The following is a 57,671-nucleotide window of genomic DNA, read 5'->3' on the forward strand; positions in this document are numbered from 1 at the left end:
GCTGCTTTGACTCGGTTAATGACAACAAACACAGGTCGTCGATAATACGGTTAACGTTGTGAAGGTCTTGGCTGATCACCGCTAACTGAGCCTTATCCATCGGGACTATACCGTCTTCCATCGCCTCCAAGCGCGAACGAATGCCGTTAAGTGGTGTTCTAAGTTCGTGAGATAAGTCGGAGTTCATTTGTTTATATTGCTGATGCAAACCTTGTAGCCAAGCCGCAAGATTATTGAAACTACTGATGATTTCACCCACTTCATCATGGCGTTTTAGCGCTAAGCGGGTGTCTAACTCGCCCGACTCTATCGCCTTAAAGCTACGTTTGAGCTGTTTAAGTGGCGACAAAAAGTACCACGACCCCAACCAAGCAAGTAATGCAGCAATAATCGATAAGATGACCAAAGTAAGCATAAAATCATCCAGCATAGCTTGCTGCAGCGCTTCCTTTTCAAACGACCTATCTAGCAACACCTTAGGCAACCAAAACAACTCACCCTGTGGTGATAACACATATTGCGCCTCATTAAATTGCACCACAAACGCCGCAACACCGGGGTGATGGATAGAAAATTGATGACCGGATTTGACCTGCTCATAGTCTATGGTGAGATCGGAGTTGAGGATCTTTACATTCGCTGTTGAGTTAGCATCTCGCCAAATAAATAGCTGCTCAGGAAAGGTTGATGCTAAAAACGTTAACGTCGCTTCTGGGCTCGCGAAGGTGTTGTCAGCCAATGCTTCTTCCACTAAGTCATCATCAAGCAATGAATGACCAAACGTTACCGCACTTTGCTTATTAAATGCTAAAAAAGTGCGCTCGGCTGAGTTTTTAGATAGTTGATAAAAGCTCCCGAGTAGCGCAAAGGTACAAAGCGCCACAAGTAAGGTAAACTTGGTTTTTAGCTTCATGAAGACACCTTACGCGCGATAAATTGATAGCCTTGCCCGTAACGAGTGGCGATAAACTTGGGCTCAGCCTTACTGTCACCTAGTTTTTTACGCAAGTTAGCCAAATGAGTATCGACTGCCCGATCCGTAATAGGCGCATCACTTCCCCATACTTGTTCAATTAATTGCGCCCGGCTAAATACTTGTTGCGGCTGCTTGGCCATGGTCAGTAATAACTCGAACTCCACCGCCGTTAACGCTGGTGTTTGCCGTGTTACCGTCACCGATTTGCTCTCAAGGTTGATACTTAAGCCATCAAACAACAAAGCGGCACTCTGCTGACCACGATAGCTACGTTTACATAGTGCCTTTGCTCGAGAGATCACTTCTCGTGGGCTATAAGGCTTACATACATAATCGTCCGCACCAAGCTCAAACCCCTCAAGACGATCAGTTTCAGACACTTTGGCGGTCACCATAATGGTAGGAATGTTGCGCGCAACGGCTTCTTTTAGTAGCTCACGGCCATCACCGCCGGGTAGCATGACATCTAAAATAGCAAGTTGAAATGTTAGGTTTTGCAGTGCCCTATGGGCATCTGGGGCGTTATCGAAATGGACAACCTGCATATCCGCTTGTGCCAGATATAAACGTAAGATCTCAGCACTGCTTGGGTCATCTTCTACATATAAAACAGTATATTGGTCAGACATAGGGAGGCGCTTTTTGTCCTGATTGTAATTATTAGATGGACAATTGTGAAGCACAAAAGTCGCGATGGCTGGAACCTATCGCGACCAAAAGACAATGAGAACAACAATGAAATCTAACTAATTTGCGCGCTGATCAAAGCTCTGATCTCACCCAAGGTGGTTTCTTTTAGTAACTCTCCATCTTCAAAAACCACTTCCAACAAGCCTTGCTTTTCTTCTTCCTCGGTCACATTGTCCTCGCAGATCAACTCACCGTTTACGCGTTCTACTTTCAGCAGTCCCTTTGCTGAGCGCTTTTTGCTGTCGGTTTTTGGCTCTTTAAAAATTGCCACACGCTGGTTGTTTTTAACCACACTAGTTGCTTTTACCGCAGAGCCATGGGTATCGCGAGTGACATATTGGTAGCTGTATGAGCCAATGCCAAGCACCACTTTGGACGCAAATCCTTTGTCCATCAGTCGCTGTAGAATTTGACGCTGACGCTCAAGGGTAATTGCATCGCCATATATTGCGCCAATATGCTCATCTAGCAATTTAAAGCCTTTATCAGTCACAGTGCCACCAAAGGTATCCCAGAGACATTCAATCAGTCCTTTTACTTCACACTCCTGCAGCTGCGTTGGGTGTGGTTCAACTGAATAGTAATTTCCCTGCCAACGATACGCTTCAAAGCCATCTGTCATTGCCATTTCTTGCGCTTGCTGCTGAGAGTCAACCAACTCGCTATATTCTGATACTGGTGAGACACAATACCCAGTCAGGATTTTCACCGGATCTCCGGAGTCTGGACGGATCACCACAGTGCCATCACGCGCCATGATCTCTGCTTTTAATTCTGGTAAATACTCGGTGACTAGCTTCCAAAAATCCCAAGTATCAGAGACCACACTGAGGATCCCAGTCGGTGACTGCTCACGCATCAAATATTGGAAAAACTCGATTTCACCTTCTTGGATCCAAGAACAGGTTACAGAGTGCTCGGTTGCATCTACTGAGCAGCCAACCAGCTCTTTGTCGACATCTGCACCATAGTACTTTTCAGCAAATAGTACCGCAGGGATAGTATCCGTCCCTACAAGGCCGGATGCGAGGTGACCAAAACCACTCATAGCCGCAGCGTGCTTACCAAACATGCCGCGAAAACTAAAATCATGACCCTGAAACGGCACGATCTCCTGAGGTAAACCGGTTTTTTGAGCAAACTCTCGGAACACTTTTAAATATGCAACTGAGGTGGTAGTGCTCGTTTGGATTGGCCAGTTTTCGCAGCTTAATACCGTCTCAATCATATTGGTTAGCCACTCAAATCCAGGCTTGGTATTGACCACAGTGATGGGCGGCACCTGATACGGCACTAAAGTCCCTTCTGGCAGCGCTTTAATCCTCAGCGGTAAATAGCCTAAGTCGTGTAGCGCCTCGAGATAACCCACATCCACCGGATAGCCCAACATTGCTGTCATGATCCGTCTATGATTTGCCACGGCGGTATGCTTGTCTGCTGCGAAAAAGTCTTGCCACTCTTCTTGTAAGTAACTTTTGATAAAATACTGCAGCCCCACAAAAGCCACTTTATCGTTATTTGCAACATTGCTTAGTTTGCCGCTGCGCGAGGTAAAGTTTGCATAAACCTCTGTCACTTCAGGGTGATAAGCGCGGCTGTGAAATTCTTTATACACGTCTTTTTGCATACTTGCTGCGGTAATTGTCATGGCTATATTCCTTATAATTCAATCATGTTGAGTTGCACATCGTGGTGTTCGAACAAGTCGCCTTTATCACGGCACGAATTAGTCGTGTAAATGGTATCGATCAGCCCACTAAAAACGTCTAATCCTTGAGAGAAAATACCGTGTGTTACGTAAAGCGCAATTGAGTTAGCGCCTTGTGCTTTTAGTACCTTAGCAAGTTCGGTGAAAGTTCTGCCACCATCGCAAATATCATCAACGATCAATAAATCTTTACCTTTTACCTCACCAAGTACTTGCGTTTGTACAATTTCACCCGTTTTAAGATTTCGTACTTTTTGTGCTTGGATAACCTCAACCTCACCACCAAAATGCTGCGCAATTTTCAGTGTTTTTTTACTCGCTCCAGCGTCTGGTGAAACTAAACTGAGTGCACCGCACTGCAACTGTCGCTGTAAAGCCGGGCACTGAGATATCAATGTCGTTTGCTCAACATTCTCCACTCGCTCAAGGAGTGCCGGTACAACGTCGCTATGTGCATCCCACACGGTGACTTTGTCTAGCGCCAGTTGATTGATAAGTGACGCCATCACTTTTGCACCTAGCGCCTCACCCGTTACGCATACTCTGTCTTGGCGCGCGTAGGGGAAATAGGGTAACACTAATTCTATTGGCGTCCGCGCCAAACAAAGTCGCTTCAATGCATCCACCGCCATCAGTAAACTCATGATATGAGAAGAATTGGTCACTCTGGCTGTGATTTGAACTTTTTCGCAATCACGGAAATCAAATGCTTTGAAACGAATATGCTCTTCCCCACCAGAGAAGGTAAATGCTTCATATTGAACATCTTTTTTGTTTCCAGAGAATTCATAACTCGTGACTTTCATAACCTTTCCTTAATAATGTCCCTAAGACACAAATAAGGTATCAAACATTTTTTGATCAATCAACAACTTTATGTCTAAAAGACATTTAATGTTTATTTTTAACATAAGGATGTTCAGTATATTTGCCATACTGACTACAATTGTTTATTGTGTCTAAAAGACACAAACTAAAAATATCATGAGCCCTGATTACGATTTAACCCAATACCAAAACCCACTGTTCACGGTAGACAGCGTGTTATTTACAATTTTGCAGGACAGCTTAAAAGTGCTGCTGGTGAAACGCGCTAACGCTCCCTTTAAAGGCCGCTGGGGATTACCAGGAGGGTTTGTTGATGTTGAGCTGGATGACAACACGGATATGAGCGCACTGCGTAAGATCAAAGAGAAAACCAGTGTTGCCCCACAATATCTAGAGCAACTTCAGGCCTTTTCTGGGATCAACCGTGATCCGCGAGGCTTTAGTGTCACCTTGGTTTATTACGCCTTGATTTCACCTCAGCAAGTGGCAACGCAAATAGACTCGGTAGATGATGTGAGATGGGTGGATCTTAGCGAGATCCCAGATCTTGCTGTGGCTTTTGACCATAAGCATATTATTGAAAAGGCCAAGGCAAGGCTGCAGCAAAAGGCGTTATATTCCATGATCCCGGTTTATTGTTTGCCTGATCAATTTACCATTGGGCAACTCAAAACCGCCATCGAAGCCATTATCGCCAAACCCATTCAGCGCAAGAGCTTGGTAAGACGCATCGAAGCCTCAAACATGTTTGAAGCACTGGATGAAAAGGTCAAGTCAGGCGGACGTTTAGCACAGCTCTATAAGCTAAAGCCTGATGTCGATATCGTGCATTTTGAGCGCAATCTGAGCTTAGGATAAATGCGGTTGTGCGGTGTTCTTTACAGAGCTATCACTGCCCCTTGCAGATAATCAAGCTCCTGACACCGCATTTGCAGTAACTCAATAAAATCTCTGGTGTAAGTCGGTGGAGTTCGTTGATTTGGCCAAAGCGCGTAGATGCTGCGTATAAATTGGCAGTCACCGATATAGCTAAATGCGGTTTGAGGTTGCGCTGCCAACGCTGCAATTTCTGTCATCGGCAATACGCCAGCACCGTTAGCCGAGCCTACCAATTTACGCACTAAGGTAATATCACCCACATAAGAGACGTGACTAAACTGTGCCAGCAGTGCTCGCCACGCATCAGTTGCAGGCAGTTGCGATGCTTTAAAGGGCAAAAACAGGGTTTGTGTAGTCGCAATTTCCTTGGCGACCACCGCTCTTACCGCAATTTGCCCCAGCCGCTTTTGATAGACGCTTGAATCATCCAGCTCCCCAACTCGGACGGTTAAATCAAACCGCTTTTGGCTGAGTAAGGCCACACTATTGGCAGGCTCCACATGCAATTGGATCTCAGGATGCTGGGCCTGAAACGATTGCAGCGCATTATACAAAGGACCAATCATTAAGTTTTGCGGACATAACAGATGGAAAGTGGACGCTTCTAGTGTTGATAGCGCCTCACTTTGCGCTTGCAAGGCGAGCAAAGACTCCGCCATTTTATCCACCACCGCCTGACCATGATTCGTTAATGTAAGTCCTCTGGCGCTACGCAGTAAGAGCGGATAACCGAGTTTCTCCTCCAGCGCTAACATCCGCTTAGATAAGGTCGGCGCGCCTATGCCAAGGTCTTCTGCCGCCTTGGCAAAACTTCCTCGGCGGCTTACCTCAACAAAGAGTCGTAAGTCATCTAGCATGGTTATCTCCGCAATCTTAGCTTTCCATTTTTGCCATTCTGATCGGCTGGCAATTCCCTACAATCATACCAACAGCCAGAGGAGGAAACATGCAAAAACTCATTTTTACATTACTGCTGTCATTGTGCCTGTCGTTTATGGTGTCTGGATGGGTTACGTACATCAATTTGGGATTAGTGGCGGACTTTACTACGCGATGGGCGCATGCCTTTGCCAACGCTTGGCCGGCCTCGTTCATCGCCGCCTATGTTTTATCAGCCCCAGTTACCGCCGTTACTAAACGCATTATGGAGAAATACCATGGCCAACAGCCACAATAACGTCAACTTTATCGCCCATATCACACCTAAAACCGAGCACTATCAAGATTGTATTTCCGCAATCCAAGAGATCTTGCCAGCCACTCGAGCAGAAGTCGGATGTTTACGCTTTGAACTTTATGAAAGTGAAAACCGCACCCAGCTTACCTTAGTTGAGCGCTTCATCGATCAAGCCGCGTTCGATTTTCATCACCAGCAAGCTTACACCAAACGGGTATTTACACTGTATCAAGGATGGTTGGCAAAAGCGGTGGATATTATTGCCATCAAACCGCTTTAATTTGCACTTTTAACAAGTTAAGCGCTTCTTCACAAGCAATGATAGAAGCGCTCAGCGTTAACTATGTATTTGACGCCAACTTAAACCAAATTTAGCGAGATATTTTTGCAGTCTTGTGGAGTCATTCACCTGTGACTTTTTGGTGCGGCTCACATTAAACAACTCTCTGCCTGCAGCCGCCATACTGGAGTGGCGAGCACAGATAGTAAGCACATAATTTAACTGGTTTATATCAAACGTATCCAAATCGGCAAGTTGTGTTTTGGATAAATACCTATCTAGGATTTTATCTCCCGAAACTTGCTCTCCTGCATACCAATTTTGCTCAAGTCGTTGAATTTCTTCCTGTACGTCGCTAACCGCTATCCGAGAGGAATCCGCCAAAGTGCATAAACGCGTGATAGCCGAACTTAAATCACGAAAGTTGCCTGACCACAAGGCTCGCTCCGACAAGGCAAAACGTTCAAATAACGTTTTTGCTTCTTTATTAAAGCGCACCCTTTCACCCATTTTTTGCGCGTACAGATCTATCTCGTAATCTATATTAGCCGGAATATCTTCCTTGCGGTCTCTTAACGCTGGTAATCGATACGTCCATAGGTTGATCCGTGCGAGCAAGTCTTCTCGAAATCGACCTTTGCAGACCTCTTTAAACAAGTCGCGATTGGTTCCTGCGATTAACTGAAAGTCACTGGTTACGGGTTGATCGCTACCGACTGGGTGAAACGACTTATTTTCTATTGCATGCAATAGCATGGCCTGCTCTTCAAGACCTAACTCACCGATTTCATCTAAAAACAACACGCCTTGGTTAGCAGTGCGTAAATACCCGTCTCGCGCTTGTTGTGCCCCTGTGAACGCACCTTTGGTATGACCAAACAATGCTGCCATGGCATTTTCGCCCTTGAGCGTAGCGCAATTTACCGAAACAAGTCCTCCGGCCAGCATCGCCCGCTTTTTCTTTAATTGAAAAATACGTGTTGCCAACTGGCTTTTCCCTGCACCAGTAGGTCCTGTTAGCAACATGGGATCTTTAGCGCGTATCGCCACCTTTTCAACTTGGGTGATCAGCTGGTTAAATGCCTCATTTTTAGTTTGGATCCCACCTTTTAAAAATGCTTTACCCTCTAGGTGCTCACTGTCGAATCGAGTAGCTAGCTGGTCGTATTTGGATAGGTCTAAATCGATTATTTGAACTTGCCCAACGGATTTGTTTTTATTGCTGTTGTCGGGAGAGGTTTGCACCAAGCGGCCAGGAAAATGACGGCTCTCAGTCAATAAAAAGCTGCAGATCTGTACCACATGAGTACCTGTGGTGATATGAAACAGGTACTCACAGTTGTCGGTATCGAATGCTTGAGCTTGGCACCAATCAAAAAGTTTGGCATACACCTCCTCAAAGTCCCACGGGTTACTGAAGTTGAGGTTGTGCAATGTGACTGTCGACTCTGGCGACACACTTTCAATATCAACGGCCACATTGTTGGCCAGCCGTGTACTGTGATTGTCGTGTAATAAATGCAATTCATCAATGACCAGATCAGGTTGGCTACATAGGCTTACATTGGGCCGCCAACGCGCCCACCTATCCACTCGCTTACCAACAAAATCGAGCTGAGTACCAATCAAACTTACTGCTACTGTCTTTTTCAAAATCATATCCATATAGATATATTATATATCCTAATGATTATATTTAGATACTTTTCAAATCTCCACCATTTTCATAAACCATCACCAAAAATAGAAAATAAACCAATAAATTCAAAATGTTATTAGTTTATTTTTAATTAATCCTCGTTATTGGCACATAGCTTGATATCTATAGGCTGTCTGGTTATGTGGAAGTGATTCAATCCTCACTCCGGTGCGCTGAACACTGTGACTGCGTATGCCTAACCACACAATAATTTAAGTAGCTCAGTCTGGTAGAGCAACGAAACACGATTTCGTCGGTCATGGGTTCAAATCCCATCTTAAACCTTGGTAGCTCAATGGTAGAGCCGTGAACATTACTTCGCTTGTTGTGGGTTCGAATCCCACCCAAAAACTCATAAATATACGTAAATACATATTGCTAGTAAGCCGTCATGGCCGCTGACTGATAACCGCAACATGTCGCCGGATTGGCATAGGCAGGACGCCACTTCCAATCACTAAACATGGCGCCGTTACCACTCAAGCCAGCGACCCTTACTAACAAAACATAAAGGAAAACTAATATGTTAAGAAAAACAATTACGGTCAAAGAGAACGAAAGAACTTTTGTATTCAAAGAGCAGCAATTAACACAGGTGTTAATACCAGGCAAACATGCTTTTTGGGATGTGCAAAATACCCTTTCGTTTCGCACTTTTGATATTAACGGCTTGTATTTTTCTGAGCCAAATGCGGAGCGTTTATACCGTAATAACCCAATACTTCAGGAACACATAAGCCACTGGAAATTAAATAGTAATGAAGTCGGCCTGTTATACATTGATGATTTGCTACGCGGCATTGTGGCACCGAGTGAGCACCTGTATTTGTGGCAAGATGCTGGTGAAATACGGCTTGAGCGGATCGCTATTGATAGTCAAATAGAGCTCAATGAACGCATACTATTTTTAATCAACCGAGCGGGTGCAAACACAGCCTCAAGATTAATTAGAAGTGATCGTACCGTTGCGATGAAACCCATTGCCGATGTCAGCGTGGCCGCAGAACATGTGGGATTACTCTATGTTGATGGCCGCTTTGTTAGACGCTTAGCACCTGGACAACACGCATTTTGGCAATTTAACCACAGCATCACGTTAAAATCGTTTGATACCCGAGCACAACTACTGGAAATATCTGGCCAAGAAATTTTGAGCAAAGACCGCGTGAGTTTGCGAATAAATTTAACCGCTGGGATCAAAATTGAAGATGCCGAGTTGCTCGCCCAAAGCGTGGAGAAAGTCGACGAGTACATATATAAAACGCTGCAATTGGCCTTGCGTGAAGCCGTAGGAACCAAATCATTGGATGATATCTTATTGGATAAGTTATATATCAATGAAACCGTGAGAGAACTTGTGACTGCGTCACTGGCAGGCATTGGCGTATCTTTACAAAGCGTCGGCGTGAAAGACATTATTCTGCCTGGAGAAATTAAAGCCATTTTAAATCAAGTGGTTGAAGCGCAGAAAGCAGCTGAAGCTAATGTCATTAAAAGGCGAGAAGAAACCGCAGCGACACGGAGCCTGCATAACACCGCAAAAGTGATGGAAAACAACCCAACATTACTGCGCTTGAAGGAGCTTGAGGCATTAGAAAAGGTTGCAGACAAAATCGAAAACCTAACCGTCTACGGGGGCTTAGAAGGTTTGATGAATAACACAGTCAAAATTGTCTAACGATAAAAAGAAAAATAACGATAGCATAAGGAGCAAATATGTGTAGTAACTACAATACCATCCACAATGATGGGGACGCGCCCATTAAGGCATGGACGCAAGGCGTACCTTTTGAAATAGAGGCGCAGCAACAGCTTAATAATATTGCCAGCTTGCCGTTGATCCATTCGCATATTGCGGTAATGCCTGATGTGCATATGGGCAAAGGCGCAACGATTGGTAGCGTGATCCCATCGGTAGATGCAGTGATCCCCGCAGCGGTGGGCGTGGATATTGGCTGCGGCATGGTTGCCACCAAGACATCACTCACAGCCAACCAGCTACCAGATAATTTGGCTAGTATTCGCCATGCATTTGAAGCGGCTGTGCCACATGGTCGTACCGGAGGAAAACGTGGAAAGCGTGACCGAGGAGCCTGGCATAACATCCCTGACATTGTTACCTCTGAATGGCAAAAGCTAGTATTAAGATTTGAGAAAATTTGCGCCAAGCATCCCGCTATCAAAAAAAGTAATCATGTGAACCATCTTGGTACAATGGGAACAGGCAACCACTTTCTAGAGCTTTGCTTGGATGAGCATAATGCAGTGTGGATTATGCTGCACTCAGGCAGCCGAGGCGTTGGTAATCGAATTGGCACCTACTTTATAGAGCTGGCTAAGAAGGAAATGCAACGTCATCAAATTCACCTTCCAGATATGGACTTGGCCTATCTAAAAGAAGGAAGTGACTACTTTGATGATTACGTTGAAGCGGTTGAATGGGCGCAGGACTTTGCCGCTAAAAATCGTGAAATCATGATGTTTAACGCGATAAAAGCTTTAAGGTCGCAGATCTCAACGCCATTTACAACCGCAGAAATGGCCGTGAACTGCCACCATAATTATATCTCTCGCGAGCACCATTTTGGTAAAGACTGCTACGTCACGCGCAAAGGCGCAGTACGTGCACAAAAAGGCGAAATGGGGATCATTCCAGGCAGCATGGGTGCACGTTCATTTATTGTAAGAGGACTTGGCAACCCCGACAGCTTTAATAGTTGTAGCCATGGCGCAGGGCGCATCATGTCGCGCACTAAAGCCAAAAAAGTATTTAACGTGAAAGATCAAATCGCTGCAACTGCTGGGGTAGAATGCCGCAAAGATGAAGCCGTTATTGACGAAATCCCTCATGCGTATAAAGACATTGAAAAGGTCATGGCGGCACAACAAGATTTAGTAGAAGTAGTACACACACTGAAACAAATTGTGTGCGTAAAAGGATAAGTTTTGAACATGTCATATTTAGTTATAGATGGCGCACAAGGAGAAGGAGGCGGACAAGTATTACGCACCGCCTTAACCCTATCGATTTTAACCGATCAGCCAATTGAGCTGATAAACATTAGAGCCAATCGCAATAAACCCGGCTTACTACGCCAACACCTTACTTGTGTACTGGCCGCACAGCAGATCTGTAATGCAAAAATAGAAGGTGCAGCGCTTGGCTCTGCGCGCATTCGCTTCACCCCTGGTAAAATAAAAGCAGGGAACTATCGCTTTGCCATAGGTACGGCTGGTAGCACCGTATTGGTTTGCCAGACCATTTTACCCGTATTGGCAATGGCTTCTGAGCAGTCTCATGTCATCTTTGAAGGTGGGACGCACAACGGCATGTCTCCTTCTTTATGCTTTTTAACGCGCTCTTATTTACCAATCTTAAAAAAGATGGGTATTGATTGCCAAATTGAGACTGAAAAGCTTGGGTTTTATCCAGCAGGTGGAGGAAAATGGACATTGACGATACACCCAACCAAGGCACTCAACGCGCTTCCAGAGCTCTCGGCGAGTAGCAGCCAGATTACCGCTGAACAATGTGCAATCACCGCTTTAGTCAGTAAGTTACCTGAACATATTGGCGAGCGAGAAGTGACTAAAGCAAAAAAGGAGCTCAATTGGTTTGGCGCAAAAACAACCGTCGTAAGCGCAGTCACACCGGGACCGGGCAACTCGCTACAGCTGATGATCGACCAAGGCTCGCACACCAGTTTGTTTGAGCAGCAAGGCGAATATGGCGTGTCAGCCGAACGCGTTGCCAAACGTTGCGCAGCCGAAGTGAAGCAGTTTTTAAAATCAGAAGCCGCGGTGGAAGAACACTTAGCAGATCAGTTATTGCTACCTATGGCTTTAGCGTACAGCGGCCAGTTCACCACCACCAAACCAAGCTTGCACACGCTAACCAATATTGATGTAATTCAGTTGTTTATGGACGTTAAATTTGCAGTAACTCAGCGCACAGAAACACAATGGGATATTAGCGTGGTAGGAAATTAATGATGACAAATAACAGTGAGCTAGAACCAATAGCAGCCGATATCAAAGCAGAAATACTTAAACGGATCCGTGCCGCAGAACAAGAGCATGGTGTAAAGGTATTGTATGCCGTTGAATCAGGCAGCCGCGCCTGGGGTTTTGCCAGCCCAAATAGTGATTACGACGTGCGGTTTATTTATGCGCATACAAAAGAGTGGTATCTCACCCTTGATGTAGAAGAAAAACGTGATGTCATTGAATACCCTATTGTTGATGAGATTGATATTAATGGCTGGGATGTAAGAAAGGCATTAAAGCTTTTTAGAAAGTCAAACCCTGCTTTTATTGAGTGGTTACAATCACCTATCGTTTATGTTGATGATGGCGTATTCTCGGCAAAAGCAAAACAGTTAATGCCTCAAATTATGTCTCCAAATAGCGGTATTTATCACTATTTACATATGGCGCAAGGTAACTATCGCGAATACTTAAAGAGAGAAACCGTACCGCTAAAAAAGTACTTTTATGTTCTTAGGCCTTTGTTAGCCATTATGTGGCTAGAAAAATATGCCACACCAGCACCTATAGAATTTGAGACATTACGCCAACTAATTGCAGATAATACGGCGCTAAATGATGCAATTGCTGACCTACTTGAACAGAAAAAAGTAAGCTTAGAGAAACAAGTCATTCCAACTGTGCCTGTAATAAACCAATTTATCGAGTCTGAACTCAACCGCCTTGCAGATTACCGAGCTAAAGAGAAACAAATGAAAGCCGATTACCGCGAGCTTAATGCACTATTTAAAAGCACCATTAGCTCATAGCTGCTCAGGCTGTCAGGCATGGGGTTCAAGCTTTACCCACGCTGCCAGCCTTTTAATCGCGACAAAACGACTTATTGTGTTCTCAATTGCTTGTTCCCGATGGAATTACATTGCTCTATCCTCTTCCCTACAACCTTATTAACACCCAAAATGGGCTGGATTAAATCACTAAGATACTCGCGACGCTGTCTTGTAGTAGCGTCACTAACTCGTCATCCATAAATTGATATTCGTCAGGAATATCCAACACTTGAACATTTTTATAGCGCAATAGATTGGCGTATTGTGCACGCAGCCGCGATTTATGTTTTTCTTCCATGACTAAAATAGTATCGGCCCACTCAATATCACTCGCATTTACGCTGCGACGTGCTCTTGGGCTTGTGCCTGCTGATCTCACGCTAATACCCGGATGATTTTTCCAGATACGCTCAGCGGTTGGACTGCGCCACTGGTTGCGACTACAGATGAATAACACATTAGTTGTCATGCGGAGTGCCTTTATTAAATGGCAGCGTTGGGCTGAACTGGTTTCCTTTAAAAGTATTTTTAGGATTACCGCGTTGTAGCGCCTGATGCTGCTGCCACCTTGCTTTATCACGAGCCATTTCCTCAGCATCTGCCTGCGCGGCCAATTTCTGTAGCAATAACGCCTTTGCAACGCGCTTATTGGCGTGCTGACTACGCTCACTCTCCACTCGCACACTCAATCCTGATGCTATATGCGTCGCTCGTACCGCTGAGTCTGTGGTATTAACATGCTGCCCACCAGCTCCTGACGCGCGACAAGTTTGATAGCGAATATCGGATGCCATTGCGACTTCATCTATCTCGGCCATGCTGCCGCTAAAGAACCAATTTTTCCGTTTATGTTTGGCACGAAATGGGCTCTGGCACACCCACAACTGCGGGCCATGCCAATACTCGGCAAGCGCTTTTGCGTCACTCGAAAGCTGTAGCAATACGGATTTCATGCAGCCTTTGTATTCATGCATTTCTTGCGCTAACACAGTACATTCTGCGCCTATTGCTTTAGCTTGTTTATCGACTAAGTTGAGCGCCAATGCAACGGCTTTCCCGCACTCTGCTGGGCCTTGACCGGCTGAAAGTTGCAACAAGATCATGACGAACAGCTCCCGTTGGTTTTAAATGTCAGCACCGGACGCAATATTGCAACCACTTCTATCAATCCAGCGTCAACCAAATCACTGACAATGGTTTCACACTTTTTATAAGCCTGCGGCGCTTCATCGTACAGCAACTCCTTATTGCCACAGATCACACGACTCCCCAATGCTGTGCGATAAAGGTCTTCGCGTTTATATTTGTGACTCAAGCGGCTTTGGCAGTCACCTCGCTTCCACTTTCGACCAGCACCATGAGCCAAAGAATATAAACTGGCCGTTAACGCAGGCGCATTGTTTACAGGCTGAACCACATAGCTATAGTCACCTCGTGAGCCGGGGATCACGACAGCACCTTTGTCACTTGGGGTCGCACCTTTACGGTGCAGCCAACCAGCGCGGCCATCAATCACTTTTGGGCACACGAGGTTGTGATTAACATCTAGCGTACATTCACCATCGCTACGAATGGCTGCGAGAAATCTTTTTGCAATCAAAAAGCGGTTTAACTCAGCCCAGCGCACCGCTTCATCATGGCGTGCCAAATAGCGTGAACTTTCACTACCTTGAGCCGCTTCAGCCACCAAACCATCATGATTAAAACGCGCAACATGGTCGACTAAAATGGCTTGCCCCAGCCCACGCGAGCCTGAGTGAACCAGCAGCTGTAAATACTTTTTATCAAGGCCAAGCGCAGTAAACGCGGCTTCATTGTAAACACGTTCCACCGCTTGAAACTCGGCGAAATGATTACCGCCACCAATCGTACCCAGTGCACTTTCAAATAATCCAGCTGAAATATCACGGTATGTCATTTCAGCTTGAATCGTCTCTTGCCAACTGACATCGAGCGGTTGCTCGATATCTTCTAGCCGTTTAGCAAACTTATCCAAATTAACTTTGGCAACCTTTGTAGTGGTCTGCCACAGCGCCATGCCACAGCCAATATCGTTTCCGACTAACGCGGGATACAGCCTATCTAGGCTAAAAAATGCCGCGCCGATCGGATAACCACGTCCTGGGTGCAAGTCAGGCATACCTGCAACACGATGCATACTGGCTAGTTCAGCGGTTTTTGTAAGTTGTTGGATCGCAGCGCCTTCAATCCAAGTGTCTTGAGATGCAAATAGACACACGCGATCAGAAATTTGTTGGACGGATCTGCCCATAGTTACCAATACCTTTCAATGAGGTTTAAAAATAATTGTGTATTGGCAGGTCTAGAATGGCTTAGTTATAGCAATCAAATGTTAGGTTACATAGGCAACATAAAATCGCTAAATACAGCTTTCGCAAGCTAGGAAATATTTATTCGCGCTCGCGAATTACAGAGAAAGACCTGCAAAGGATAAAGTTGTTTGTGTCATGTTTTTTCTCCTCTACAGTGAATGAATGGTTAGAATCGCGGCAAGTGTAAACAGTTTGGGAACGTAATGCAACCTTGGATTGCCTGTGCGCTGAATGATAGAATTGCAACTTGTGATATTAACCTAAACAAGGCAAGGATAGTAGCTAGATATTCAGCAACAAGCGCTTAATCACTCACTCCTGCGACTATTATCGATTAAGGAAAACAAATATGACGCAATTCTATTTTGGAGGTTGGTACAACGAGGATACTCCAACTCGCCTCGACGCCTTAAAACAAGCTTTATCTCAACAAGATAAGGCAAAGGTAGAAACCTTATCGGAAACCCTGTTTGAAAGTTATTTGGATGTCACCGCAGCACTCACGAAAGCACAAATTATCCAGTATGCCGACTTGATGGGTGATGAGTTGAGTACGATAGAGCTCGATATTTGTATGGGAGAATTAGTTGATCATCACCACCCAGACGATATCGAAACGGCCTGTCGTCATTGCCTAGAACTTAGCATTGATTTTCCATTCGCCGACTACTTTTTGATGGAAATGACGGCGAATCGCTCAGAGTTCGACATTGAGTTTTTTGAGCGCACCGTAGCCCCCTCTTTTATGGAACTACGCAAAGCAGGCAAAATGTCTGTCACAGACTACTTTGCGCTGATGTGCGAAATTGTTTGTCGCCTTGATAAGTGTGAATATGGCGCGAATTGTTTAGAAAAGTTACTTAAAGACCCAGAACTCGATTTAAGTCAGCTAACCGAAAACGACTATACTGCGTGTTTAGATACCTGCCACTACGGCTACTTTCTCAAACCTGAACTGTTTCGCTTATTTGTGAAGAAAGCGAATGGTCGTCAAGTAATCGAATCCACAACAGAATGGCAAGAATCGGGGGAATATTTTCTTATCACCTATCAATTTAAGTCCATTTTCGGTGAAGCCAATGCATATTGTGGCGGCTGGGAAGAATATAACGACAGTTTTACCGATGCCTTTATCGAACTAAAGCGCAGTAACTTAGTTACTCAAGTAGAACAACAAGTTATCGATTGCTTAGAAAGAGATGATCACCATGATCTTGCCCAAGCTTTTATCACTGCGTAGTCAAGCTAGCTAAATAGAAGTGCTTAAAGCAATGGAAGGTGTACACACTTTCCATTGCGAAATAGCAAAGCTTAGAAGCTTAGCATTTTTTTAACATGACAAACTTGAGGTAATACATTTTTTTGCACCTCAATTTGTACTCTATCACCTTCTGAGATAGTCGCTGCGATGTTCGTTACTCTTTCAAGAATAGCAGGATCGCTGTAGCTTGAAGTGCCATTCATTACGCAGCGGAACTTACGTCCATTAGAGTCTTGAGCATTTACAGTTAAATGGTTTTCGCTCACATTCATAGAGAAAGTGCCTGCTTGGCTGTGGTTTAACACAACATCAGCAGTTTGGATGATCACACTACCATAATCTACTTCTGTGATTTTTACTTCAGCAGCAGAAGCCGACCCTGCAGATACACCTAGCGCTAAAACGGTTGCACCCAAAACTTTGTTCAATACTTTCATTGTATATTATTCCTTTATACATTTATTAAGTTCATTTATTAGAAAAGCCCTTGAAATTTAAGGCATTGAAAACCTAACACATAACAATTTTAAATAAAACAAAACAAGTTTAAATGTTTTTTAACACGCCACGTAGTTAGTTTAAGATTCAATTTGAACAAGCACACGCAGACACCATTACCGCATTAATAGCCCGGGGCACAGTATTCCCCGTTGCCGTGCGCGATACACTAGTTTTAGTGTCTAGAAATGATCAAACACCAACAGCTACCTTATTTTAGAAGCGCTTTTGATACGAATAATGAACAATTTTGTGCAATGCTAAGTCGGAACTGTCATAACCATGGTAAGCAAATAATAGTGGCTGTCAGTGCTGTTTGTTCACTTCAATGCACTCAGCCCTGCTTGGAAAGTCTCGTTATCAGGGTGGAAGTGTAAACCTAACTGATAAAACGTTATCGCTTCTTGTTTTCGCCCTTCGTCTCGGGCATAAGTTGCAAGCCTTTCAAACGTCGCTGTTCGCGTTAATAGCGTATTCGGGTATACTGCGACCCAGCTTTTATACGCATTTAAGCCTACTTTATATCCACTGTTCCTAGCATGCAAAAAAGGAGGTTGGATGTCCTTGGTAATGCGTGTAAGCGCAGTTGCAGGTTGGTCAGCATCTTTGTGAAAAAATGCGAGATTACCTTTGTACAAACCAATCTCTGCACTAACAAACTGATCTATTCGATAACGGCCATTCTCTGTTGGTAAGAGTTCGTATGGCATCCTAGTGCCAAATGAGTTATCTAAAAGTAACCTTCCATTTTTTACAAAGACGGTAACTATTTCATTAAACGGCGAAAAAAAGCCTCTATTGATATTGTAATAATGCCCCACCATATCCGCATGCTGAGATTTATTTGACGCCATTTTAGAGCCATTGATTGCTCGTCCCCAGTTGCGCTCACTAATTATGGAGCTAATTACGGATTCAATAACAGGGATACGGCTTTTGTGTGCTCCGTTGCCAAAAATGATAATTGCTTTCCCTCCCTCCATTGTCGCCATCACTTGTCCGCCAAACCCCGCTCCGTAGCCTGAATGAGAAAACCATTCGAGGTTTCCGTCAGCCATATACCTCATCCAACCTAATCCCCATCCACCTGCCTTTTTTAGTGTCTGAATTTTAGTTGTTTCTCTTGCAACTCTTGGTGAAATTACTGTTCCAGACTGGTGTCGTAAAGCACGTTGAAAATCAATAATCAGTTTTGCCATATCTGTCGGAGTCGTCCACATCCCCGCAGCAGCTACTTGCGGATAGATAGGAAGCCCAGTCCCACCCGCAAGTGTACCGTCAAAATTGTGCGCTTTAGCCACATTCTTTGGGAAATTTGGACTACCGTACTGCTGCAAGGTGCTATTGGTCATTTCAATTGGCTTAAAAAGCATATTCTGAGCTATCTGAGCTATGGGTTGCCCTACCACATCCTCAATAACCATCTGCGCAATAACAAAACCGCCTCCGCTATAACTAAAGCGGCTTCCAGGAGAGGATTGAACAGTAATAGGGTCCGCAGGCTTCTTTAACTTTTTACCGTTTAAACTTTCAACCAGAGTAGGTATGTCATCTCCCGTAAAATAAGCAGAATATCCGCTTTGATTCACCCCACCGCTATGACTGAGCAAGTGGCGCAACGTAACGGGTTGTTGGGTTGTATATTTGTTTTCAGGGAGTTTCCACCTCCGCAGGTAATTGTTTACAGGCACGTCTAAGTTCAGTCTGTTTTGTTCCGATAATTGAGTTGCAATGATGGCAGTTATCACTTTTGAAATAGAAGCTGCGCCAAAAGCGGTATGCTGATTTATGTACTCTCCAGCACCACGTTCCTTTTTTCCATATGAGCCGATAAATGCCACTTCGTAATTCTCCACTACCGCAACACTTAGCCCGGGCAAATTGTGCTGCTTGAGTAATGCTTCAAAGTCCACGTTCGCAAAATTAACAGGTTGTTTTGCTGATGCCGCAACTGAAAACAAAGCAAACAATAAAAATAAACACCTTAAAAGCTTCATAAAACTGCTTTTCCTTTTAATAAATGTGCAGACCGCAGTGGTTGTGCTGTCATGTGTCTGAAAGTTATATAGAATGTGGGTTTGAATATATCTATGAAATTCCTTTTTGCTCGCTTTTTTATGCTAACGGTCGGTTTTTTTATGCTAACGGTAGGTTTTTTTCAGGGTGTCACCTGTCTTTTTTCCAGACATAGTTCAATTTGTGCAGGCCACGTTTTACGTTTTTGTGTGGTGATAAGTCTATTTTATTCAATAATGGTAAACGCCACCTCAACCTCTCCCGTTCATATCTCATCAGTATCTGTCTGTCAGGATGTATCTAAAAATACACAGGGAAGACTGACAAAAGTCGAAAACTGTAGAGCAGTGTCAATCAATCAGGTCAACCCAAAGCAATCATTAGTTTGGATACAAGTTCATTTCGACGTGGCAAACGCAGGGCAACCTAGGGAGCGCCCTCTTGGACTGGTTCTGTCAGCCGAAGCATCTACGACGGTTTATCTTAATGGAGTAAAAATCGGCCGCAATGGCTCGCCAGCTGAGGAAGCAAAAAATGAAGTTGCCGGCCGCATAGATAAGAGTTTCTATTTACCTGACAGCCTCCTTATAAAACAACACAATGCTTTAGTCATTGAGCTATCTTCACATAACAGGCTATTACAAATTGATCCGCCTATACAAAGGTTGCTTATCACCGATTATCAAACGCCTAAGGACTACCTTGCAAACCACTACCTACCCGTGTTTATTCCGTTTGGTATTTTAATTCTCGGTTTTATCTATTCATCTGTATTAGCCTTCCAAAGTAATAATACCAAACACAATCTATTCATCCCTATTGCATCACTTTTCGCAGTTATCCAATTAATTGCTGAAGTATCACGCGGGTTGTTTGATTACAGTTACCCATACAATGGGATCAGGATGCTAACTATTCTTTGCTCAAGCTTAATGGTTTCATTCTTTTTATTGAGTTATGTATGTAAACGCTTTTTAACACAAAGGGGAAAAACAGCCTTAACCGTTGGTTGTGTAACGACCCTCATACTTGTCTTGTTACTGGATCACTTGGAATCAAAAACGCTTGCATCAGTACTGCTCCCAGTGGGAATAGGCACATTAATTACCGGGTATGCCGCGATAAAGAAAGCCCACAACGCGCTGCCACATAGCATAGCACTGTTTGCATTTGTTTTATTGACTGTTAGTAGCCCAAACCAGTTTTTAGATATTTACTACTACTATTGCATTGCATTGCTTTTCGTCTTCTTTTTTGCTCAACATGCTATCGATTATAAGAAAGAACAGGGAAAAAAGCGGTTTGAGCAAGATCGGGCAGATCGATTACAGCGCATATTGGACGAACAGAAAGAGCGGGAGCAACCATCTAAAATAAAAATCAGCCATGCTGGAAAAACAGACTTTATATCTTGCGAAGAAATTTGTTTTTGTAAGGGGGCAAGAGATTATGTTGAGCTGGTTATTAATAATAGGGGAAGTGTATTGCACCACAACAGCTTGTCTGAACTTGAAAGTACACTTCCAACCACTTTTTTACGGGTTCATCGCTCGTACATAGTAAATACCCAGTTCATAACATCATTATCCAGAAGCGCATCAGGAACCGGTATTTTACATTTATCGACAGGTGACGAAGTTCCAGTTAGTCGCAGGATCATGCCCAAAGTTCGTGATGCATTAGGTTAGATACCTGCAGATTCGGCTAACTCTAGCGTTATTTCACGCTCAAGCGGAAACTGCTCTTTGACTTGCAGCACATCCTGCCGCCACTCGAGCAAATAGAACATGGATAGTTCAAGATCGGATAATAAATGGTGGGTTCGCTTAGATTTATAACCAAAGACTCGATGTACACGGCCATCAGATGGTGCATCGTACACCGTTAGCCACGGCTTGTAATCCTGATACTCGCCTGTACCACGCCCCTCTTTAATCCACTTACGATATTGCGCCTCAGTATGGCCAATCTTCCTAGACATAATATACCGCTATAACTGATTGAAATTTCAGCATAGCTAGAGTGAAAGTGTGATGCAAGCACCTCAGAGTCAAACTATATACTTTCTAAATGACTTAACTATCTGAAAATATAAGTACCCATTGATTGCTCTACTTATCGTATTGTAGAGGACAAACCAAGTGCCTCCTTCAAAACTAAGCGACTTTAACCTATGAGCAGGGTTCATCGACAAAAGCGCGTCACTCATCGAGAATACTTTTCCATCAATAGGTACTAGGTTGAGCCAGTAATAATTAAAACTATCTTTAAAGTGCGAGCAATAAAATACAGCACTCTCAAAGGATTTTTCTAAAATGAAAAAGTTTACAAGTATCGGCGTTAATACAAGGTTGAAGCATAAAAGAATTACCAGTGCTCTTAACCAATTTGTACCATGTTCGGATGTAAACTCTCCAAGTTGCAATGATACTCTATCAGCCCAAGCAACTAATTTAGATTCACTTTCTTCGCTTTTAAGTAAAGAAACCTTAGTATTGAGATAACTTCTTCTAAACTGAAGCCCTTGCTCTAAATCACCATCATCGACTAGCATTTTGTAAACTTTGAAACAGTAGCTTCTCAATAAACTATTACCCGACTTATATACGGGGTTCAGGGGCCATCTTGTACCAGTAGAGCTGGCACTTTGAAACTGAACTTTATCTATTTCAAAATGTGCAAATGAACAAAAGTCACAATCTTTAAAATCCGACTCTCCAAAAGAGATTGATTTAAATAGCACTGATGTTTTGCTCTGGCCTACCAAAGCACGAAAATCATGAATGGAAAGTTTGCCACTGCCACAACTAAAACCATTAACAGAAAACTTACTCACTCCTTGTTTAGCAGTAAGAGATAACTCATTGGTTAAGAAAAGCTTACTCAGTTCTAAGTTATCGGCATCCCCAAAACTAATATCTAGCCGACCATCAATACTATCTTTCAATGAGATCTTGTGACTAGAATTGCTCTCAAATTTGAACCCTGAATCAACAATTAAACCCTGTTCTATTTCCAAGTTACAAAATTTGGACGTGCTTTTGTGCCAAAACTTTGAAAAGTGGCTATTAATAAGCTGAATCAAGTTAATGGATGTGCATATAGATTTGAAGTTCCCACACTCACTGTTACTGACTGTCAAAGTCTCTATGGGGCAAGAATCATCATTGTGGATCTCAAGAAGTTCAACTGAAGAGCCTTCTATCTTGAGGTTTTTTACTTTCGAGTTTTTCAGAATCAGTCTCTTGAGCTTCGAGTTTTGTTCGATATATAGACACTCAATATTTGCATCAGCAATACCGACGCCATCGACTTCACTTTCACGTATTATTAGCTCATCAATATCACTTTTTGTTTCGATTGTTCCTAGAGAATTCTTAAAAAAGAAAACATCACTCCTATGTGGACCGTTAATTGTGATTAGCTCTAATTCGCGCTCATTGAGTTCACGCTTAACCCCATCAATCTCAATTATCTGCTTAACCATACTCTATCTCAAATATCCGAGGCTCTTCGACCCTTACAATACTAAGCGATACAGTTGAACATCACAAAATCAAAAAAGCCGACTCAACGTCGGCTTTTTTACATTTAATGCTCAGTATGAAACTTTATTACTTAGGATGATACTTTAATACTTGGGATGAAACTATATTTCTAAGTCACAACATGAGGCGCTTGCGCGCCTTTTCTTATTCTACCGTTACACTCTTTGCGAGATTTCTCGGTTGGTCAACATCGGTGCCTTTGATCACGGCTACGTAGTATGAAAGTAGCTGTAGTGGGATGGTGTAAACCACTGGAGCGATGATGTTTTCGACGTGGTTGACGTTCATTACTCGCATGGTGTCGTCTGAGGCAAAGTTTGAGTCTTTGTCCGCGAATACATAGATGATACCGCCGCGTGCGCGCACTTCTTCAACGTTTGATTTGAGCTTTTCAAGCAGCTCATTGTTTGGTGCAACGACGATAATTGGCATATCCGCGTCGATAAGCGCTAGCGGGCCGTGTTTTAGCTCGCCTGCCGCATAGGCTTCAGCGTGGATGTAGGAGATCTCTTTAAGCTTTAGCGCGCCTTCCATTGCGATTGGATATTGTGAGCCGCGACCTAGGAACAATGAGTGATGTTTGTCGGCAAATTCTTCTGCAAGAAGTTCAATACCATCGGCCATCGTTAGGGTTTCTTCAAGCTTGGTTGGCAGGGTTTTGATGGCGTTGACGATTGCGCTTTGATCACGGCCTTTTTCCTGCGCGATCGATGCAGTTAGCATCAATAAGCCAACTAGTTGAGTTGTAAATGCTTTGGTTGATGCCACCCCAATTTCAGCGCCAGCTTTGGTCATAAAGGCAAGATCTGACTCACGTACTAGCGATGAGCCTGGTACGTTACAAATGGTCATCGATGCCATATAGCCTTGCTCTTTGGCAAGACGCAGTGCCGCGAGCGTGTCTGCGGTTTCGCCCGATTGTGAAATGGTTACCAGTAGGCTGTTTTCGTGAACGAATGAGTCGCGGTAGCGAAACTCTGAGGCGATTTCAACGTTACAGCTTACGCCTGCAAATTGCTCCAGCCAGTAGCGCGCCACCATGCCTGAGTGGTAAGACGTACCACACGCGATGATCTGTACGTGTTTTACATCTTTAAAAATTTCGTTGGCTTTGTCGCCAAATGCGTCGATACTAACGCGATCGTTGTCTAAACGGCCTTCAAGTGTATTACGTACGGCCATTGGCTGCTCGTAGATTTCTTTTAGCATGTAGTGGCGGTATTCGCCTTTGCCCGACACATCTTGAGTGATGTTAGACTCAACCACTTCGCGCTCTACAGGATTGCCGTTAATGTCGAAGATTTCTACCGTTTCGCGAGTAATGCGTGCTACATCGCCTTCTTCTAAGAAGATAAAGCTGCGGGTTACTGGTAATAGCGCGAGTTGATCAGAGGCAATAAAGTTTTCACCAAGGCCAAGGCCGATAACTAGTGGGCTGCCTGAGCGTGCCACGATGATTTCATCTTGATTGGCTTTATCAAATAATACCGTGCCGTATGCACCTTCAAGCTGTTTTACCGCTGCTTGCACGGCAGCAAGTAATGTAGTGTGTTGCTGTCTGAGTTGATGGATAAGATGTACCATCACTTCGGTGTCGGTGTCAGATAAAAACTCGTAGCCGTCTTCTTTTAATGCCGCGCGCAAACCTTCGTGGTTTTCAATAATGCCGTTGTGTACTAGCGCAATTTCGCTGTTAGAAATATGCGGGTGCGCGTTAGCTTCTGTTACGCCGCCGTGTGTTGCCCAGCGCGTGTGCGCGATACCGGTAGTACCTTTTACTTCAGCATTTTCAAGCGCAGATTCTAGGTTTACCACTTTACCTACGGCTTTCACGCTGTTGAGTACACCACCTTCGCAAAGCGCGACACCCGCAGAGTCATAACCACGGTACTCAAGGCGTTTTAGACCTTCGATAAGAATTTTGTTTACTGGACGCTCAGCAACAGCGCCTACGATTCCACACATAATCTCTCCATTATTTGCACGTTGTGTGTAGTTCAGCACAGATAAGTTGTATGCCACGCGCTTCGATCGCTTGGCGGAGGTCATCGGCCAAGTTGTTGTCGGTGATCAAAGTGGTGATCTGTGCCCAAGGTATTTCTAAATTCGGAATTTTACGGCCAATCTTGTCGGATTCGACCATCACAATCACTTCACGGGCTGACTTTGCCATCACACGGCTCAGCCCAATTAATTCGTTGAATGTGGTTGTGCCGCGCTCTACATCAATGCCATCGGCACCAATAAAAAGCTGATCAAAGTCATAGGATTGCAGTACTTGCTCCGCCACCTGCCCTTGAAAGGATTCTGAGTGCGGATCCCACGTCCCGCCGGTCATCAATAAGGTTGGTTCATTCTCCAGTGATAACAAGCGATTAGCGATATTCATCGCATTGGTCATCACGACTAAGCCGCGCTTTTGCGCAAGCTCAGGAATTAGGGTTTCAGTGGTTCTGCCGCTATCGATAATGATGCGATTGTGATCTTTAATCAGCTCGGCGGCCGCTTTGGCAATGGCCGTTTTACGTACCGAGTCTTGCTCGTCTTTACCTGATGCAGTGATCTCTTTAGGAAGGGCAATCGCACCGCCATAGCGGCGTAGTAACAGACCACTTTTTTCTAGTGCCGTTAAATCCTTACGAATCGTAACTTCTGACGTTTCAAACTCAGCGGCGAGTGATTCTACGCTTACTTCACCGTATTCATTCACCCATGAAAGAATGGTATGTCTGCGCTGTTGAGTGTTTCGTTTAGTCATCAAATAAGTTTCGTTTCGAAATTTAAGGCGATTATAGTCGAAACTTCAAAACCTAAACAAGTTAAATTTTGCACTGAACAAATTTTAACTGGAAATATTTTGGTCATCAGGATACATTTCCCAGTTGAGGTACTTAAAAGGATAATTAAATGAACAAAAACTTAATAACATCAATACTTTGTTGTTCACTATTACTAGCAGGATGCGGCGGTTCAGGCGGTGACACCACACCAGTCAATCAGGATAGCGGCAAAAATGGAAATAATGGCAACACGGATTCAAATAACGATAATACAGATTCAGGAACGGATACCACGACTAAGCCAGTCGCTAAAATTCAGGCAAGTGCCTTTGGGGAGACAGGCAACGTCATTCAGCTTAGCACTGCGGGAAGTACGATCCCTGAAAATGCCGAAATAACATGGCAGTGGCAAGCCAAACCCCAAGGCAGTAACGCTCAGTTATCTAACCCTAACACTAAGCAAGCGCAATTTACCGCTGATGTTGCAGGTAGCTACATAGTAGGACTAACAATCAAGTCAGGTAGTAACGAATCGACAACACAGTTTGAGATCCGTGTAAAAGAAAAAACTACACCAAGTGTGAACACGCCTCCTGTCGCTAATTTCACACTCACAAAACAGGAAATTGCCATCAACGAGCATCTACAGTTAGATGCGAGCAACAGCTCAGACTCAGACGGCGATAATCTCAGTTATAAATGGCAAGTTACTGCACCTGCTCATGTTGATGAATACACATTGGTAAGCCCTAACAATAACCTTGCCTCTTTCGCCTCTAAATTTGCGGGTGAATACACCATTACTTTAACCGTTTATGATGGTAAATCGTCACATAGCAAATCAGAAAAAGTCATCGTTATAGATAACCAGCCAGCTCTTAAAGCGGTTATTTCAGCACCTTCAGAGGTTACATTAAGCTCAATGACTTTTGTTGAGCTGAAAAGCGATGGTAGTCAGTATCAAGGCGCTGTAACACCGCTTTGGAGTTTTGACAGCAAGCCAAGCGGCAGCCAAGCCGCAATGGCAACACCAAATGGATTTCTCACCTCGCTTCAATTAGATAAGGCTGGACAATATAAAATCCGCTTTAGCCTTAAAGACAAACAGGGCCGTTTAAGTGAAGCAACCCATACCTTAACGGCCAAATTAGGCGAAGCAAACAAACCACTTGTATTCGTCGACGCGCCGGAGTCAACCAAAATCAATGAAGCCATCAAGCTTAGTGCCAAGCGAAGTAGAGATACAAGCGGAAGAACACTCTCCTTTAGTTGGACGTTTAAGCCATTTGAAGCCGGTTTGACCTATTCCGTTACGAATGAAGATACCGACACGGTGATTTTTACGCCTCACGGAGAGGGGACTTACCGTTATTTTGTGGAGGTAAGTAACGGTGAGCTAAGCCAAACTGCCAGTGGCGTGATAAAGAGCCACCCTGAAAATTATGGACCTACAGCGTCTATGAGCCCACAAATATCTACAGCTACGGAAGGGGAAACCAAAGTCTTTGTGGTATCCGCAGAAGATAAAGACGGCGATCCGCTCACTTATCGCTGGTCGCTTGAAACGAAGCCAGAGAATAGCACGGCAGTGCTCAATAATGCTGATAATCGCGCGTCAATTACCTTCGATGACGCTGGTAATTATGTACTGAAATGCATCGTGTCTGATGGCAAGGTTGAACTGGTAGTCGCGGCATTCATCAAAGTAAGTGCTGTTCAAAATAGCGCTCCAGTAATTACGGCGCTGGACTATCAAGGTGTACTGAAAACAGGTTCAGCACTGTGGATAACTCCAACTGTTATGGATAGCGACAGCAATGCAAACAATTTGACCTATTTTTGGAAGGTGGTTGCTCCGTCAGGCGAAGTGGTTGACAGTACCGCTGCACATGACTCGAACCTACAATTCACTCCTGTAGCATCAGGCGACTATCAGGTAAGTTTAAGTGTTGTTGATGAAAAGTCCGCTTCCGTTGCAACTAAAACGATAACACTTTCAGTAGAATAAGATCTCTCTACTCGATAACTTTTAAGGCTTAAGCGCTCACTGGTGGGCGCTTAAGCCTTTTTGTTTAAACTGTTATGTCGGATGGAGTTAAGTGACGGATCTCCATATTGCTGATATGCGTTCCCGAAGAGTCCTCAGGACCAATTTCATCATAGGCAGACTCAACTCTGAGGTAGGCTTGAGTTGCACCGAGCTCCGCCAGCTTTGTCTCAGCCTCTCGCAGCGAGTTAAACGGCGTTAGTTTACCCTCGGCATGCATTAAGATATGCAAGTTCCCATCAACATCCTGACCACCAGCTAAGTAGTGATTTGAATCCGCGTAGCTAAGCACGATGGCATGAAGTTCTTTATTAGCGATTTTTTCTTTGAGTGTGGCAGCAAGCATAATGCTCTCCTCGTTTAACCGATTAATAATTAAACGACCCTTGTGCGTGTTTGGTTCACCTTGGTTGTCGTGAATGTTTTGTCGCAAACCTGTCGTGATAAATCACGACCTACCATCCAACCGTAGGTCGAGGTTTACCTCGACAGATTTAATCGAAGGGATTATCTTTAAAATTCATCTCTCAATTGCAAGGAATGCACATGAGCTGGAATGACCTGAGAAAAGGCAGGATATCAATCCCGTATGCGGAATACTTCATTACGTTTAACTGCCATAAACGCACGCCCTATTTTACGGATTATCGGCTGGCACGATTGTTTTGCCAATCTATCTCACATAATGAACAAAAGTTTGAATGCTGCTGGCAAACATGGGTGTTAATGCCAGATCACTTTCATGGCTTACTGACACTTGGAAATACGCAACTAGGTAAGGTTGTTGGAGAATTAAAAGGCAGAACAGCTTACCTGCTAAATAACCTGAGCTGCGGATAATTAATGCCTTTCTAGCAGCCAGTTTTATTAGCGCTAACTGCGTTGAATTCACTTCCAATAGCCAGCTATTGGTGCGTAAATTCGCCTTGCCTACAGGATGTAGGTACCTTAGCGAGAGCAGGACGCGGAAGCGGTGTTTTCCCTAAAACTCTCTGGCTAGACAAGGAGAAAACTAAGTTGTGCTTTAGCAACAATGAGTTGGAACATTCCTTATCCAAACCTCAGGTTAAATAAACAATTGGATTCAAAATACAGAATTTGGCAAAGCGCGTATTACGATCATATGCTCAGGTCCACAGAAGATAGGCATACCATTGCCCGGTATATTGCTGCAAACCCACTAAGAACCAAGCTAGTAAACCGCATTGGTGATTATCCTTATTGGAACTCACACTTTCTGTGATTGGCTGGTTAAAGGCGCTCTTCCCAACTCAGTTAACACACTTCTATACACCGACAAGTTGCCTTCCGCCATCACCTCAATGGCAAATTCACTGCACATTTTAGCGCGGCCTTTACGGCCCATTTGTTCTCGTAAAATCGGGTCCTGCAATAAACGATTAAGATCTTGGATAAACTGAACTTGATTACCAACCGGAGCGAGTAACCCGGTTTCATTGTGCGCAACCGCTTCGGGAATGCCACCGGCAGCAAAGCCCACAACAGGCACACCAGATGCGCTACTTTGTAATAACGCGACACCTAGCCCTTCCATCGATGCTGGATGTGCAACAATATCAACCGCCGGTAAAATACGCGCTACGTCTTGTCGAAATCCCACCAGCTGGACAATTTTTTGCAGCCCCAGTTCATCTATACGCGCCTGATACTGTTGCTGCTTTGGCCCTCGACCAAACAGTAATACGCGCAAATTAGGATGCTCAACAATGAGTTGTTTGGCTGCACGCATGATCACATCTTGCCCTTTGCGCTCTATCAGCTGCGCAAAATTAGCCACAACCAAGGCATTTTGTGGCAGTTCAAACTCATCAAGCAGCCATTGCCGCTCCGCACTACTTGGTGCGAAGCGCTGGGTATCGACTGCACTGTGGACTAACTTTACTTGCTCAGAGGCGACACCTTGCGAGAGTAATACTTGGCGGATCCCCTCTGAGATAGCGATAACTTTATCGTAGGCTGGGTATTTTAATTTTGACCACCAGCGTGGCTCGGTGTTGTCGACTCGTCTCGATAAAATAACAGGGACATTAAGCGACTTCGCGGCAAGTAATCCCCAAGTATCAACCCCTCGACGGCTGTGAATATGAACACAATCAGGCCGATGGTGGGCAATAGCCCTTCGTAACCGCAACCATTGCATGACATCGAGATCGCCTGCCATTTTTACAGGCTCTACAACTACTTGCTTATCAACGGCTGCAATCATTTCACTATTTGGCGGGCAAACCAGTACGTTTTCAATGCCCTTTTGCTGCAACGCTTGGGTTAAATATACCACTTGTTGTGCGCCGCCATATAAGTGACGACCCGCTTCAATATGCAGAACTTTCATAGTACTTCTCCTAGTGCGCTCGAGACTCTTTGTGGCGTGAGACCTACCATACAATCAAAACGAGCCTCACAGGTTGGCCGGCGTTTGCATGGTGAGCAAGCAAGTTTATCGCTCAACACGCGACCATTTGGATTGAAGGTGTTTTCATACGGTAAGGTTGAACCAAACAATGCAATAACCGGGGTATGATGCGCCATCGCCATGTGAGTTAGCCCTGTATCGACGCCAATCACACCTTTTGCCCCCCGAATGATCTCGCTGCACTCCAGCAATGTCGTTTTCCCGGTTAGATTAATGATCCCCGGCATCTGTTTTTCTAAACGCTCGCTATGAGCGATATCACTTGGTCCACCCAATATAATAATATGCGCACAAATAGACTGATTTACTTGTTTATACAACTCACGCCAATGCCCATCTGCCCAGTGTTTCTGTGCTCTCGTTGTAAACGGGCAAAACACCACATAAGGTTGACCTTGAGTATGCTCCAATAGCAGTGCTTCTGTGTGTTGTTGTGTCTCGTTCGAGGCAATGAGCGAGTATTGAAACGCCGTTTCTGGCGCACCAAAAAATTTCGCTGCAGCTCTGTATTCCGAGCTGATATCAGCAGACCAAGGCGAGGTCACTACCTTATTCATAAGCCACTGACTGCCCTCACGACTATTGATCCCAACCTTATATTGAGCGCCACTAAGCCAAGCTAGCACGCCACTTTTAAGGAGTCCTTGGGCGTCGAGCACTAAGTCAAATTGTCGACTAGCCAACTGCTTTTTAAAGCTACTAACTCGCTTCAGTAGCGCTATGATCCCTTTTGCTTTTCGCACTTTTTGCCATTCATTACGAGGCCACAGGATCACCTCATCTAGCAATGGATTTTGTTGCAGCAAGGTCGCGCCAGCAGGCTCTGCTAACCAGCTCAGTTTTGCTTCTGGGTAACGTGCCTTTAGTGCAGAAATAAGACCTGACGCCATCACGATGTCACCAATGGCACTGAGTCGGACAATAAGGATATTGTTGTATTGCATTGTTATCTGATCACCATTGGATGTAATCGGGTACTATGAACTGGCCGTTGCGCTTGCTTTAACTGATATAAAACTTGCAATGTGGTTTTGTGTAGTGCGCCATTATGCTTTGCGATTGCGGCTTGCCCAGCCTGTACTTGTTGTGCTGTTGTCGCACTATTTTGCCAAAAGCCGATGACTTCTCTGGCTATTTGCTGTGGTTCGTTACCCTCAACAAAGGCACCAGCTTGACTCAGCGGCGCACATATATCTTCACAATTTCGTCGACTACTACCCATTACGACAGCAGCCCCTTGGACAATGGCTTCGGCAGGATTATGACCACCGAGCTTAACTAACGAGCCACCAATAAAGGCAACGTGGGCATCACGATAAAACGCAAATAGTTTGCCCATCGTATCGAGCAGATACACTTGCGTATTTGCAGTTAGTGTTGGCGCGTGCGAGTAACGCTGACAGCTCAGCCCGCTTGCTTGCAGCAGCCGCCATACGTCATCAAATCTTTCAGGATGACGCGGTGCGATAATTAGCTGAGCTGCTGGATTTTGCTGTAACAACTGTTTATGCGCTGCGACCACCGCTATTTCTTCAGTGTCATGCGTACTCCCCGCAATCCATGTCAAATGAGAGGGCTTTTGCGCTGGGTCGGCGTGTTTAAGCTCTGGCCAATCGTACTTGATATTACCGCACAGCATCAGTTTTTCTGGTGGTACACCCAACTCGCGAAAAGCTTGATAGCTTAGCTCACTTTGCGGCAGGATTTTATGCACCTTGGACACCATAAAGGTAAAAAGACCTAACATGTTGGCATAACGATTTTTTGATCTGTCGGTCATGCGAGCATTTACCAGCATCACTCGACTGCCTTGGTTGCGCGACTGGCGAATAAGGTTCGGCCACCACTCCATCTCAACTGACATGGTCAATACCGGATTAAAATGCGTCAAGAACGCACCAACCGTCAATTGAAAGTCCAATGGCAAATAGGTGTGGGTGACTTGCTCCCCCCAGTGGCGCTCAATATAGTTGGAACCCGCAACCGTGGTACAAGTAAAAACAATGGGTAAATGAGGATGCTGTTTACGCAGCTCAGGAATAAGTTTAGCAATAGCGGCGCATTCGCCGACAGAAACGCCATGTAAATGAATACAGGCGGGTAAACGCTTACAACCGTAGACACCTAAGCGCTGTAAAAAGTGCTTTTTATAACCCGGTTTACGTAGCCATTTTTTTAATAAGATCAGCGCAATCAAAGGTAAACACAACAACAGGATACTGTTATAAACACCAATCCAAAGTGAATTAGCTGATCTTCCACGAAGACGAGAGGTTGTCTTAACCTTAGCCATAGCCACACCTTGTTATTCAAGCATGAATTAACCCCAGTGTAACTATGGTTTTTGACACTAAATTGACAGCGAGCCATACCAATTTGCTTTACTAAGTGGCCTATTTTAAGTATTAAGTCAAATTGCTATCAACTACTCGTAGCGCAACGCTGATGAGGGGCGCCGGCTTGCAACCTTGTAGGTAACGAGCACAACGGTAAGCCAAGTAAGCAAGATCACAAGTAGGCCTGCGACTCCATAAATCCATATAGATTGATTTATCCGCTCATTAAAGCGATTAAGCCACTCACCAACTAGCCAATACGTCAGCGGGACTGCAAGTACCATACTCAATGCAGATAACCACAAATACTCTTTAGCAACCAAGCTAATTAATCCAATACGTGAAGCGCCTAACACTTTGCGGATAGCCAATTCCTTTTCTTTACGCAAGGTAGTAAATGACGCTAACCCAAATATTCCGAGTAAGGTCAGAAATATAGCTAAAGGACTAAAGATAGATAGCATGGTAAGCGTATAGAGTTCATTCTTGTGGGCCGCCAAGAACTCATCATTGAGAGATTGCACTTCTATATCACGACGATTGAGATGTGCAGCAAGAACTTGTTTAATTTCAGTGATCACGTTACCTGGATCAATGCCTTCAGCGATCTTTAATACCACATTTGCAGTTTCACCATCAACATGACCAAGCATCAATGAAGTAGGTTGTACTGCATTATTCACGGAACCAATTCTGATATCCTCAACTACACCCACGACATTGGCTGTCAACTTTCGCCTTGGCACGGTAACAGTGACGCCGATCACCTCATCAAGCTTCTCATATCCCGCTAAATGAGCCATTTTTTTGGTTATCAGGATAGCGACATGCGCCTCTCCATTTTGCTGTTCACGATACCAATCTCCAGCGTAATCGCGACTAAAGCCTCGCCCAGTAATCAACTTTAACCCGAGTACATCAATCACGTCATAACCCGTATTGATTACTGCTAACATGCCGTCATAGGTTTCGCCATTTGGCCAAGTGTAATGCATCCCACCGTTAATGGCGGTTGCATAATTGGTATCGCTCAATGTCCAACCAGCCACACCTGAGATCTGGCCTAACTCATCAAGCAATGCGTTTCCTTGTTGCTGATAGATCAGCTCTGAGGGCAATTCTCGAATGATAATTCGCTGTGCTTTTTCGTAACCTACATCCAACTGTTTTACCAGCATCATTTGTTGATAGAGCATGCTGATAGCTGCTATCAGCCCTACGCCAATCGCACCTTGTAAGCATAAGGTTATTTTGCGGATCCTTGCTGATGAACGCCCTCGACTAAAATCGCCACTTAACACTTTTTTCGCACCAAATGACGAGATAAATAAAGCTGGATATAGCCCAGAAAATAAACCAACCACTGTCAATGTAATTACAAGACCGAGCATAAATAGAGAGTTGTATACCAATGTCAGGGGCTGCGCGATTAACTGATTAAAGTGCGGCAATGCCAACTCAACGATTACAACCCCTAAAAACCCTGAAAACAGTACAGTCAGTAACGATTCTGACAGGAATTGTGTGACGAGTTGCGACTTACTGGCACCTAGCGCTTTACGTATGCCGACTTCTTTAGCACGCTTTGCAGCACTGGCAATATTGAAGTTAATAAAATTAGCGCTGGCTATGATCACAAGTAAAGTACTCAGCACAACGCTCACTTGCAGTGCCAAATAAGACCCTCCTTGCTTCATCTCTACGGTGCCATTGGTGTGAAAATGCAACTGGGTCAATGGAATAAACTGAAACTGGATATCTTTGAAGTTCGGGTTTTTAGCTCTTTTTTGCATCTCGCGCGTCATCTCTTGGGCTAACGCGTTGGGATCTGCTTCTGACTGCAACTTCAAATACACATGACTACTAAAAGGACCGCGCTGTAATTTGGGTAAGTACATCAGCACATCAAAATCAAAGTGTGTATTTGCTTCCAAATCCGCAAAAACAGCAGCCACTTCATAGCTTCCCCCATCGTATTCAAGTTGCCTGCCGATAACATCTGTGTCGCCAAACAAGCGCGTTGATTCTGTCTGACTAAGGGCGATAAGATTGGGCTGAGAAAGAGCCTGAGTTAAGTCTCCATGTAATACAGAGATATTCACAAACTCAGCCAAATTTGGCGTCGCAACATACGCCTTTTTGAACTTAAAGCGCTGACCTTTAACCTTCACGATATCCGCCATTGGTTCGCCACTATATTGTAACGATTCAATCCGACTAATAATCAACAGGTCCTTAATTTGACTGTGCTTTTGCATCAGCTGCGGCATTCTAGGGTCAATCGCACCGCGCACGCCCACACCCACAGAACGCAAATCTAAATGCACTCGGTAAACATGATTTGCATCAGGCTGATGTTTATCAACAATCAACTGACTTTGGGCAAATAAAGCCACGATAATTGCAGCAGCAATTCCAATGCTGAAACCGATGACATTGAGCAGTGTGAGTAGCTTTTGCTTTTTACTTACCCGAATTGCCGTACTCAAATATGAAGTGAGCATAGAAGATCCTTTTTAGTTATTTTTTATAAAGATATCCAGTACAAAGTCACTTGATTTTTCCACTCGCGATTGTGACTCACTTTTGAAATGACTGCTTGTAGCAGCATATTCACACCATTCAAAAGCAGAAATGGTCGTGCCGATATTAGTGATGAACACACCAAGAAATAAATGATGAAAGCGGCCTAAATTAGGCCGCAATTTCTTGAGTGATTACCAATTTAATTTACTCATATCGCAAGATCAGCGACGGACGTGTACTCGCGGCTTTAAAGGCAAGGGTCGCCACAGTCAACCAGGTGATACCGGCAACCACCAAGGCTGCTGCACCATAAACCCACATCATTTGCTCAATACGGTCATTAAAGTTTGCAAGCCAATCACCAACAAGCCAATAGGTGACTGGATAAGCTATGGCGATACTGACTCCCACCAAAGTCAGAAACTCTTTTGCTAAGATATTCACAATGCTTAGCCGTGATGCCCCTAAGACTTTGCGTACAGCTACTTCTTTTTGACGGCGAACCGTTGCAAAAGATGCCAATCCAAAAGTGCCCAAACAGGTTAAGAATACAGCTAGCGCGGTGAAGATAAGTACTACCTTAGAGATACGCTCATCACCACTAAGTACCGCCCTATAACTGTCTGAAAGGAGGTTGATCTCTGGTTCATACACGTTTGCGGTTTTTGCCAACACACTAATCACATCTTGTCTAATCTGTGCTAAATACTGCGGGTTAATCGTTAAGATCACTTCAGATGTTGGATTAAAATAAGTAAACCCTAATAAAAACATAATATTAGAACTCGCTTCTTGTGCATTCCCCACTTTGACGTCAGCGACGACACCAACCACTCGCATCTCTACGTTGCGGCCAGTATCCTTGATAGTTTTGCCAATAATGTCAGCAACATTACTGTAGCCAGCTTGCTTAGCGACCGACTCGGTAATAATGGTGCCTATTGTGGTTACGCCGTTAACTCGATTTGACCAATCACCGGCAAATTCTCGGCTAAAATCTCGACCTGCAAGTAGCGTTAACCCCAACCCTTTGACTACCTCGTAACTTGTGCCGATAACTGGCGTTAAGGATTGCGACTGTTCACCATTTGGCCACGTTGGTACTAGGGTGTTATTAATCGAGCGAGTCAGCTGCGTATCTATCACACTAATATGTTCAACGCCCTCAATCGCCGCGAACTGTTTAACTAATGACGTTGGCGCTTTTGTAAAAGCCGCTTTAACGGGCACTTCTGAGACCACCAAACGTTGTGTGGTTTCGTAACCAAGCGGTAAGTTTTGCAAATGTGCCAACTGGTACTGTAGCGTTATCGAAGCAATAATTAACCCAACCGCAAGTGCTGCTTGTACAGTTAAAAGACTTTTGCGCACCCAAATCGCGGTACTCCCACGCTGTAAATCTCCGCTTAATACGCGTTTAGCACTAAAAGATGAGATAAAAAATGCAGGATAAAGGCCTGCCAATACCCCCACAGTGACGGCAACCGTAACCACCACGACACTAAACATAGATGCATAATCAATGCTCAGTCCACGGCCAACTAAATTATTGAAACTTGGCAATAGTAGCTCGACCAAAACACAGGCTATTGTCATTGCAAGCAATGACACGAGTACAGACTCAGATAAAAACTGTGCAACTAATTGCGACTTGCTGGCACCAAGAGCCTTGCGTACACCCACTTCTTTTGCACGTTTGGTCGACTGTGCCACCGTCATATTAATAAAGTTAAAGCCAGCGATAAGGATCAGCAGCACACTTAAACCAACACAGATCATCACCACTTGTTTCGCACCACCCACTTTCATTTCAAACGGTGACTTTGCAGTAAAGTGAAGGTCCGTTAAGGGATGCAATTGCAGTGATAAGCGGCCTTTAAAGTCACCGAAATAGTATTTCTCCGTCAGTGTTTTTTCCAAGGCAGTAACGTCTGTTTGCGGTGCCAATCGTAAATAAACATAGCTAGAAGTTATATCCGTATTGGCTGGATCATGCTCTACAGACACTAGGTTTTTAAAGCCAAAATGCGTGTTTTCAGGTAAATCAGTAAATACTGCACCTACCGTATATTGGCCGTTTTTATGCTGCAGAATCTCGCCAACCACGTTCGTGCGGCCAAAAATACGCTGAGCTTCTGAACTACTCAATGCAATGCTATTCGGTACACTCATGGCGCGACTTAGGCTACCTGCCACCGTTTCAATATCGATAAAATTCTCGATATTTGCAGTTGCGCCATAAAGATCATTCAGTTTAAACCCTTGATTTTTTACTGTCACATCTACTTCAGCTTCGCGAGTAAACTCCACCATCGTCAGCGCAAAAACCTCTTCAACTTGGCTATATTCAAGTGCTCGAGTGCCATTGATGTAATTAAAAATAGGAACGACCCCAAGCCCTAATTGCGAATAGTCTTGTGCAATTCGATACACACGCTCAGCTTGAGGTTGTTGGCTGTCGTAAGACAATTCATTTTTTGCGAACAGTGCAACCAAAATTGCCGCGGCTAAGCCCACACTAAGCCCAAGTACATTTAAAATAAAATGCTGCTTTTGCTGCTTAAAAGCACGCAATGCCGTTATTAGATAATTCACTATCATCGTTATGCCACCTCTGATTTTTGTGGTTGCACCACTGTGTTGGCTTTGTCTAACATCACTTGGCCATCGAGAAGGCGTACAAGTCTATCCGCGTATGACCCTTCTTTTTCTGAGTGCGTTACCATGATCACGGTTGTGCCTTCGCGGTTTAGCTCGCGTAACATCGCCATGACTTCTTCGCCGTTTTTGGAGTCCAAGTTACCCGTTGGCTCATCCGCTAAGATAAGTTTAGGGTTAATAACCAGCGCTCTTGCAACCGCCACACGCTGCTGCTGACCACCTGAAAGTTGCTGTGGTAGGTGATCGGCACGGTGGTCGATGGCAACGCGTTTTAAAATCTGCTCTACACGCTGCTTACGTTCACTTTTTGAGATATTTTGGTATTGCAGTGGTAGCTCGACATTTTCAAACACAGTCAGCTCATCAATCAGGTTAAAGCTTTGAAATACAAAACCAATAGACGCTTTACGTAGCTGTGAGAGCTGCTTTTCGCTATAGCCCGCAATGTCAGTGCCCGCAAACTCAAACTGCCCAGATGACGGTGAATCCAACATCCCGAGGATGGACAATAAAGTGGACTTACCACACCCAGATGGGCCCATGATGGCGACAAACTCGCCTTCATTCACAGTGAGGTTAATATCGTTTAGCGCAGTCGTTTCAACGTCTTGAGTACAAAATACACGGTTTAGGTTAGTTAGTTTTATCATTGTTATATCCTTAGAAATTGAGTTGTTGCGCTTTGTCGAAGTTGCTATAGCTTGAGGTGATCACTTGCTCACCTTGTGATAAGCCATCTAACACTTCGTAATAATCTTGATTCTTTTTACCTAAGCGAATGTCACGACGCTCGGCGGTTTTGCCATCACTTGCCAACACGTATACCCAGTTACCGCCAGAGCTAGTAAAGAAGGCACCGCGTTTTAGCAATAAGGCATTTTCTTTGTTACCGCCAAGCATCAGTTCTACATCTATGCTTTGGCCGCGTTTAATGTCGCTTTGGCCGCTTGGTAATGCCACTTCAACCTGAAATTGTGATTGCGTTACACGGCTATCAATTTTGCTCACCTTTGCACTGACTAAGCCACTGTCTAACATCACATTCACTGCCATATCCGGTTGTACTTGATTTAAATAAAACTCATCAAGGCGGACAACCAACTTGTATTCATTCGGAATGTCAATTTGGCCTAACCTTGCCCCTTTACTCTTTGACTCACCGATTTCAACATCCAGCTCACTCAAGTAACCTGATACCGGCGCTTTGATCAGTAGGTTTTCGAGATTTTGACGGGCAAATTGCAAATTCTTCTGTAACATCTCAGCACTGTCTTCTAGCTGTTCGACTTGTACTTTACGAATGGAATTTTCCTGCGTTTGGCGCTCTAACGTCAGCTCCTTTCGGGCCTTGTAATACTGTAAATCGTCCTCAATTTCAGACAATCTGTCGGTTGCCAGCACGCCTTTTTCAACAAGTGGCTTGGATTGCTTATAACGACGTTCCAAATGGCTAATTTGTAAGTCAATTTCAAGCAAGTCACGGCGTAAATTAAGGCGACTGGTTTCCATCGTCATTTGGGTGTTTCTTAGGAAGTTAAGCTGCTCTGTTACTTGCGCTTCGCGACTCATCACGTCTAGCTGTAAACTGGTATTGCTCAATCTCACTAATGGCTGACCCGCCTCAACAAACTCACCCTGCTCCACCAAGCGCTCTTCCACTTGACCACCTGCGATGGTATCTAGGTAAATCGTGGTTTTTGGTACGACTTGACCACGTAAGCTTAGTGCGTCCACAAACGCCCCCTTGCTTACGGTACTCACCGTTAGGCTACTCAGCGCGAGATTTTGACTACGACCTGAAGAGGCAGTGTTATTGAATGCCAGTGCCGCTGCTGCAATGCTCAGAAGTACACCACCTGCCACCGCTTTTTTAAGATGTTTTTGCAATCCTGAACGCTCTATTTTCTTATCCATAATCACGCCTCTTGTTGTTAGTCGGTTAAATCGTTTTATCGAATATGTATGACTAATATCAAGCACCGTGCCAAGCTTGATTTTATTATAAATTACAAAATGTTAGGTATTTACCCTTATATTCTAAGAATAATAAGTGTCCGGAAATAGAACACATCAAAAATAACAAAGTGTCCATAAATGAACACTTTTCGTAGACGAGATCTAAATGATTGCGGTACGCTAAAAGAAAAATAAAGCGATCAGGATATGAAGCAGGAAGGCACCATATTAATTGTCGACGACAACAGCGATATATTAATTGCAGCAAAGCTTTTGCTAAAAAAGCATTACCAAACCATCATCACCACAGATAACCCCTTTGATATAGAAGCACAGATTGCATCGCAGCAAATAGATGTGATCTTGCTTGATATGAACTTTAGCCAAGATGCTATTAGTGGCAAAGAGGGCTTTTATTGGTTAAAGAAAATTGTCGAACAAGACCCGAGCATCGTGGTGTTGTTAATGACTGCCTATGGTGACATTCAGCTTGCCGTTGACGCGATAAAAGCAGGCGCCGCCGACTTTATCGCTAAGCCTTGGCAAAATGACCAACTACTGGGTGCGGTTGCTGCCGCATTTGCTCATGCCAAAGACAAACAGCAGGTTGGTAAGCTCACTCGTCAGACCCAAGGGTTAAATCAGGCACTCAATCAATCTAGTGGTAGCCATCAATTTGCTTTTTTAGGTCAAAGCCCGGCCATGCAAAAGGTATTTAGTACCATAGAACGCGCAGCGCTCACCGATGCCAATATTCTGATCACTGGCGAAAGTGGCACGGGCAAAGAGCTCGCCGCCCACGCCATTCATCAGGCGAGTATGCGCCGCGACAATACCTTTATCAGCCTAGACATGGGTGCTATCTCCGAAAGTTTGTTTGAAAGCGAATTGTTTGGTCATAAAAAAGGGGCGTTTACCGATGCAAAAAGCGATAAGGTCGGTCGCTTTGAACTCGCACACGAGGGGAGCTTGTTTTTGGACGAATTGGGCAACCTGCCAATGAGCCAACAAGCAACGCTACTTGCGGCTTTACAAAATCGACAAGTCACTCCTGTAGGCGGTAATAAGCCCATTTCAGTGGACATACGCCTTATCTGTGCCACCAACGACAACCTGCAACAAGCGGTTGATGAAGGCCGTTTTAGGCAAGATTTATTATATCGGATCAATACCATAGAGATCCGTCTGCCACCGCTTCGCGAGCGTGTCGATGATATTCCACTGCTCGTAAATTACTACCTTGAACACTTTTGCCACAAGTATAAAAGACAACTTGAAGTAAATAGCAGCGACATGCAATGTCTACAAACCTACCCGTGGCCCGGTAATGTCAGGGAGCTCGCACATGCTATCGAGCGCGCGGTGATCTTAAGTGAAAGCGATTTTTTAGATATCAGCACTGTGATTGGCACCACCCCAACGACGGCGCAAGCAAGTAAGGAAGATACCTCGGACACCAATGCACTCACTTTTGAAGGCACTTTCAACCTTGAAGAGATTGAACAACGTACGGTGCGTGCAGCGCTCAAGCATTATCAAGGCAATGTCTCAAACGCAGCCAAAGCGCTCGGGTTAACCCGAGGGGCGATGTATCGTCGCTTAGAAAAGTACGATTTGTAGGAAGAAAAGAAATGACCCGCCTTGCTCACCACCCCACCCTTGTTTTTTTCTTTACTATCATAGGCCTAATAATTTCCAGTGGGCTCTCGCTATATTTGTATATACAAGGTGGCTTTTCGGCAACTTGGCTGTTGATCACCCTTATTACCATCGCGTTTATCTCGGCCTTATACTTTCAATTTAACAAGCAAAACAAGCACATGGGCTTTGTACTTAAGTCTTTAGCCAATGGCGATAGCTCCTTGGGATTAAGCCAACATCACCCCATGCGGCAACACTTAGAAGAGATCAAAACGCGGATCCAAAGCGCGCGGTTGAGCGCCGAGCAGCAAGCTCACTTTTTACAAACCTTGCTAGTGCATATCGACTTAGCGGTTTTGGTGTTCGACAGCGAGGGGAAGGTGATTGAATCAAACCCAGCGGTAACCCGGCTACTCGGTAAACCCATTAATCACAGCGAAGATTTAGAAGATATCGCACCACTGGTTAATGAATGCCATAACAGCTTGAAAACGATAGCAAATTGGCAATATGGCGAGCAACAAGATAACTTGTCTATACAAATAACGTCAGCGCAGATCCAAGGGCAAATTCGTAAAATTGTCACCTTACAATCCATTCGTGATGCTTTACAAAACAAAGAGCAGCAAGCCTATAAGCGCCTCACCAAAGTGCTTACGCATGAGGTGGCTAACTCTATTACACCTCTGTCATCCATTGCACAAACCTGTGAAGGACTCTTGCCCGACACATTAAGTTTTGACGATGAAGAAGATAAACAAGACCTCGCCTTAGCACTGCAAACACTGGCTAAACGCACTGAGTATCTGGGCGCTTTTATCGCCCGCTTTAGAACGGTGAGTAATTTACCCAGCCCAGCGCTGCAACCTGCCCAGCTTGCGTCGATTGTAGAAGGGATTTATCAGTTACATCAACAAAGCTGTCATCAAGCGAACATAGACTTACAGCTTGATATTAGCCACTCCCAACTGGTGATGTTAGACACGGCTCAGATTGAGCAAGTGCTTATTAACTTAACCAAAAATGCCATTGAAGCGGTGCAGCAGCGCAATGACGAAGACCAGCGAGACACCCGCCAAGTGGTGTTAAAGACCGGAGCCAATAACGTAGGCCAGCACTATATAGAAATAAGCGACAACGGCCCCGGCATTGCCGAACATGTAGTCGACATGATTTTCGTGCCGTTTTTTACCACTAAACAACAAGGCTCGGGGATCGGCTTAAGCCTCTCGAGACAAATTATGATTAATCATGGCGGCGACTTAATTTATCTTAAGCGCGAGCAAGGCGCATGCTTCAGATGCGTATTTGGTTAACTCACTTGAGCTTTGCATAAGGGCTTATCTTTAGTTCAAGGCAAATAAGACTACAGGCTAGGTCTAGCCTTAAGGATTTGTGAACTTATAAAAAGTCGGTAAACTAGAAGTATCTAATTTAGGGAAAAGTTCGTGCACACCGTATACAAACCCATTCTTACTATTACTGGAGTTGGCTGGACTGCCGTCATCATATTTTTAACCGCAATCGACTTGCTGCACGATTGGGTTGAGATAGAAAGTGAGCGGCTGAATAACCCTATCTGGTGGGCTTTGCAGGAGTGGGGGCTTTGGTATATTTACACGCCAATACTCTTCTTATGGCTAAATAAACTCAGCCAACAGAATAAGATATGTTGGCGCGATTACCTTGTTTGCTGCTCGGTTTTATTCGTGATGAGCATGTCTATACAAGCCGGATTCGACTATCTCGTTTATCGCGATGATATTCCCTATACCTTGTATTATTTTGCGCCATTACACCCGCTGGTGATCTACGTCTGCTTTATGATTTGGCACAAGTTTATCCGTATTGAAAGCAACGAAGAAAACAATAGCACCGCGATAAATCAACGTTTGCTTGTGGATTTAGGCAGCGATAAGTCATTTGTACAGATCAAAGATATAGTGCACATAGTGGCTGCTAAAAACTATGTTGAAATTCACACCGAGTCACACCAATACCTCAAGCGAGCAACCTTATCTCAGTTTGAAGCCATGCTGCCAACCGATATGTTTGTGCGCACCCACCGCTCTTATTTGGTTAACCTGGCCTATGTTGAACGTATCATCACCAAAGCATCTGGCAATGCCATCATCAAGTTATCAACGGGCGCGCAAATTAGCTTGAGTAAAGGTTACAAGAAAGCGCTAAAGTCACGCTTCGATACACTTTCTCAGGCCGCATAACACCAGCGAGCGACGTGAACCCGCTTACGGTTTCCCGTCGATCCGTCCCATAGAACCACCTTACGTACCTAATAATTTGTTTTATTTGCTTTTTTATTTTTAATAGCGCAATGGAGAGCTTTTTATTCAAAGAGGAACAATGACACGATTTCATCCCTCCACGGCGGCCTATTACGCTTTAATGAGCGTCATAAGTAGCAGCGTTTACGCCAATATGGATAACGCTAAACCGAGTGTCTATGCTGGAAGTTCACTGCAACAGTTTGCAGCACAAGATGCACTTGCAGCCATCGAGCGCTTACCATCATTCACACTCATTGAACAAAGTGGTGAGCGCGGCCTCGGAGGCAGTTCTGCCAATATTTTATTAAATGGCATGGAGATCCGCGTAAAGTCTGGATCGGTCTCGGAGTATTTAAAACAACTTCCCGTTGACCAAATCGTTGCGCTAGAAGTGTACCTAAGTCACCACCCATTTCCTTCACTTAAGCAATATAATCAAGTTGTTAACATCATTCGTAATGAAAAAACCAATGCCTATAATTGGCAACTAGGTAGTGCAATAAATGCCAGTGCCTCCACAGGCATAACAGCAATGGCGGGATTTGTATTACCTAAAGGGCAATGGACACACAGCGGTCATATTCAAGTTCAAGACGAGCCGTTTAAAAGCACCAGCCAAGGTCAGCTGTTCGCGTCTGATAACACACCCGAGGAAAAGAGCGAAGAAACATTTAAAGAGCAAAGTGAGCGAATAACGCTCTCACTTACCAGCCACAAAACCATTCAGGATGGTGCCCTAACGCTCAATGTTCAGGCTGTAAAAGACAACTTGCAGTCGCAATACGAATGGCTGTACCGCACACAAACTTCATCCAGCGATGTTGAATCTGCGTTTTCGCAAGAGCGCGATAAAACAGACACTAGCGAAATGTCTATCGATAGGCAGTGGCAAGGTCAGCGCTGGAGCACACAGCTTACAGGCTACTACTCAAAACAAAAGAATGAGTTGCACATGTTTGATGGTCTCTCTGCGCAACTTTCAACACCGAACTTCACACAGTATAAGCGTGCTGACGAGCGAGTAATTCGCCTGATGGTAAACGACGCTGTCTCGGAGTTCGGTCTTGAGGCCAGTATCAATCGCGTGAATGCCAACACAATATTGCCAGAGGAGCAGTTACACAGCACGATAAAAGAGCTAAGTATTGAGCCCTTTACTGCTTTTACTTGGTCGCTTTCACCAAAATGGCAGTTATACAGCAAACTGGCAGCCGAGCAGGCTACGCTTTCGACCAACAGTAGTAAAAGTGAAGATATTCAACATTTCATCGTCAAGCCGTTGGTGCGATTAAATTATGACGCAACAAAACACATTCAGCTTACGACCACCTTAAAACATGAAGTGGAACAGCTCGATTTTTCACTTTTTTTACCAGAGCTCAACGCAGGATTTGGTCGCTTACAGTTTGGCAACCTGGAAATAAAGCCAATGCAGTACACTGAACTTGCGCTGCAAATTGATATTGAAGAAGGTGAAAGATGGCGTTTTAACGTTAAACCTTTTTATCAGTGGCAAAAAGATGTGCATGAATATCAGCAAGATAATCGAGGTGAAAGCATAGTTGCAAATGCCGGGGATGCCGCACTTTGGGGGCTAGATGGTGCTGTTAATCTAGACTTATCAAGCTGGATCAACAACAGTCAGCTCAATCTTGATTATAGTTATCGAGACGCATCATACCGTGACGCGCTCACAGGAAAACGTACGATTAACGGGACTGTTCCACATTGGGCTAGCGTGCAATTTCGACAAAGCTTTAATCGCTTTTCTTGGAGCGCAGAGATTTCCAGCGGGGATAGTTATCGCGAATATTACCCCGATGAGCAGTTTATTGAATCAGGCTCATTGCAATTAACTTTACAAGCGCAGCTTCAAGTAAGCCAGCAAGTTAAGCTCAATCTAGAAGCTTCGCCACTCACGTCTAGATACGAATATCGACGCTTGTACTACAACACCTCACGGGCAGATAGCGTAAGCGCCGTGGAAACGATTCGTGAACGTGTACCACCTGAGTTTGCGTTCACGCTCAGTGGTAGTTGGTAGGCCGATACTAATCGTGCCTACCGACTTTAGTGTCCTGACTAGGGCCTGTTTATCCTTCAAGTTTGTTTTTGCAGCAGTTTGATTGGTATTTAACCTGAGGTTTGGATAAGGAATGTTCCAACTCATTGTTGCTAAAGCACAACTTAGTTTTCTCCTTGTCTAGCCAGAGAGTTTTAGGGAAAACAAGGCGAATTTACGCACCAATAGCTGGCTATTGGAAGTGAATTCAACGCAGTTAGCGCTAAAACTGGCTGCTAGAAAGGCATTAATTATCCGCAGCTCAGGTTATTTATACAAGGCAGAGCCGGCGTAGCATAGTTATTCTATGTGAGTCAGGCGATAACACAGTAGAAATGCCAATCAAGCGCTGCCCTTTGGGTTCACCTGAGTGCGCTTTGTTCATTGTTGATCAACTTTTGCCTAGATTACTAGGCGGCAAGTCGAGCGTCGCGACTAAAACACACTCAGGAGAACAAAAGTCAAACAGCAAAGGTCAACAGGCCCTAATATCGCTCTAAATGATTGAGAATATGTGGAAAAACATCTACATCAGCCTGACGCCCAAAGATACAATCTATGTGCGCGTAATTGGGGATCACCTTACGCGTAAACTGAGCATCACCAAAGGCATGACAAAGACGTTCATAGGTTTTTTTCGTGCTCTCAGGTAAATAGCATTCGTTATCTGCCCCGCTAATAAATAGCGTCGGCACGTTTAATCGGTTGATGTGTGGCATGTAAACGTCTTTGCCATCTGCATCAACCAGTTTTCCTGCGCGACAAATTGCAGCAAGGTGCTCAAGGGTTTGAATATTGGCTTCGGCAAATAGTTCATCAATATGCTCATGCAGCAAATCGGTTAACTGATCATGACGGTATAAGGAGGCGTACATAAAAGTCACGCGATGGCAGCTGTCATTGTTGCATCGCCCCTGTGCTTCAGCGAGCGCGTACAAGCCTAACGCCTTATCATACAAAGAGGCAAGCCCATTGCTCTGCTGTGGTACTCGCGCCGTTAGCGAGTCTACGCCCAGCCTTTCTAAAAATGAGGGGAGGTGTAAGCCTGTTTTCATTTTTGTTGCCATCGGTACCACGACGTCCGCCGCAATTTGTGATGCAACAACACTGCGAACCCCTGAAAGGCCGCGAAGCATAGACATAAAGAAGGTCGTAGCACCATAACAATGCACCACCGCCTGAATACTATCTGCTCCCGTGATGGTTCGGATCTTGTTCACCGCGGCTGGGTAATCGTATTTCGCTACCTGATCGCCATTTGATTGCTTTGCGGCAGCAGGCAACAAAATACTGACTCGATAATCCAATAGCCACACGTCATATTGGTTAGCGACTAGGTACTCGACTAAGTTGGTATCAATCATGTCGGTGGAAAAGATACTCGAAGCAACTCCCAGACCATGCACTAACATAACTGGGCCCTTGTCACCGCCACGATAACGAGTCAGCGATAGCTGCACATGATCAGCTGTATCAAACAAGTATACTTCAGGTGTTGGAGCCCTTAGCGGCCGCTTTTTGCGCACCAATTCACCACTGTGCGTTTTTTCTTGGTAAAAAATACTGCCGTAACTTTGATATAGTGTGCCCGCAAAAAATTGCCCAAAGCGCGCGATGGCTTTTAAGCGAGCCACTTTACTCTCGGCATGACTTACACGAATAGTGGCAAGCTGCGTCACAAAATCAATCGGCGCTATTTTCATAATACCGTGACCACATACGGCCCCTTGAGTATCTTCTCCCTCATGAATATCAACAAATAAGGTTGTAGTATCATCCCAAAGATCGAGAGAGTGAGGGTCGTCTTTGATTAACTTAAAGGCATTAAAGAAGTACTGCTTGCCATCCTCCGCCATTAAATTCATTTTATAGATCATCTTCCGAGTATTTGGAGGAAAGGCCTGACGCTCAAACAAACGAAACTCACCATTGCGAACGGTCAGTGGTTTATCAGAAAGCAGATTACACTCAACGCGACCCGAAATATGCGCTTTATGTTGTGGGTCGGTCAACATCACCTCTAGATCCGTCGAGGTAACCGTCAATACAAACGATAGCGTTTGGTTTGTTTCTTGACCCTGCTGATAAGCAGCCAAGTAGGTTTGTAAAGAGGTAGTGCTTGGCTCTACCACGCGGCTAAAATAGCCCTGCATGCGCTCTGTAAACGCCAACCCTGTTGTAGTCGGCTCAGCGCTACGGGAGCGGCTTGATGGCAATTGATAGTCAATTTGCCAATCACGGTCCTTGGCGATAAGTGCACAACAGCGCTCCGTCAATGCACTTATCGTAAGCAGCGGATTGACCGCAAGCGATGTTGGAATGATGGCACCATCTGACACATAGAGCGAGTCGTAGCAGGCATCACTCTCTCCCGTAAACACTTGCCCTTTATGATTCACCACCCCTTCGGAACCCGTCTCAGCAAGCCGACAGCCACCTAAAGGATGAACTGTAACCAAGCGATTATTCAACCACGGTGACCAAATTGGGTTTTTAACATAGGTGCCACCGAGCGCCGCTGTCGCTTGAAGCAGCTTTTCACTCGCATGATGAAAATTAGGCTGAGCTCCTAACTCAGGCCAACGGATATTCAACTTGTCTTGCTCTAAAGTTATGACACCTTGGCTATCGTCATGGCTCATTACTAAGTAGGTCTGAGTATGTTTTACCGCACCATGATAAGCGCCTCGCCATTGGCTTTGCCATACTCTCGCTTGCTCCTCCAAAGCGTCATAAAAACCATGATCCGTGTCGAGCCCAACTACACCCGCTGCACTTGCAAGCGCAGTTGGCAACACTCCCGCCATTGCGCCGGGTAAACTTCCCTCTTCAATAATCATTTGTTGCGCGCGTTCGCTCGCTTCACGAAGATCGATTGCACTAGTGATACAAGGTCCTGTAGGCGCTTTGTCTTCAGGCTCTAGATTACCAACCCCAACGCCATCGATTTCGCTGTCGCAGTTATAGCCAAAACCCAACATATCGCCATTACCAGTAAAATGCTGACCAAGTTGCGAAGAGATAGCCAAACCGCGACTTTGGCTACGCAATAAAATTTCATTACTGCCCAGCGTGCCTGCAGCCAAAATCACAATATCCGCCTCAACAAATAACGGAGCTGCAGAAAAGCACTCTGCGCCGGTTCCCATATCTTGGTAAAACACCCGCCAACCAGAGTCGGTTTTCTCAAGGTAGCGTACACTGGCCTGGCAATAAATTTCTGCGCCATGATTCCAAGAATCCGGTAAGTAATTCATTCGAGTGGTGTTTTTGGCATTAAAATTACAGCCAGACACACAGTCTCCGCAGTTGTTGCATGCTTGCTGCTCAACACCCACATGGTTAATGCCACCTTCAGGCGTCGCAAAACATACATTGATTGGCACTTTATTAAAGGGAGCTTCTAATGCATTTGCCGACTGCTGATGAGCCTTCAGTTTATTCAAAGTTGGGTAATATTCAGGGTATAAGGCAGGTTTCAGCATCTCTCGAGCCCGCGTGAATCCCTCTTCCAACAAACCATCCTCATCATCTCTAATCGCGTGTGGCCATACTGGGTCTTTCAGTACTGCATCTACTGGGGGCAAAGCAACATTGGCATTGATAAGAGAGGTGCCGCCTAAACCACAACCGACGACGACATTCTGTTCACGGTGCATATGAATATCAAATAATCCCAAATGAGAGCCCTTGTGTCCTGTTTGGCTATTAAACTGCAACTCGCCAGCGGCCTCCAATTCGGTATCCGGAAATTCTCCCGTTAAAAACTCGCGCCCTCGCTCAAGTAGGCAGACTGATTTTCCGGCTCTCGCCATGCGTGACGCAGCGATAGAACCGCCATAACCACTACCAATAACAAGTACATCGTAATGCGGCTGAATTGCCGCCAGAGGTGAAGAAATTGGTTTCATTTGCTTGATTCCCTCTTCTTATTTTCGCTCACCACCTTGCCCGTGGCGATGCTATCCGTGAAGTATCCTCCATCGGAGGCATACTGACCCTAGCAATAAGAGTAGAGCATTTATTGCACAATGGTGCAGTACTCTGGTTAAATAATCCGGAGGATCAGCGGCAACAATAACAAACACCCCACCCCCCAAAGCATTTTATTGTTTGTCAGCAAGGCTGCGCGATACCCCACCACCAACCCAAGAGAACCCAGCTTTGGCACCAGCCAAAACAACAATCTAGAAAATAGCAGTGTTCCTGTGATCACCAACAAGCTCTCAAGCACACCACCGAGTTGATAACGACTCAGCCAAAGCGCCAAGGCAATAATCACGCTTTGATGCCAGAGATAGATGGGAAACACCACTTTATTGAGCCTCGTAAGCAGCGGATGAGGACGGTTAAGATAACGCGCTGCTAATGCCAATATCAACAACACCGCACACACGCGCTGCAACACCAACACAAGACTCCCACCCAAAGTAATGAAGGTTGTGCGCGTATCTTGCTGCAACCAGTAAAAATGATATAAAAGCAAAATAATCAAAGCATTGACTGCACAAACCCACAGCAGCACTTTACCTTGTCGAGTATGCCAAGCCCAAAACCGATTATGCTTAGCAAGCAGATAACCTGCGAGCAGAAAAACAAACCCCTGAAATTCTCTTTTGCTATCGCCGTCCAATGCTAGCTGAGCCCAAAGTAAGCTTGCAAAAGCCAGCACGCTTAGTAGATAAGTTGACCAGCGCAAAGTGATAAAATGCCGGAGTATTACTTGAAGCTTAGAATTAAAGACGATATGCAACACAGCAAGGAGCAAAGTAAAACGCCATAATTCTCGCAAATACCACAAGTGATTGACGTCAACATGGGGCCAAATACCGCTTTGATACTGACTGAATAAAGGGCTGTTAAAATCAATAAACTGTTTGTAAAAATCAACAAACCCAAGCGTTAATCCAGCATTCTGCTGCATTTCTGCGTACAGTTGTACGGGCACAACAAGCCATATGCCAAATAATAGCGGGAGCAACAGCAAAGGAGTGCGAAAGAGCATGGCTGTGCATGCACCTTGTTTATCAAAAATATATCTAAGCGCAACTCCCGAGATAAACCAGATAAGCAACATGCGCCATGGTGAGATCAGTAACATCAGATATTCTAGCCAAACCGAAGTATAAGCACTTTTGTAGTGAAAACCCCAGTTAGGTACATATAACATGGCGGTGTGATAAAAGATGAGTATCGTAAATGCAATAACACGCAGCCAGTCTAGCTCTACTCGCCGATTTAAATGATCCATGGGATTTCTTTTTGAAAATAAACTTACCCCTACAGTGCGCCAATACAGCGTACAACCAAACGAAATTTGCTTAAATAACAATAGCTAGGGATAAACCGTGGAATAGAGGGATAAAATAAGTGACCGCTTTGCATCCAGTTGCTAGAGTAAAAGAAAAACTCAAACCATGATGTTTTCACGTACCTTTATTCAGCAATACCACCCTTCGATGGCAATGGCATTACTCGCCCTCTTTCTGACGATTAACAACACCTTGAATGCCATTACTCTGATCATGGATGCCAACCGAGATGCGCAGCTCGATTTTGCGCTGTGGGAGCCTTTCGTGTGGGAATATACCAGTGCAGCTGCCAGCTTAGCCTTAATTCCTACCATATCTTGGTATTTAAACGCATTTCCTTGGCAGTGGCATAAACCTTTTAACGTCGCTTTTAGCTTTTTTATTGCCTCACTGTTATTTTGTTTTGGCCATGTTGGCATCATGGTGTTATTACGTGAAACGATTTATTTTAGTTTGCAACTAGATTACAACTTTCACCTTTCTTGGTTTGAATTTATCTATGAATATCAAAAAGATGCATGGAGCTTAGTGTTCTTTATTGCACTCATAAAAGCTTATCAATTTAGTGTCTCCCATATGCTTGGTGAAGCATCTCCGATAAAACAAGAAAGCGATGAAGATGAAACACTCCACAAACCTATTCATCACTTATTGGTACGTAAGCTTGGTAAAGAATTTATCGTTAAAGTTGAAGAGGTTGAGTGGTTACAGTCGTCTGGAAATTACGTCAATCTACACGTAAATGGCCGCATTTATCCGCTACGTTCAACGCTTGCTACGTTATGTCAGCGCTTAGACCCCGTTGGCTTCGTGCGTATTCATCGCTCTTTTGCTATTAATGTGTCTAAAGTGGTGAGTATTACACCGCTCGCCAGTGGTGACAGTGAAATCGCATTGCAAAGTGGGAAAGTATTAACACTCTCGCGAACCTATAAAACACAATTTAAGCACCAACTACGTCTTGAGTAAGTGAGCAATACGCAATTACCAAGTAACCGAGTGTTATTGCGTTAATCCCATTAATCAATGCTAAATGCTGTAACGCTAAAGTTCATTTTGTATCCATTTCATCACCCTACACTACACAGCCGCAACAGGTAAGGTGCCTATTTTTGCATTTGCACCGAATTTATATACAATCTTATGCAGTTCAGATGCCTCATTGGACTGCATAATAAAAGGATAATAAAAAAGGCTCTATGAAAAACCTCATCACTCCATTACTTGCAGCAATCCTGCTGCTAAATGGCTGTAGCCAAATACAGCAACCTCAACAGGATGAACCAACGCCAAATAACGCCGTACAAGCTGGTGTAAACACACCGAAAAATAAAGTCAAAGACGAAGCTACAACGGCGGTTAAAACGCCATACGACCCACTCGCAACAGATGATTTATGGCTACGTATTAAAGATCAGCTCAGCTTTGCCGATTCCAACGATAAGCGTGTAACACAACGGATTGATTGGTACCTCAAGCATCCCAATTATATGGAGACCATCAGTGAACGGGCAGCGCCGCTGCTTTATTACTTAGTAGAAGAAGTCGAAAAGCGCGATATGCCAATAGAACTGGCATTGATGCCGCTAATTGAAAGTGACTTTAATACCCAAGCCTATTCTCACAAGCATGCGTCGGGTTTGTGGCAACTCACACCGCTGATTGCAAAACATTATGGTGCCAAGATCAACGCTTGGTACGACGGCCGCCAAGATATCGTAGACTCGACCCGCGTCGCATTGGACTTTTTGCAATACCTCCACAAACGTTTTGATGGTGATTGGTATCATGCCATTGCCGCCTATAACACAGGTGAGGGTAGAGTACTTGCGGCCATTGAACGTAATAAAAAAGCAGGTAAACCAACTGACTTTTTCCATTTGAAGCTACCACGTCAAACCAGCCACTACGTACCAAAGCTACTTGCGGCATCCCAGCTGCTAAAGCATGACTTGATGAAGTTTCCTAAGCTCCCTAATCGCTCGCTGATCAGCGTTATTAAACTCGAACAACAAGCCATTTTATCTGATCTCAAAGGCTGGAAAGAAGTCGAGGTATTAAATCCAGGCTATGCACGTTTTCCTGCATTACTCAGCGGCCCTGAGCATATTGTCATCCCTACAGCGCGCGTGTCAGAGTGGCAAACCATGCTCACACACTTACCAAAAATGCCCGCGGATACATGGCAACATTATACTATCCGACGTGGAGACTCTCTCAGCACCATTGCAAAACGCTATTCACTAACCGTCGCCGAGTTAAAAGCCTTTAATCAACTAAAGAGTGACCGAATTCGTGCAGGAAAAAAGCTAATTTTGCCCATCTTGGCTGACAAACAACTGGACTATAAGATAAAACACGGCGATAGTTTATGGCGCATAGCTAAGCAATTTAATGTCAGTGTCGCTAAGCTAAAGCAATGGAACCAGCTATCGACAGATAGACTGAAAATTGGCGATACATTACTCGTATTTCTGTCGCCTTAGGGCGTAGTGTCAGTTGGATAAATATGTCAGAACATAACAATAATAACTTACCCTCTGAAAATGTAGCCGAAACGCAGGCAGCAAAGTCTGCTCGGCTACAGCCACACAACTCAAGACACTCAAGGGGCTCCTTTAAACTCTCTCGCTCTAAAATGAACACCATTTTAGCCCTATGTGCGATGTTTATTTCAGCGGCATCGTTTTACGCCACTTACCTGCAAGCCAAGGCTGCTCAAGAGCAAGTTTCCGCAGCCGAAAAGCAGCTAAAAACTGAAACTTGGCCATGGCTACAATTCAGCTATAGCAACTTTGATTTAGAGTCGACTCAAGCAACGATTAGAGTCGATATTCGCAATTCGGGGACCGGCCCTGCAATCATTCATTACATCAAGTATGAATTGGATGGCGAAGCGTATTTTGATGTTACCGAACTTATGGATGCATGTTGCAACCTTAACGCCTATCAAGCAGCGCTTAGTGATGCTCAAAATGAAGAATCGAATATCAATTATCTAAAAAAGTTTGGCTGGTATGTTTCCAGTGCACCACAAAAGATTTTGCTGGCAGATGGCGACACTTTCAACATTTTTACCATGCCAAAAAGCAATTTTAATCGTGGATTATGGGATAAAATCGACGCCCATAAATCGGTTTTTAAGGCAGAGGCCTGCTACTGTTCTATACTAAAACAGTGCTATACCACGAACGAAAAAGCAGTGATCACTGAGGTACCTAGTTGTTCAACGACGCAGATAAATTCTACCAACGAGTAATACAGCATCTATTGCAATTTGAGGGCGAGGTACTGCATTTGTACCTAGATGTGAATGCCAATCCGACGATTGGTGTTGGTTTTCATATGCAAAGTGTTGAGCAATTTTGCCAGTTACCAATGCGGGATAGGCGCTCTAAACGGTCTGCCACCTTGCAACAAAAGCGCGATGAATACCGTAATATTAAGGGCAAACCCAGCGGCTACAAGGCTTCTTGGTATGCACAATATACCGAGCTTACCTTGCCACCAAAAGCGTCTAAAAAATGTCTCATAGAGCAAATCAAAGAATTTGAACAGTACCTCATTCATTTTCTTGCCAAGCAAGAAACTGGCAGCATTCCTTATCAGCTATTACCGACGCCCGCTAAGATTGCGCTGTTGGATATGGCTTACAACCTTGGTACCAGTAAGTTATTTTTGGCTTTTCCTAATTTGATTAAAGCCGTCAGCGCACAAGATTGGCACAGCGCAAGTAAAGAGTGTAGCCGCTTACATATTAGCCCAGCACGAAACGAAGCCACCAAAAAGCTATTCCTCAAGTGCGAGAAATACAAACGCTATCAACTGACTTGGTTCGAAACTTTGGTTAAAAAGCTAAAGCGCTGGCTGTCCTAAAGTTCAGCTCAGAAAAAAGGACTCGATAGGGTCGTAGATCAAGCCACGCTCATTGCGGTGAGAGTGATATAGATGAAATTTCTTTACCGTGAGTGAGAAAGGCGTAATGGGCTTCGTAACACTCGGCTCTGGCTTACAATTTCTAACTAGCGTGATATGTGGTGAGAACGGATGCGGGTTGTGATAGAGGTCGCATTTTTCCCCAAAAGCACGCAGTGGATTGGCTAAATCAAGCAAAGCTTGTGGTTTTTGTTCGGGCTTTAAGTAAAAAATGCCATTGTGCTGCCAGTAGCCATAGTCACCAAAGGTGAGTGTAAATTTAGGCACCGATAAACTACTAGCAAAATCACAAAGCTCGGCTACTTGTGACTCTTCTACCATAGCAAGAAACGCCAGTGTAAGATGCCAATTACTTGGTTGTGTATTGGCTTTACTGGCACTCACGCTATCCACCAGCCACTGACCGATATGCGCTCGAACGTCGTCATCCATGCCAATACCAAAAAACAATCGCTTTTGCATCTTACACCTTTACCTTAAGGTTTAATAAACTAAGGCTTAACTAACCGTTTGCCTACTAAAGTTAGCATAACCCCAGCAGAGAAGCATAATAAGCCAACAAATTGCAGCCAGGCGTTTTCTACACGCTCACTAAATTTAGGGCCTTGAAAACGATAATGCCTTCTACCATCGGTTACCGTTTCGGTATAAGCGCTTCCCCTATAGTCTGAGAAAAATACCGTTTTTTTGTCTAAACGTTTCGCCATGGCAAGCTTAACTTGCTCCACAAATTCAATATCGCTATTCCTACTATGAGGAACAAGGAGAAAGCGCCACTTTCTATATAGCTCGACGGGCTCACCGGCTTGCAATACACCTTGAGATTCATATTCAAACAGTTTTTCACTAAAAAATATCTGTTTATAACCACTCCAAAATAACCCGACACCGAGAGACACTAGCAAAATAGCTAATATCGTAAGTTGCTTAAATTGCTTTTGTTTTGATTGTTGATGTTGCTTATACCAATACTCTATATCTGGAATTTGGCTTAATTCTTCACGCTTCCCTTGTGTTGAAAGGGTTTGCATACACTCATCTAAGGATAAATTGAGCGCCGTTAGTAACTTTCTAAATACCTCGTTAGAAGGCACGGATTTGTCGTTTTCTAGTTTAGATAAATAGCTTTGCTCAACACACATTTGCTCAGCTAACTGGGGTTGGCTTAAGCCTTTCTGTGTACGGATCTGTTTAATAAAGTGTCCTAGTGTCATCACGGTCATCCTCGTTTATTATTGTTGCGACCCGGCACATTCTTGGCAATTCCTTGATAAATACCAAGTTGAATATTTAGGAATAAGCATGAATATCATAGCATTACGAAATATTCACGGTTTGAAGTGAAGTTTTGATTAAAAAGCACAATAAACAGGCTCACGTCCAACTCAATACAATGCTTTTTGGTGCAGCCGTGCACGAAACTCACTGGGCGTACACGCCTTCAACGCTTGAAAACGACGATTAAAATTAGAAATATTATTAAAACCACATTGATCCGATATCACACTAATGGGAGAGGCGGAGCTAATTAATAGTTTACAGGCCTTGGCAATACGCAGCTGATTGATAAATTCCGTCACAGTACGCTCCGTGCGCTTTTTAAAGAAACGATGAAAGTGATTAGTGCTCATGTGCACTTGCTGTGCAAGCTCATCGGCGCTTAATTTGTCGGTGTAATTGTCATATATATAGGCAATAACCCGGTCGAACTTGTCTTTCGCGGGATCATGGCGGGCGTCAAAGCGAAAGCCGCTACTGGCTAAATGTTGATAGTTCGATGTCGTCATCCGCGTTAACATTTCGAGCAAAAGCACAAAGCGCATTAACGGCTCGGCATCCGCGATTTGCTCAAACCATTTTTTCGCTTGCCTTGCGATTTCCACAGGAAATTTGACGCCACGGCGCGCTGCATTTAACAATTCAGATAAGCCATGTAATTCAGGATGCTGAGCCACTAAAGACTCCAACCAGTGTGCGGGTATTTGTGCAACATGGACAACGTGAGCGGAGTGATCCGGATTCGGTTTTGACTGCCAAGTATGTGGTAAGTCAGGACCTAGGATCACCAAATCTAAGTCTTCGTAAGGGGCGATATGATCACCCACATGACATACACCGACACTGTTGAGCGTCAAACAGATCTCATATTCCGGATGATAATGCCAATTAAAGGGAATTTCGGGCAATTGATACAGGCAATAACGCCATGAGCACCCGGGAGATGGCAGTACTTTCTCGTACATCGCTCGCATAGCAATTTCCTTTTACATTAATAAACTTATTTAAAATCGGCATGTTATAAATTTTAAAACAACTACTCGTTACACCTAGTTGCACACCATGCAAATTCAATCACTCAACAATATTAATCTATCGAAATATAGCGACAGCCTGAAGTGCAGTGAAGTATTTTTGTCAAATTACGCTCATTTAAGCGTGAAAAGTATCATTAGTAGATAGAAATATACCGCTTAAAAAACACCCAAGGCGATACCCTAGCTTCTGCCAACAACAAATAGGAACAATGGGCAGAACAATGAAAACAACTAAGTTGAAGCAATTTAAATTGAATAAACTTGCCGCCATCGTGACAGCAAGTACCTTATCACCCCTTTTACTCACCGCGGCACCATCAGCATTAGCCGAAGAACAAAGCGCAACAGAAAAAGTCGAAGTGATTGAAGTAAGAGGCATTCGCCGCTCGCTTGAAGCTTCAATGAACACCAAGCGCTTTGCAGATGGTATTGTTGATGCTATCACCTCGGAAGATATTGGTAAGTTTCCCGACAAAAACATTGGTGATGCGCTACAGCGTATTTCTGGGGTTACAGTCGACCGCCAATATGGTGAAGTAAGTGGTGTTACTATCCGTGGTACCGCGCCCGAGCAATCGCGTATTTTATTAAATGGCCAATCGGTCGCCAGTACCGATTGGTATGATTTGGGTCCATCGACGCGTACTTTTAACATGGAGCTGTTATC

At 44.4% G+C, this 57,671-nt stretch carries 48 protein-coding genes and 1 tRNA gene (2 of these 49 running past the window's edge); 21 read left to right on the forward strand and 28 right to left on the reverse strand.

Features of this window, described 5'->3' with window-relative positions; translation table 11 throughout:
- The 4 genes from GSF04_RS22675 to prs all read right to left on the reverse strand — a co-directional run.
- Window positions 1-913, reverse strand: partial view of a HAMP domain-containing sensor histidine kinase gene (locus tag GSF04_RS22675; protein ID WP_211858864.1) — the 5' portion only. 467 nt of this gene lie to the left of the window's left edge; 913 of the gene's 1,380 nt are visible here — the first part of the coding sequence; its start codon is at window positions 911-913; its stop codon lies off the left edge, out of view.
- The gene (locus GSF04_RS22680; protein WP_211858865.1) at window positions 910-1,605 is read right to left on the reverse strand and encodes a response regulator transcription factor; all 696 of its coding nucleotides are present in this window, start codon (window positions 1,603-1,605) and stop codon (window positions 910-912) included. The genes GSF04_RS22675 and GSF04_RS22680 overlap by 4 nt, the downstream gene beginning before the upstream one ends.
- Window positions 1,606-1,718: 113 nt before the next feature.
- Window positions 1,719-3,314, reverse strand: coding sequence for a nicotinate phosphoribosyltransferase (locus GSF04_RS22685; RefSeq protein ID WP_211858866.1), 1,596 nt, complete (start codon window positions 3,312-3,314; stop codon window positions 1,719-1,721).
- Between the two features lie 11 nt (window positions 3,315-3,325).
- Window positions 3,326-4,180, reverse strand: a complete 855-nt coding sequence (gene prs, locus GSF04_RS22690; RefSeq protein WP_211858867.1) for a ribose-phosphate diphosphokinase — start codon at window positions 4,178-4,180, stop codon at window positions 3,326-3,328.
- A gap of 178 nt (window positions 4,181-4,358) precedes the next feature.
- Here prs and GSF04_RS22695 point away from each other — a divergent pair, with 178 nt between their 5' ends.
- Window positions 4,359-5,060, forward strand: a complete 702-nt coding sequence (locus GSF04_RS22695; RefSeq protein WP_010376576.1) for an NUDIX domain-containing protein — start codon at window positions 4,359-4,361, stop codon at window positions 5,058-5,060.
- 20 nt (window positions 5,061-5,080) lie between these two features.
- Here GSF04_RS22695 and GSF04_RS22700 read toward each other — a convergent pair whose 3' ends face one another.
- Window positions 5,081-5,938, reverse strand: a complete 858-nt coding sequence (locus tag GSF04_RS22700; RefSeq protein ID WP_211858868.1) for a LysR family transcriptional regulator — start codon at window positions 5,936-5,938, stop codon at window positions 5,081-5,083.
- 89 nt (window positions 5,939-6,027) lie between these two features.
- On the opposite strand from GSF04_RS22700, the gene GSF04_RS22705 reads away from it, so the two are divergent.
- Both GSF04_RS22705 and GSF04_RS22710 read left to right on the forward strand, forming a co-directional pair.
- The gene (locus GSF04_RS22705) at window positions 6,028-6,258 is read left to right on the forward strand and encodes a DUF2798 domain-containing protein (RefSeq protein WP_010606951.1); all 231 of its coding nucleotides are present in this window, start codon (window positions 6,028-6,030) and stop codon (window positions 6,256-6,258) included.
- The gene (locus tag GSF04_RS22710; RefSeq protein ID WP_211858869.1) at window positions 6,239-6,538 is read left to right on the forward strand and encodes an antibiotic biosynthesis monooxygenase; all 300 of its coding nucleotides are present in this window, start codon (window positions 6,239-6,241) and stop codon (window positions 6,536-6,538) included. The genes GSF04_RS22705 and GSF04_RS22710 overlap by 20 nt, the downstream gene beginning before the upstream one ends.
- Window positions 6,539-6,595: 57 nt before the next feature.
- Here the strand turns inward: GSF04_RS22710 and rtcR are convergent, their stop codons facing one another.
- Window positions 6,596-8,197, reverse strand: coding sequence for an RNA repair transcriptional activator RtcR (gene rtcR / locus GSF04_RS22715; RefSeq protein ID WP_249122509.1), 1,602 nt, complete (start codon window positions 8,195-8,197; stop codon window positions 6,596-6,598).
- Between the two features lie 250 nt (window positions 8,198-8,447).
- Here rtcR and GSF04_RS22720 point away from each other — a divergent pair.
- The 5 genes from GSF04_RS22720 (at window position 8,448) to GSF04_RS22740 (ending at window position 13,033) form a co-directional block, all read left to right on the forward strand.
- A tRNA-Arg gene (locus GSF04_RS22720) sits at window positions 8,448-8,518 on the forward strand.
- A 242-nt stretch (window positions 8,519-8,760) separates the two neighbouring features.
- Window positions 8,761-9,915, forward strand: a complete 1,155-nt coding sequence (locus GSF04_RS22725; RefSeq protein WP_211858871.1) for a slipin family protein — start codon at window positions 8,761-8,763, stop codon at window positions 9,913-9,915.
- A gap of 38 nt (window positions 9,916-9,953) precedes the next feature.
- Complete coding sequence (locus GSF04_RS22730) at window positions 9,954-11,180, forward strand: RtcB family protein (RefSeq protein ID WP_211858872.1); 1,227 nt, start codon at window positions 9,954-9,956, stop codon at window positions 11,178-11,180.
- 9 nt (window positions 11,181-11,189) lie between these two features.
- Window positions 11,190-12,227 carry an RNA 3'-terminal phosphate cyclase gene (gene rtcA / locus GSF04_RS22735; protein ID WP_211858873.1) on the forward strand — a complete coding sequence of 346 codons (1,038 nt, stop codon included), beginning with the start codon at window positions 11,190-11,192 and terminating at the stop codon, window positions 12,225-12,227.
- The gene (locus GSF04_RS22740; RefSeq protein ID WP_211858874.1) at window positions 12,227-13,033 is read left to right on the forward strand and encodes a nucleotidyltransferase domain-containing protein; all 807 of its coding nucleotides are present in this window, start codon (window positions 12,227-12,229) and stop codon (window positions 13,031-13,033) included. Before rtcA ends, GSF04_RS22740 begins: the two co-directional genes overlap by 1 nt.
- A gap of 160 nt (window positions 13,034-13,193) precedes the next feature.
- Here GSF04_RS22740 and GSF04_RS22745 read toward each other — a convergent pair whose 3' ends face one another.
- From GSF04_RS22745 to GSF04_RS22755, 3 genes are read right to left on the reverse strand one after another with little or no spacing between them, the layout of a single operon-like run.
- Window positions 13,194-13,523, reverse strand: a complete 330-nt coding sequence (locus tag GSF04_RS22745) for a phosphotyrosine protein phosphatase (protein ID WP_211858875.1) — start codon at window positions 13,521-13,523, stop codon at window positions 13,194-13,196.
- Complete coding sequence (gene prfH / locus GSF04_RS22750) at window positions 13,513-14,157, reverse strand: peptide chain release factor H (RefSeq protein WP_211858876.1); 645 nt, start codon at window positions 14,155-14,157, stop codon at window positions 13,513-13,515. The genes GSF04_RS22745 and prfH overlap by 11 nt, the downstream gene beginning before the upstream one ends.
- The gene (locus GSF04_RS22755) at window positions 14,154-15,326 is read right to left on the reverse strand and encodes an RNA ligase RtcB family protein (RefSeq protein ID WP_211858877.1); all 1,173 of its coding nucleotides are present in this window, start codon (window positions 15,324-15,326) and stop codon (window positions 14,154-14,156) included. Before GSF04_RS22755 ends, prfH begins: the two co-directional genes overlap by 4 nt.
- Window positions 15,327-15,736: 410 nt before the next feature.
- On the opposite strand from GSF04_RS22755, the gene GSF04_RS22760 reads away from it, so the two are divergent.
- A complete protein-coding gene (locus GSF04_RS22760) occupies window positions 15,737-16,627 on the forward strand; it encodes a hypothetical protein (protein WP_211858878.1) in 891 nt (296 codons plus the stop codon).
- Window positions 16,628-16,698: 71 nt separating this feature from the next.
- Here the strand turns inward: GSF04_RS22760 and GSF04_RS22765 are convergent, their stop codons facing one another.
- Window positions 16,699-17,085, reverse strand: coding sequence for a hypothetical protein (locus GSF04_RS22765; protein WP_211858879.1), 387 nt, complete (start codon window positions 17,083-17,085; stop codon window positions 16,699-16,701).
- Window positions 17,086-17,466: 381 nt separating this feature from the next.
- Window positions 17,467-19,059 carry a serine hydrolase domain-containing protein gene (locus GSF04_RS22770; RefSeq protein WP_211858880.1) on the reverse strand — a complete coding sequence of 531 codons (1,593 nt, stop codon included), beginning with the start codon at window positions 19,057-19,059 and terminating at the stop codon, window positions 17,467-17,469.
- 177 nt (window positions 19,060-19,236) lie between these two features.
- On the opposite strand from GSF04_RS22770, the gene GSF04_RS22775 reads away from it, so the two are divergent.
- Entirely contained in the window at window positions 19,237-20,850 is a 1,614-nt protein-coding gene (locus tag GSF04_RS22775; protein ID WP_211858881.1) for a LytTR family DNA-binding domain-containing protein, read from the forward strand.
- On the opposite strand, the gene GSF04_RS22780 is transcribed toward GSF04_RS22775, so the two are convergent.
- The 4 genes from GSF04_RS22780 to GSF04_RS22795 form a co-directional block, all read right to left on the reverse strand.
- On the reverse strand, window positions 20,847-21,143 hold the full coding sequence (locus tag GSF04_RS22780; protein WP_249122430.1) for a hypothetical protein: 297 nt from the start codon (window positions 21,141-21,143) through the stop codon (window positions 20,847-20,849). The genes GSF04_RS22775 and GSF04_RS22780 overlap by 4 nt on opposite strands.
- A 69-nt stretch (window positions 21,144-21,212) precedes the next feature.
- Window positions 21,213-22,649, reverse strand: a complete 1,437-nt coding sequence (locus tag GSF04_RS22785) for a hypothetical protein (protein ID WP_211858882.1) — start codon at window positions 22,647-22,649, stop codon at window positions 21,213-21,215.
- Between the two features lie 205 nt (window positions 22,650-22,854).
- A complete protein-coding gene (glmS, locus tag GSF04_RS22790) occupies window positions 22,855-24,675 on the reverse strand; it encodes a glutamine--fructose-6-phosphate transaminase (isomerizing) (protein WP_130165192.1) in 1,821 nt (606 codons plus the stop codon).
- A 10-nt stretch (window positions 24,676-24,685) separates the two neighbouring features.
- On the reverse strand, window positions 24,686-25,468 hold the full coding sequence (locus GSF04_RS22795) for a DeoR family transcriptional regulator (protein ID WP_010377680.1): 783 nt from the start codon (window positions 25,466-25,468) through the stop codon (window positions 24,686-24,688).
- 149 nt (window positions 25,469-25,617) lie between these two features.
- On the opposite strand from GSF04_RS22795, the gene GSF04_RS22800 reads away from it, so the two are divergent.
- Complete coding sequence (locus GSF04_RS22800; protein WP_211858883.1) at window positions 25,618-27,498, forward strand: PKD domain-containing protein; 1,881 nt, start codon at window positions 25,618-25,620, stop codon at window positions 27,496-27,498.
- Window positions 27,499-27,562: 64 nt separating this feature from the next.
- Here the strand turns inward: GSF04_RS22800 and GSF04_RS22805 are convergent, their stop codons facing one another.
- Window positions 27,563-27,883 carry a DUF6482 family protein gene (locus GSF04_RS22805; protein WP_039493248.1) on the reverse strand — a complete coding sequence of 107 codons (321 nt, stop codon included), beginning with the start codon at window positions 27,881-27,883 and terminating at the stop codon, window positions 27,563-27,565.
- A gap of 200 nt (window positions 27,884-28,083) precedes the next feature.
- Between GSF04_RS22805 and GSF04_RS22810 the strand changes: the two genes are divergently transcribed.
- Entirely contained in the window at window positions 28,084-28,377 is a 294-nt protein-coding gene (locus GSF04_RS22810) for a transposase (RefSeq protein WP_211858884.1), read from the forward strand.
- A gap of 388 nt (window positions 28,378-28,765) precedes the next feature.
- Here the strand turns inward: GSF04_RS22810 and GSF04_RS22815 are convergent, their stop codons facing one another.
- The 7 genes from GSF04_RS22815 to GSF04_RS22845 form a co-directional block, all read right to left on the reverse strand.
- Complete coding sequence (locus GSF04_RS22815; protein WP_211858885.1) at window positions 28,766-29,890, reverse strand: glycosyltransferase; 1,125 nt, start codon at window positions 29,888-29,890, stop codon at window positions 28,766-28,768.
- Window positions 29,887-30,915, reverse strand: coding sequence for a glycosyltransferase family 9 protein (locus tag GSF04_RS22820; protein WP_211858886.1), 1,029 nt, complete (start codon window positions 30,913-30,915; stop codon window positions 29,887-29,889). Before GSF04_RS22820 ends, GSF04_RS22815 begins: the two co-directional genes overlap by 4 nt.
- 2 nt (window positions 30,916-30,917) lie before the next feature.
- Window positions 30,918-32,264, reverse strand: coding sequence for a 3-deoxy-D-manno-octulosonic acid transferase (locus GSF04_RS22825; protein ID WP_211858887.1), 1,347 nt, complete (start codon window positions 32,262-32,264; stop codon window positions 30,918-30,920).
- A 132-nt stretch (window positions 32,265-32,396) separates the two neighbouring features.
- The gene (locus tag GSF04_RS22830; RefSeq protein WP_211858888.1) at window positions 32,397-34,811 is read right to left on the reverse strand and encodes an FtsX-like permease family protein; all 2,415 of its coding nucleotides are present in this window, start codon (window positions 34,809-34,811) and stop codon (window positions 32,397-32,399) included.
- Window positions 34,812-35,037: 226 nt separating this feature from the next.
- Window positions 35,038-37,434: an ABC transporter permease gene (locus GSF04_RS22835; RefSeq protein ID WP_211858889.1), complete on the reverse strand. Its 2,397-nt coding sequence runs from the start codon at window positions 37,432-37,434 to the stop codon at window positions 35,038-35,040.
- Between the two features lie 2 nt (window positions 37,435-37,436).
- Window positions 37,437-38,144 carry an ABC transporter ATP-binding protein gene (locus GSF04_RS22840; protein ID WP_102057788.1) on the reverse strand — a complete coding sequence of 236 codons (708 nt, stop codon included), beginning with the start codon at window positions 38,142-38,144 and terminating at the stop codon, window positions 37,437-37,439.
- A 10-nt stretch (window positions 38,145-38,154) separates the two neighbouring features.
- Window positions 38,155-39,408 carry an efflux RND transporter periplasmic adaptor subunit gene (locus GSF04_RS22845; protein ID WP_102057789.1) on the reverse strand — a complete coding sequence of 418 codons (1,254 nt, stop codon included), beginning with the start codon at window positions 39,406-39,408 and terminating at the stop codon, window positions 38,155-38,157.
- Window positions 39,409-39,657: 249 nt separating this feature from the next.
- On the opposite strand from GSF04_RS22845, the gene GSF04_RS22850 reads away from it, so the two are divergent.
- The 4 genes from GSF04_RS22850 to GSF04_RS22865 all read left to right on the forward strand — a co-directional run bounded on the left by GSF04_RS22850 (window position 39,658) and on the right by GSF04_RS22865 (window position 45,423).
- Entirely contained in the window at window positions 39,658-41,070 is a 1,413-nt protein-coding gene (locus tag GSF04_RS22850) for a sigma-54 dependent transcriptional regulator (protein ID WP_211858890.1), read from the forward strand.
- Window positions 41,071-41,081: 11 nt separating this feature from the next.
- On the forward strand, window positions 41,082-42,407 hold the full coding sequence (locus GSF04_RS22855) for an ATP-binding protein (protein ID WP_211858891.1): 1,326 nt from the start codon (window positions 41,082-41,084) through the stop codon (window positions 42,405-42,407).
- A gap of 132 nt (window positions 42,408-42,539) precedes the next feature.
- Window positions 42,540-43,316, forward strand: a complete 777-nt coding sequence (locus GSF04_RS22860) for a LytTR family DNA-binding domain-containing protein (protein ID WP_211858892.1) — start codon at window positions 42,540-42,542, stop codon at window positions 43,314-43,316.
- A 139-nt stretch (window positions 43,317-43,455) separates the two neighbouring features.
- On the forward strand, window positions 43,456-45,423 hold the full coding sequence (locus GSF04_RS22865; RefSeq protein WP_211858893.1) for a TonB-dependent receptor: 1,968 nt from the start codon (window positions 43,456-43,458) through the stop codon (window positions 45,421-45,423).
- 503 nt (window positions 45,424-45,926) lie between these two features.
- Here GSF04_RS22865 and GSF04_RS22870 read toward each other — a convergent pair.
- Both GSF04_RS22870 and GSF04_RS22875 read right to left on the reverse strand, forming a co-directional pair.
- Window positions 45,927-49,352 carry a GMC oxidoreductase gene (locus tag GSF04_RS22870; RefSeq protein WP_211858894.1) on the reverse strand — a complete coding sequence of 1,142 codons (3,426 nt, stop codon included), beginning with the start codon at window positions 49,350-49,352 and terminating at the stop codon, window positions 45,927-45,929.
- Between the two features lie 137 nt (window positions 49,353-49,489).
- Window positions 49,490-50,692: an acyltransferase gene (locus GSF04_RS22875; protein WP_211858895.1), complete on the reverse strand. Its 1,203-nt coding sequence runs from the start codon at window positions 50,690-50,692 to the stop codon at window positions 49,490-49,492.
- Between the two features lie 166 nt (window positions 50,693-50,858).
- Here GSF04_RS22875 and GSF04_RS22880 point away from each other — a divergent pair, with 166 nt between their 5' ends.
- The 4 genes from GSF04_RS22880 (at window position 50,859) to GSF04_RS22895 (ending at window position 54,629) form a co-directional block, all read left to right on the forward strand.
- Window positions 50,859-51,722: a LytTR family DNA-binding domain-containing protein gene (locus tag GSF04_RS22880; protein ID WP_211858896.1), complete on the forward strand. Its 864-nt coding sequence runs from the start codon at window positions 50,859-50,861 to the stop codon at window positions 51,720-51,722.
- Window positions 51,723-51,952: 230 nt separating this feature from the next.
- Complete coding sequence (locus GSF04_RS22885) at window positions 51,953-53,239, forward strand: LysM peptidoglycan-binding domain-containing protein (RefSeq protein WP_211858897.1); 1,287 nt, start codon at window positions 51,953-51,955, stop codon at window positions 53,237-53,239.
- 23 nt (window positions 53,240-53,262) lie between these two features.
- Window positions 53,263-54,012 carry a hypothetical protein gene (locus GSF04_RS22890; RefSeq protein WP_211858898.1) on the forward strand — a complete coding sequence of 250 codons (750 nt, stop codon included), beginning with the start codon at window positions 53,263-53,265 and terminating at the stop codon, window positions 54,010-54,012.
- On the forward strand, window positions 53,976-54,629 hold the full coding sequence (locus tag GSF04_RS22895; RefSeq protein WP_211858899.1) for a hypothetical protein: 654 nt from the start codon (window positions 53,976-53,978) through the stop codon (window positions 54,627-54,629). Before GSF04_RS22890 ends, GSF04_RS22895 begins: the two co-directional genes overlap by 37 nt.
- Window positions 54,630-54,632: 3 nt before the next feature.
- Here GSF04_RS22895 and thpR read toward each other — a convergent pair whose 3' ends face one another.
- The 3 genes from thpR to GSF04_RS22910 form a co-directional block, all read right to left on the reverse strand.
- Complete coding sequence (gene thpR, locus GSF04_RS22900) at window positions 54,633-55,151, reverse strand: RNA 2',3'-cyclic phosphodiesterase (protein WP_211858900.1); 519 nt, start codon at window positions 55,149-55,151, stop codon at window positions 54,633-54,635.
- A 29-nt stretch (window positions 55,152-55,180) separates the two neighbouring features.
- Window positions 55,181-55,903, reverse strand: coding sequence for a helix-turn-helix domain-containing protein (locus GSF04_RS22905; RefSeq protein ID WP_211858901.1), 723 nt, complete (start codon window positions 55,901-55,903; stop codon window positions 55,181-55,183).
- Window positions 55,904-56,074: 171 nt separating this feature from the next.
- A complete protein-coding gene (locus GSF04_RS22910; protein WP_039493209.1) occupies window positions 56,075-56,941 on the reverse strand; it encodes an AraC family transcriptional regulator in 867 nt (288 codons plus the stop codon).
- Between the two features lie 284 nt (window positions 56,942-57,225).
- Between GSF04_RS22910 and GSF04_RS22915 the strand changes: the two genes are divergently transcribed.
- Window positions 57,226-57,671: the 5' end (the start) of a TonB-dependent receptor gene (locus tag GSF04_RS22915; RefSeq protein ID WP_211858902.1), read on the forward strand. The gene runs 2,209 nt beyond the window's last position; the window shows 446 of its 2,655 coding nt (coding positions 1-446); its start codon is at window positions 57,226-57,228; its stop codon lies off the right edge, out of view.

The sequence above is a fragment of the Pseudoalteromonas sp. A22 genome (assembly GCF_018141345.1).
GTDB classification, from domain to species: domain Bacteria; phylum Pseudomonadota; class Gammaproteobacteria; order Enterobacterales; family Alteromonadaceae; genus Pseudoalteromonas; species Pseudoalteromonas maricaloris.

Bases quoted from the DNA above. Each gene is read 5' to 3' on its own strand.
- GSF04_RS22910 (WP_039493209.1), bottom strand. From the start codon at position 56,941: ATGCGAGCGATGTACGAGAAAGTACTGCCATCTCCCGGGTGCTCATGG.
- GSF04_RS22905 (WP_211858901.1), bottom strand. From the start codon at position 55,903: ATGACACTAGGACACTTTATTAAACAGATCCGTACACAGAAAGGCTTA.
- GSF04_RS22680 (WP_211858865.1), bottom strand. From the start codon at position 1,605: ATGTCTGACCAATATACTGTTTTATATGTAGAAGATGACCCAAGCAGT.
- glmS (WP_130165192.1), bottom strand. From the start codon at position 24,675: ATGTGTGGAATCGTAGGCGCTGTTGCTGAGCGTCCAGTAAACAAAATT.
- GSF04_RS22710 (WP_211858869.1), top strand. From the start codon at position 6,239: ATGGCCAACAGCCACAATAACGTCAACTTTATCGCCCATATCACACCT.
- GSF04_RS22755 (WP_211858877.1), bottom strand. From the start codon at position 15,326: ATGGGCAGATCCGTCCAACAAATTTCTGATCGCGTGTGTCTATTTGCA.
- GSF04_RS22740 (WP_211858874.1), top strand. From the start codon at position 12,227: ATGATGACAAATAACAGTGAGCTAGAACCAATAGCAGCCGATATCAAA.
- GSF04_RS22890 (WP_211858898.1), top strand. From the start codon at position 53,263: ATGTCAGAACATAACAATAATAACTTACCCTCTGAAAATGTAGCCGAA.
- GSF04_RS22835 (WP_211858889.1), bottom strand. From the start codon at position 37,434: ATGATAGTGAATTATCTAATAACGGCATTGCGTGCTTTTAAGCAGCAA.
- GSF04_RS22815 (WP_211858885.1), bottom strand. From the start codon at position 29,890: ATGAAAGTTCTGCATATTGAAGCGGGTCGTCACTTATATGGCGGCGCA.
- prfH (WP_211858876.1), bottom strand. From the start codon at position 14,157: ATGATCTTGTTGCAACTTTCAGCCGGTCAAGGCCCAGCAGAGTGCGGG.
- GSF04_RS22870 (WP_211858894.1), bottom strand. From the start codon at position 49,352: ATGAAACCAATTTCTTCACCTCTGGCGGCAATTCAGCCGCATTACGAT.
- GSF04_RS22795 (WP_010377680.1), bottom strand. From the start codon at position 25,468: ATGACTAAACGAAACACTCAACAGCGCAGACATACCATTCTTTCATGG.
- GSF04_RS22810 (WP_211858884.1), top strand. From the start codon at position 28,084: ATGAGCTGGAATGACCTGAGAAAAGGCAGGATATCAATCCCGTATGCG.
- prs (WP_211858867.1), bottom strand. From the start codon at position 4,180: ATGAAAGTCACGAGTTATGAATTCTCTGGAAACAAAAAAGATGTTCAA.
- GSF04_RS22855 (WP_211858891.1), top strand. From the start codon at position 41,082: ATGACCCGCCTTGCTCACCACCCCACCCTTGTTTTTTTCTTTACTATC.
- thpR (WP_211858900.1), bottom strand. From the start codon at position 55,151: ATGCAAAAGCGATTGTTTTTTGGTATTGGCATGGATGACGACGTTCGA.
- GSF04_RS22780 (WP_249122430.1), bottom strand. From the start codon at position 21,143: ATGTCTAGGAAGATTGGCCATACTGAGGCGCAATATCGTAAGTGGATT.
- GSF04_RS22685 (WP_211858866.1), bottom strand. From the start codon at position 3,314: ATGACAATTACCGCAGCAAGTATGCAAAAAGACGTGTATAAAGAATTT.
- GSF04_RS22800 (WP_211858883.1), top strand. From the start codon at position 25,618: ATGAACAAAAACTTAATAACATCAATACTTTGTTGTTCACTATTACTA.
- GSF04_RS22880 (WP_211858896.1), top strand. From the start codon at position 50,859: ATGATGTTTTCACGTACCTTTATTCAGCAATACCACCCTTCGATGGCA.
- GSF04_RS22865 (WP_211858893.1), top strand. From the start codon at position 43,456: ATGACACGATTTCATCCCTCCACGGCGGCCTATTACGCTTTAATGAGC.
- GSF04_RS22805 (WP_039493248.1), bottom strand. From the start codon at position 27,883: ATGCTTGCTGCCACACTCAAAGAAAAAATCGCTAATAAAGAACTTCAT.
- rtcR (WP_249122509.1), bottom strand. From the start codon at position 8,197: ATGATTTTGAAAAAGACAGTAGCAGTAAGTTTGATTGGTACTCAGCTC.
- GSF04_RS22820 (WP_211858886.1), bottom strand. From the start codon at position 30,915: ATGCAATACAACAATATCCTTATTGTCCGACTCAGTGCCATTGGTGAC.
- GSF04_RS22725 (WP_211858871.1), top strand. From the start codon at position 8,761: ATGTTAAGAAAAACAATTACGGTCAAAGAGAACGAAAGAACTTTTGTA.
- GSF04_RS22705 (WP_010606951.1), top strand. From the start codon at position 6,028: ATGCAAAAACTCATTTTTACATTACTGCTGTCATTGTGCCTGTCGTTT.
- GSF04_RS22745 (WP_211858875.1), bottom strand. From the start codon at position 13,523: ATGACAACTAATGTGTTATTCATCTGTAGTCGCAACCAGTGGCGCAGT.
- GSF04_RS22785 (WP_211858882.1), bottom strand. From the start codon at position 22,649: ATGGTTAAGCAGATAATTGAGATTGATGGGGTTAAGCGTGAACTCAAT.
- GSF04_RS22840 (WP_102057788.1), bottom strand. From the start codon at position 38,144: ATGATAAAACTAACTAACCTAAACCGTGTATTTTGTACTCAAGACGTT.
- GSF04_RS22730 (WP_211858872.1), top strand. From the start codon at position 9,954: ATGTGTAGTAACTACAATACCATCCACAATGATGGGGACGCGCCCATT.
- GSF04_RS22850 (WP_211858890.1), top strand. From the start codon at position 39,658: ATGAAGCAGGAAGGCACCATATTAATTGTCGACGACAACAGCGATATA.
- GSF04_RS22825 (WP_211858887.1), bottom strand. From the start codon at position 32,264: ATGGCTAAGGTTAAGACAACCTCTCGTCTTCGTGGAAGATCAGCTAAT.
- GSF04_RS22875 (WP_211858895.1), bottom strand. From the start codon at position 50,692: ATGGATCATTTAAATCGGCGAGTAGAGCTAGACTGGCTGCGTGTTATT.
- GSF04_RS22775 (WP_211858881.1), top strand. From the start codon at position 19,237: ATGAAATTCCTTTTTGCTCGCTTTTTTATGCTAACGGTCGGTTTTTTT.
- GSF04_RS22885 (WP_211858897.1), top strand. From the start codon at position 51,953: ATGAAAAACCTCATCACTCCATTACTTGCAGCAATCCTGCTGCTAAAT.
- rtcA (WP_211858873.1), top strand. From the start codon at position 11,190: ATGTCATATTTAGTTATAGATGGCGCACAAGGAGAAGGAGGCGGACAA.
- GSF04_RS22695 (WP_010376576.1), top strand. From the start codon at position 4,359: ATGAGCCCTGATTACGATTTAACCCAATACCAAAACCCACTGTTCACG.
- GSF04_RS22830 (WP_211858888.1), bottom strand. From the start codon at position 34,811: ATGCTCACTTCATATTTGAGTACGGCAATTCGGGTAAGTAAAAAGCAA.
- GSF04_RS22765 (WP_211858879.1), bottom strand. From the start codon at position 17,085: ATGAAAGTATTGAACAAAGTTTTGGGTGCAACCGTTTTAGCGCTAGGT.
- GSF04_RS22845 (WP_102057789.1), bottom strand. From the start codon at position 39,408: ATGGATAAGAAAATAGAGCGTTCAGGATTGCAAAAACATCTTAAAAAA.
- GSF04_RS22700 (WP_211858868.1), bottom strand. From the start codon at position 5,938: ATGCTAGATGACTTACGACTCTTTGTTGAGGTAAGCCGCCGAGGAAGT.
- GSF04_RS22760 (WP_211858878.1), top strand. From the start codon at position 15,737: ATGACGCAATTCTATTTTGGAGGTTGGTACAACGAGGATACTCCAACT.